Here is a 52,856-nt window from a genome sequence, read left to right as displayed (position 1 = left end):
TCAGTTCAAGAACATCGCCAAGCAGTTGGCCCAGCTGGTCAAGGACGCCTCGTACCAGGGCCTCAACCTGCTGACCAAGACTTCCACGACGCTGACCACGCAGTTCTCCGAGCGGACGGCGGCGACCTTCACCATCAATGGCTTCTCCTACACTTCGACGGTCGCGGGCAACGGCAACTCGCTGTTCACGGCCGCGACCATCGCCTTCAAGTCCGATGGCACGCTCAACTTCTCGAACGTCATCGCCTCGTCGGCGAACGGCGCCGGCACGATCACGGGCTTCTCGTCGCTCAATCTCACCAGCCAGTCCGGCACCATCACGGTCTCGCAGGCGGAAGCCATCTTCACCGCCAGCGACAATCGTCTCGATGCGGCGATCAGCCAGAACAACGCCCTGACGGCGGCGCTGGGCACGAACGTCAACATCCTCCAGGCACGGTCGAACTTCAGTGCCAGCTATTCGTCCACGCTCTCGGGCGGCGGCGACAAGCTGACCCTTGCCGACTTGAACCTCGAGGCGGCGAATTCCCAGGCTCTGACGCTGCGTCAGCAGATCGGCATCCAGTCGCTGTCGGTCACCGGTACGCAGAACTCCTCGATCCTGACGCTGCTCCGCTAACGAGCGACGCCCAGGCGACGACCCAGGAAGGGCTCCCGGTCTCGGGGGCCCTTTCTTCGTTCGGGCCGGATGTCGCGGGGCGAAGCCCCTGTGCAATGGTTTCCCGCTTCGGGCGTTCCTACAGGGAAGGTGGCCGGTTTCACCGCCGCCCTGCTCGTTGGAGGAATCAAGCTCATGGCCCGTTCTGCCATTCTATTTGCCGCCGCCCTGTCGGCCCTCGCTGCCGGTCCCGCACTCGCCCAGGTCGGCGCGCCGCTGCAGACGCCGATGCCGGGCGCCGGAACCATCACGGCACCGGACGAGATCCGCTATTGCCTGTGTGCCCATCAAAGCGTGGATATTCTCGGCGCCCGCGTCGCGGCCGAAACCGCCCGCCATCAGGAAGTCCAGGACCGGCTCGCGGCCCTCGACAAGCAGATGGCCGACAGCAAGGCGAACGTCGACGTGAACCAGCCGGACCAGGTCGAGGCCTATCGCCGCCTGGTCGAGGCGCGCGAGAAGACCATGGCGGAATTCTACTATGAACTGACGCCGCGCCTGCAGCAGCTCGTCGCCCGCTACAATGCCAGTACGGCGGCCTACAACGCCTCCTGCACGACCCGAAGCCTGGACGCGTTGATGCTGGAAAACGTCAAGGCCACGCTCAGCTGTCCGGTCGAGCCCTGATCGGCGCTACAGGCCCGGCCACTCGTTCGGCCGGTCGAGCGGATAGACCGGCCGGCGCAACCGTTCGAACTGCAGCAGATCATTGTTGGACGTAGTGACCCCGTCGCCGTCGCAGGTAACGGTCGCAGTGCCGATCGGCGCGAAGCCGGCGCGGTAGTGAATGCGCGATTTCAGCACCAGATAGCGCTTGGCCCGCGGATCGATGCCGACCGACGTGAAGACCCCCAGGTCCCAGGGCTCGTGGTGGCGCGAGACGACGACGATCTCGACCGAACCGATCTGCAGCACCGCGGTCTTGCCCATCATCACCGTGACGCCGGTATACATCGGGCCCCGGCAGATCCATTCGCCGTCCGACACCAGCTTGACCTTGCCGGTGACCGTCAGCGGTGCGCCGTCAAGGCCGATCGACGGCATGTCGGTCTTGCCGCCCAGCGCCAGCGTCACGGTGCTGCCGACGCCGGCCTGCGCCATTTCTTCGACCGCGGCCGGGTCCCACACGGCCGCGACCGCGACGTCCGGCAGATCCTGGCGCAGGACTTCGGCGATCACGGTCATGACATCCTGGGTGCCGCCGGAGCCGCAATTGTCGGCATGGTCGAGCAGTAGCACCGGGCCGACGTCGATCCTTCTCGCGCGCCCGATCGCTTCGACGAGAGGTTCGTGGCGATAGATGAACTCCTCTTTCTGCCGCCAGGCCTGGTCGAGCAGCCGGTCGCGGGTTTCGGCGGCGGCATCAGCATCGCCATCGGCCACGACGACCGCCGACAGGCCGGCGTCGGGCATATCGGCGAGCGGGAAGCCGCCGAACACGGTCGCGGCCAGGATCGGTCCTGTCTCGGCCGAGCGCGCGGCCTCGACCAGGCCTTTCATCGGCTCGTCGTCGGTGCCCATGCGCAGGGTCTGGGCCAGGATCGGCCGGTTGCCCCAGGCCATGACCGGCGCGACCTTGCCGGCCAGCGCGTCCAGCAGGATGCGCCCGACCTGCCGGCCGACGACATGCATGTCGACGTGGGGGTAAGTCTTGTAGCCGATGAGCGCGGTGCAGTTCTCGACCATCTTGCGGGTCAGGTTGGCGTGCAGGTCGCAGGTGACGGCGATCGGCAGGGCCGGCGCCAGGGCGCGAATCCGCTCCAGCAGCGTGCCTTCGCCGTCCGGCGTGCCTTCGGCGACCATCGCGCCGTGCAGGTCGAGCATGGCCCCGTCGATCCCGCCGCGGGCGACCGCCTCCAGGATCGGATCGGTCAGACGCCGATAGGCGTCAGCCGAGACGATCCCGCTCGGCATGGCTTCGGCTGCGATCGGGCTGACGATGTCCGCACCGGCCGATTCGGCGAGTTCGATATAGGCACCGATCGGCATGGCCGTGCCGCGATAGGCCTTCACGACCTCGGCGTCATGGAAGGCTCCCCAATCGACGAAGCGCTGCCAGGGCGTCGCGATCGGCGAGAAACTGTTGGTTTCATGCTTCATCATCGCGATCAGCAGGCGCATGGGCAGGATCCTCCGGGTGTTATCGCTCGCCGTACAATTCGTCCGGCGACTTTTCCACGGCGGCGATGACCTGCCAATCACCGTCGCGGGCCGCCCGGTAAAAACAGGAGCGGCGGCCGGTATGGCAGGCGACACCGGTCTGATCGACCAATGCCAGCATGGTATCGCCGTCGCAATCCAGGCGCAGCTCGACGAGGCGCTGGACCTGGCCCGAGGTCTCGCCCTTGCGCCAGAGCGCGGCGCGCGAGCGCGACCAATAGCAGACGCGCCCGGTCTCCAGAGTTTCGACGACGGCGTCCCGGTTCATCCAGGCCATCATCAGGATCTCGCCGGTGTCATGCTGCTGGGCGATGACGGGCACGAGGCCGGCCGCGTCGAACGAAATTTCGCCCATCAGGCCGGCGGCGGAAACAGGTGGGGCAGGCGGGTTCATGCCGCGGAAATCCTCAGATCGGGTGAGCCGACAGTTGAACGTCCCGGGATGGCGAACGCAAGGGCTGCGGCGTCGCGGCGGCCATTCCATGTCGCGCTGCGGCATTCATTCTTGCGGCAGTGCGGCAGGCTTGTGTTCGCCGACGCGTTTCGATAGCTTCCGCTGGCGGTTCGGCTGGGCAACAATAGAACAATAAAACAGTTCAACCGGGTATTTTCGGGGAGGGCGCCGGAGGCGTGAGCGACTACATCCTAGAGACTCAGGGGCTGACCAAGGACTTCTTGGGATTCACCGCCGTCAAAAGCGTGAACCTCCAGGTGCGCCGCGGCACGATCCATGCGCTGATCGGACCGAACGGTGCCGGCAAGACCACGGTCTTCAACCTGCTCACCAAATTCCTGAGGCCGACCAAGGGCACCATCACTTTCAAGGGTGAGGACGTCACCTGGGTCAAGCCGGCCGATGTCGCGCGGCGCGGCATGGTCCGTTCGTTCCAGATCTCGGCCGTCTTTCCGAACCTGAGTGTGCGCGAGAACGTGCGCGTGGCGCTGCAGCGCCCGCTCGGTAATTCCTTTCACTTCTGGCGCAATCAGTCGGTGCTCGATCGGCTGAACGAGCGGGCCGAGGAACTGGTCTGTGCCGTCGGGCTGGAAGAGTTCATCAAGCATGATGCGGGCGAACTCGCCTATGGTCGCAAGCGCGCGCTCGAAATCGCGACAACTCTGGCGCTCGATCCCGAGATGCTGCTGCTCGACGAGCCTATGGCTGGCCTCGGTACCGAGGACATCGGCCGCATTTCGGCGCTGATCAAGAGCGTCGCCCAAAATCGTACGGTCCTGATGGTCGAGCATAACCTGTCGGTCGTGGCCGACCTGTCGGACCGCATCACGGTGCTGGCGCGTGGCGAGATCCTGGCCGAAGGCGTCTATGCCGAGGTATCGGCCAATCCCGCCGTGATCGAAGCCTATGTGGGGACGGGGCATGCCTGACGCATCCGCCGCGACGACGACGCTGCTCAAGGTTGCCGACCTGCATGGCTGGTACGGCGAGTCGCACATTCTGCACGGCATGAATTTCGAGATCCGCCAGGGCGAGGTCGTGACCCTGCTCGGGCGCAACGGGGCCGGCAAGACCACGACCCTGCGCGGGATCATGGGCATGCTGGGCCGCGCCCAAGGCTCGATCCAGTTCGAGGGCCACGAGATGTGCGGCCTGGCGTCCAACAAGATCGCCAAGCACGGCATCGCCTATTGCCCGGAAGAGCGGGGCATCTTCGCCAGCCTGTCGGTCGAGGAAAACCTGACGCTGCCGCCGATCGTCCGACCGGGCGGCATGACGGTGCCGGAAATCTACGAGATCTTCCCGAACCTTCTGGAACGGCGCCGGAGCCCTGGCACCAAGCTGTCGGGCGGCGAGCAGCAGATGCTGGCGATCGGCAGGATCCTGCGCACGGGCGCCAGCCTCCTGCTGTTCGACGAGCCGAGCGAGGGTCTGGCCCCCGTCATCGTCCAGCGCATCGGCGAGGTGATCCGGACCCTGAAGGCCAAAGGGTTCACCATTCTGCTGGTCGAGCAGAATTTCCGCTTCGCCTCGACCGTCGCCGACCGTCATTACGTGGTCGAGCACGGCACCGTCATCGATATGATCAAGAACAGCGAAATCGCCGCCAACGCGGACAAGCTGCATACATATCTGGGCGTCTGACCGAGGCGTCACGGGGCGCCGGTCCATAGCAGAAAATAGCCGTCAAAGGGGAGAAACAGGCATGCGTCTTCAAGGAATTTCGGCATTGCTCGCGGCGACCGCGCTCGCATCGGGCTTCGCCATGCCGGCTTCGGCCGAGACCATCAAGCTGGGCGTGCTGAACGACCAGTCCGGCGTCTACACCGACCTCTCGGGGCCGGGTGGCGTCGATGCGGTCCGCATGGCGGTCGAGGATGCCGGCGGCGCCATCAACGGCAACAAGATCGAGATCGTTTCGGCCGATCATCAGAACAAGCCCGACATCGGCACCTCGATCGCGCGCCAATGGTACGACCAGGACCATGTCGACGCGATCTTCGACGTGCCGAATTCCGGCGTGGCGCTCGCAGTCCAGGAAGTGGCGCGCGAGAAGCACAAGATCGTCATCTTCTCCGGCCCGGCCGCCTCGGACCTGACGGGGGCCAAGTGCTCGCCGGTCGGCGTCCACTGGACCTATGACACCTATGGCCTGGCCAAGGGCACCGGCGCCGCCGTCACCAAGTCCGGCGGCGACAGCTGGTTCTTCCTGACCGCCGACTATGCGTTCGGCCAGGCGCTAGAGCGAGATACCGCGGCGGTCGTGACCGCGAACGGCGGCAAGGTGCTGGGCGAAGTCCGCACCCCGCTGGCATCGCCCGACTTTTCGTCCTTCCTGCTGCAGGCCCAGGCCTCGAAGGCCAAGATCATCGGCCTCGCCAATGCCGGTGGCGATACCATCACCTCGATCAAGCAGGCGTCCGAGTTCGGCATCAGCTCGGGCGGCCAGAAGCTCGCCGGCCTGCTGGTCTTCCTGTCGGACGTCAATTCGCTCGGGCTGAAGACCGCCCAGGGCCTGGAACTGACCGCGTCTTTCTACTGGGACCTGAACGATCAGACCCGCGCCTTCTCGAAGCGCTATTTCGAGCGCAACAAGAAGGAGCCGACGATGGTGCAGGCCGGCCTCTATGGGGCCGCCAAGCATTACCTGGAAGCGGTGAAGTCGGCCGGCTCGACCGATGCCGACAAGGTGATGGCGGCGATGCGCGCCAATCCGGTCAACGACTTCATGACCAAGGACGGCAAGGTGCGCGAAGACGGCAAGGTCGTGCGCGACATGTACCTGTTCGAGGTCAAGAAGCCTGAAGAATCGAAGGCGCCGTGGGATTATTACAAGCTCATTCGTCAGATCCCGGCCGCCGAGGTGACGCGGCCGGTCGAAGAGAGCGCATGCCCCCTGCTCAAGAAGGGTTGATCAACCGGCGCGGTCCCGCGCTTGCTGCGGGACCGTGCCTCGCTTCTGGTCGTCGAGGTAGGACGTTCGATCCATGTACGTGATTCCATTGCTGGGCATTCCGCCGCAGGTGCTGTTCGGCCAATTGCTGCTGGGCCTGATCAACGGCGCCTTTTACGCCATGCTCAGCCTTGGGCTCGCCGTCATCTTCGGCCTGCTGAACATCATCAACTTTGCCCATGGCGCGCTCTACATGATGGGCGCGTTCGTGGCCTGGCTGATGCTGGAATATCTGGGCATCGGCTACTGGCCGGCGTTGATCCTGAGCCCGCTTCTGGTGGGCGCGTTCGGCGTGCTCCTGGAAAAGGCGTTTCTGCACAGGATCTACAAGCTCGATCACCTCTACGGCCTGCTGCTCACGTTCGGCATGGCGCTGATCATAGAGGGGCTGTTCCGGAACTATTACGGCGTTTCGGGCCAGGCCTATGACGCGGTGCCGGACCTGCTGAAGGGCGGCTTCAATCTGGGCTTCATGTTCCTGCCGATCTACCGCGGCTGGGTCGTCGTGGCCTCGCTCATCATCTGCTTCGGCACCTGGTTCGCGATCGAACGGACCAAGCTCGGCTCTTATCTGCGGGCCGCGACTGAGAATCCCAAGCTGGTCCAGGCCTTCGGCATCAACGTGCCGCGCATGATCACGCTGACCTACGGCTTCGGCGTGGCACTCGCCGCGATGGCCGGCGTGCTGGCGGCGCCGATCTATCACGTGAGCCCGCTCATGGGCTCCGACATCATCATCGTCGTGTTCGCGGTCGTCGTGATCGGCGGCATGGGATCGATCGTCGGCGCCGTGGTCAGCGGCTTCGGCCTCGGCCTCATCGAGGGCATGACCAAAGTGTTCTATCCGGAGGCGTCCAACACGGTGATCTTCGTCGTCATGGCGATCGTGCTGCTGGTCAAGCCGGCCGGCCTGTTCGGGAAGGCGGCATGATGGCCAGCGTGAACATTCAATCGGCTGCTGCCGCGCCCGGAAGCAACAACATGGTTCGGCTGGGCGTCGTGGCCCTGCTGGTGCTGGCCATTGCCGCCCCGTTCGGCCTCTACCCGATCTTCCTGATGAAGGCGCTGTGCTTCGCGCTGTTCGCCTCGGCCTTCAACCTGCTGTTGGGCTACGGCGGCCTGCTGTCGTTTGGCCATGCTGCGTTCTTCGGGGGTGCGGCCTATGTCACGGCCCATGTCGTCAAGGTCATGGGCTGGCCGCCCGAACTGGGCCTGATCGCCGGCACCGCGTTCGCGGCCGTGCTGGGGCTCTGCTTCGGCTGGCTCGCCATCCGGCGCCAGGGCATCTACTTTGCCATGGTGACCTTGGCGCTAGCCCAGATGCTGTATTTCGTGGCGCTCGAAGCGAAGTTCACCCACGGCGAGGACGGCATCCAGGCCGTGCCGCGCGGCAAGTTCCTGGGGCTGTTCGACCTGTCCGATACGTTCACCATGTATTATTTCGTGCTGGCGATCGTCGTGCTGGCCTTCTGGCTGATCTACCGGACGGTCCATTCGCCCTTCGGCCAGGTCCTGAAGGCGATCCGCGAGAACGAGCCGCGCGCCATTTCTCTGGGCTACCGGGTCGACCACTACAAGCTGCTGGCCTTCACCTTGTCGGCCGGCCTCGCCGGCCTCGCGGGCTCGACCAAGGCGCTGGTGTTCCAACTGGCGTCGTTGACCGACGTGGATTGGCGCATGTCGGGCCAGGTCGTGCTGATGACGCTGGTCGGCGGCGTCGGCACCATCTTCGGCCCGCTGGTCGGCGCCTTCATCCTCGTGACCATGGAGAATTACCTGGCGCAGTTCGGCTCCTGGGTCACCGTGATCCAGGGCCTGATCTTCGTGGTCTGCGTGCTGACCTTCCGCAAGGGCGTCGTCGGCGAGATCGGCGAACTGATCCGCCGCGCCAAGGGCGAGCGCCAGCGTGGCGGCGGCGGCGGGCATTGAAACGGGTCGTCGGCCGCCCTCGTTAGAGCTTGAACCCGGCTGCCACCGCGTCCTCCCGAAACATCTTGACGGTTTCCAGCGAGTACTCCTGGAGATCCTTGCCGACCAGGGCCAGCTTCTTCAGCACGTCGGCGGTCACGGTGATGATGTGGCAGCCGATGCTGGCGGCGTGGAAGATGTTCAGGAGTTCGCGAGGGCTGGCCCAGATCAGTTCCTGCCGGGGAAACCGGCGCACGATCTCGACGGCTTCGGCCATGACGGGCAGCGGATCGATCCCGGTATCGGCGATGCGGCCGGCGAATACCGAGATGTTGCTGGGGGCGTGATCTTCCAGCGCGTCGCTCACCCGGCGAACCTGGTCGAGCGTCATGAGCGCCGTCACGTTCAACTGGACCTTCCGCGCGGCCAGGCGGCGCTGTAGTTCGTAGGTCGGTTGCCCCAGCGTGTTCGTCACCGGGATCTTCACATAGACGTTGGCACCCCAGCCGGCGATCTTCTGCGCCTGCCGCTCCATTTCAGGCATGTCGTCGGAGAAGACCTCGAACGAGATCGGCCGGTCTGTGACATGGGTCAGGATATCTTTGGCGAAGGCTTCGTAATCGACGATGCCGGCCTTGCGCATCAAGGTCGGGTTCGTGGTGAAACCGCTGATGCCCGGGTCGGCATGGAGCCGCAGGATGTCCGCCTTGTCGGCGCCATCGGCGAAGATCTTGATGTTCGGCACCGTGCTCATGGCGAGAACCCTTCATGCTGTCGTGCTGTGGCGAGGATCCAGGAAACGGCTGCGTGGAGATCTGAAGCGACGTGGTCGGGCGCTTCGGGCCGACGCTCGTGATAGGTGCGGTCGATGAAGACGGTCCAGCAGCCGGCGCTGCGACCGGCTTCGACGTCGCGCCACCGGTCGCCGACCATGAAGCTGCTTTCCAGGTCGATCGACAGGATGGCTGCCGCTTCGGTCAGGAGACCGGGCTTCGGCTTGCGGCAAGCGCAGGCGTCGCGATCCTCGTGGTAGCAGGTACGGGCCTCGTCGAGGCCGAGCGTCGTCAGCAGGGCGGCATTGGTGCGCTCGACAAAGCTCCTGCTGGTTTCGCCCCGCGCCACATCAGGCTGGTTGGTGACCAAGACGAGCAGGAGGCCGGCCTTCTTCAACGAGGTGCAAGCCTGTCTGACCCCGTCGAGGATGACGGCTGGCTCGCTTTCCGTGATCGCATAGGGGCGGCCATCGCGCACGGCGGTCGCGATCAGGACACCATCGCGATCCAGAAACACGGCCGGTCGTTTTGTCACAGGAAACATGGCCGCTCGCTCACGGCACCGGAGCCGAGACGGATTCCCATTTCGTCTGGGCCGATTTCAATTTCGGGTGAGAGACCAGCAGATGCCAGACGACTGCCTGCAGTCCTTCGGTATGCGGCGTCACCAGGTCGGCATCGATGATCGGGACGACGACGCAGGCATCGGCGACCTGCCTGGTATAGCCGCCGTCGCGACCGACGATGCCGAAGATCGCTGCGCCCAGTTCTTTAGCCATTTGCAGGCACCGCACCAGATTGACGCTGACCGATTTCTCCAGATCGCCGCCGCCGACCGAGAATACCAGGATGGCGTCCTCGGCCTTGAATCGACTGGCCTTCAATGTATTGGCATAGGCGGTTTCCCAGCCGTCGTCGTTGATGCGCGCGGTCAGTTCGGACACATTGTCGGTCGGCGAATAGGCTTCGATGCCGACGATCTTGCGAAAATCATTCACCGCATGCGACGCGTGGCCGGCGCCACCGCCCGAACCGATGATGAACAGCCGACCGCCCCGTGCCTTGACCGCCACGAGACCATCGACGATCGCTTCCATGGCCGCCTGATCGAGCCGGCTCACGAGATCGAGGGTCTGCTGAATGAATTTTGCGGAAAATGTCGACACGAGCGTTCCCCAGATCGCGGTCGCCGTTGGACGGCGTTTTTGGTCGTCGGTCGCAACCGACTGAGAAAAGATGGAATACCATAGTTTATAATCGATCAACGATTGAGACCCGCGGTCCTTGACGTTCCTGTTTGAACACTAGATTCGACCCGATCGGGTTCGAGGCATACAAGGTGATGGGCGTGCCTGTCCGTCACGCGGATGGAGTGCAGCGCTTCATGTTTCGGGTTGGCCTTCGTCCGTCCGTCGTCTTCCTCATGTTTCTTTCCGGAATTCTGCCGTCGGCAATCGCATCGCCTGCGGGCGTTCCCGTCCCACCCTGCACCGGCCTCACCGCGATGCCCGCTTTCCCGGCTCTCGGAGCGCGGCCGACCATCGCGGTCTGGCGCGCCGATACGCTGGACCGCGCGGCACGGGCGCCGACGTGCCTCGGCTGGCCTAACTTCGATTTTTCGACCGTGTTGGCGATTGCTGGTCGTTTCCGCCATCCGGGCGGGGTGGATGCCATGCTCGCGGAATTTGGCCGGGTCTCGAGCATGAGCGGCCTCAAATACTGGTCGATCAGTGACGAGCGCTGGCAGGTGCTGGTCGAGCGGTCGGAGGCGGTCACCGGTCCCGATCACCCAGAGGTTCGCCCGGATTTCACGCCGGCCGAATTGCAGCCCGGCCGGGATCTCTATTTCCGGCAGCGCGAGAACCGCGGCAGCGGCGACATCGTGTATCGCCTGCATGTGCTGGCGAGCGGCCCCGACGGCTTCTCGGTCGACCTCGCCAATGCCAGCGGCATCGACTTCATGTTCTTCCGGCTGTTCGCGCCGGGCGACCTGCGCTCGGTCTATTTCTTTCAGCGGCTCGGCGGCGACGAGTGGGGATATTGGGCGGTCGGCGGCACCCATCTGGGTATGACCGGCGTGTTCGGCGCCCATATCGGCTCGTTCGAGAATCGCGCGATGGCGCTCTATCGACATTTCGCCGGCGTTCCCGACGACCAGGAACCGCCGGCGGCTATCGAGGAGTAAGGCCGATCAGCTGCGCCACTGCAGGGTGCGCGGCTTGATCGGATTCTCGAACGGCCGGTTCTCTTCCTGCGCTCGGACGAATTCGTTCTTCAGGCGGAAATACCAGCGCGCCTGCACGTCCGGATCGCCCAGCAGCAGAAGCTGCGGATTGTGCTGCAGGCCCAGTTGCTGCTGGGAGATGACGTCGCGATCCTGCTTCAGGAACGTGCGCACGAACGGCCAGAACAGCGGCCGGAGTATCGTCAGGATCCTGGCGTTCCAGAATACCGAGTGATTGATCTCGGTCTCGAATTCGCTGATCGGTGTCAGGGTCGTCAGATGGCACATGACGCTGCCGCCGACCTTGATGTGCTCGTAGCGCACGCCCGGCAGCTGGAACACGATCTCGGTGCCTTCCGGCTTGCCCAGCAGGAAGTTCAACAATTTGTAGGCGCGCGAGTTGGACGACGGCGGATGGCGCACCATGGTGAAGCCGAACGGCGAGGGGGCGAACTGCTTCGCCTTGTTCCGGATCGACTTGGTCGAGCGCCAGAACCAGGCCTTGTGGATGAAGGTCGCGTGCGCCGGATCGACCAGGCCCACCACCGAATGATCGATGCTGCCGTCGAACATCATGGTGACGATCATCTTCGGCGTCTGGCCTTCGAGCTCGGGCAGCACCGGCACCGGCGGCGCGAATTCGGGCTTGTCGCCGAAGAAGATCCAGATGCCGCCTTGGACCTCCTGCACCGGATAGGAGCGGACCTTGACCTTGGACAGCTCCGGCTTCTGCTCGTCGACCAGGGTCGGGATGTCGGTGCAGACGCCCGACGGCGCGAAGCGCCAGCCATGGTAGCAGCATTCGATCTCGCAACCGTCGAACTTGCCGAACCGCAAGGGAATGCCACGGTGCGGGCAGATGTCGACCAGGGCGAACACCTGGCCCTCCTTGTCGCGGCCGATCACGACCGGCTCGCCCAGCAGGGTTTTCGGCACCATGTCGCCGTTCTTCAGTCGCTCGCTCGGCAGGGCGTAGTACCAGGCGTCACGAAGCGGCGGCGTGCTTTGAGCGTCCAAGGGGTTCACTCGTTATGATGAAGAAAACGATCGTCGGCCGGACACTACAGGCAGGCGTGCGTCGACGGAAGCGGCCAATGGCTTGATCACGGCGCTGCTTCGGGCTACCTCCTCTAGGCCATGCGTCTTTTCCGGCATCATGCCCCCCTCCCAGCCGACGCGACCGGCGCCGTGCTGGCCCTCGGCAATTTCGACGGCGTGCATCGCGGCCACCAGACGGTGATCGCGGCGGCCGGCGCCATTGCGCGCTCGCTCGGCGCGCCCCATGGCGTGCTGACGTTCGAGCCGCATCCGCGTCAGGTGTTTCGGCCCGACGATGCGCCGTTCCGCCTGACCCCGCTCCGCGTCAAGGCGCGCGAGATCGAGGCGCTGGGCGCCGACCTGCTGTTCAGCCTGCATTTCGACAAGGAATTCGCCCAGCGCACGGCCGAGAATTTCGTCGAGGAGATTCTGGCCGGCGCGCTTGCCGTCCGCCACGTGGTCGTGGGCTATGATTTCGTGTTCGGCCGGGGCCGGGCCGGCACGGTCGCATTTCTGAAGGACATGGGCGCGCGCCACGGCTTCGGCGTCGATGTCGTGGCGGCGGTGGCCGAGGATGGCGCCGAAGTCATCTCGTCGACCCGGATCCGCGAGCATCTGGTCGCCGGTCGCCCGACCGATGCCGCCCGCCTGCTGGGCCGCGCCTGGGAGATCGACGGGCGGGTCGAGCACGGCGACGCGCGCGGCCGCACCATCGGCTTTCCCACGGCCAACGTGATGCTGGCGGACTATCTGCGGCCCGCCGCCGGCGTCTATGCGGTGCGCGTCGGGATCGAGCGCGACGCCGCGGCCGAATGGATCGACGGCGTCGCCAACATCGGCATGCGCCCGACGGTCGGCGGCACGGATCTACGTTTGGAAGCCCATCTGCTCGACTTTTCCGGCGATCTCTACGGCAGCCAGATCCGCGTGGCGCTCATCGACTTCATCCGGCCCGAACGGAAGTTCGCCAGCTTCGACGAGCTGAAGCAGCAGATCGCCGCCGATGCGCTCGAAGCGAGAGCCCTTCACGGCAGAACGCCTTCGGCAGGCCGATAAGTCCCCGCGATCATCCACGATCCGCTTTGAGGATGAGATAGATCGCCCTTTCGTCTCGGTTGAATTCGTTGCTCGCGGTCGACGCCGTGCAGATGCGCCTGCTCGTATTTCGCTACTGAGTCAGAGCTCGGACGTGGGCGTCGCGGTGCCGAGGCCGAGCGACCACATGAGGGCGGCAATGGCGCCCTTGAACGTCGGCAGCAGAAGGGCGGTCAGGGCGAGCGTCAGCGGCAGGAACAGGCTGATGGCGAGCGGGGTCGACATATCGTGTTGCTCGGCCACCAGCATCAACGGCACGACGATGTGGCCGACCACCAGGATAGTGAAATAGGCGGGCACGTCGTCGGCCCGGATGCCTTCGAAATGCTCGCCGCAATGGGGGCAGGCGTCGGCCAGCTTCAGGATGTTGCGCCAGCCCGGCTTGAACATGCGGCCGCGACCGCATTGCGGGCACGATCGGCGGAGGCCGCGCATCACCGCGGTCATCGTGCTGGGGCGCACCACGGTATCGATGTAGGTCATGACAGCGGCTCCAGGCCGGACGGGGCACTCAGGCTCTGAGAAATAAACCTCGCAGGCCGCGGATGCGAGGGACGCGGCTGTGGCGTTTGCGCACAGCAGATGCGTGCCGGTCGACCGGTGTGACCCGGGCGCGGGGGGAGGCGGCGCGCTCCTCTCTTTGACGGATGCCGTAAAGCGGCCATAATCCGGTCCGAATTTCCCGCACCCTGGGACCAAGCTGACTGGCCCCGTCGACCACAGACGATGACTTTGGAGAAAGAGGATATGCGCAAGGTTCTCATCAGCGCGCTCTGCGCGGTGACGCTCGCCGCCTGTGTCACCCAGCCGAGCCAGCAGGGCTATGCACCGCCGGGTGAGGTCGGCATGAACAAGACGACCGGAGGTGCGCTGGTCGGCGCCGGCCTCGGCGGCCTGGCCGGCTCGCAACTGGGCCATGGCTCCGGCAAGATCGCGACGACGGCGCTCGGCGTCGTGCTCGGCGGCCTGCTGGGTGGCTCGGTCGGCGCCTCGCTCGATCGCGCAGATCAGGCGGCACTCGACCGCAGTACCCAGAGCGCGCTCGAGAGCGCGCCGACCAACCAGCCGGTCCAGTGGCAGAACCCGGATAGCGGCCATTACGGCACGATCGTTCCGGTGCGCACCTACCAGCCGCAGCCGGGCAACTACTGCCGCGAGTTCCAGCAGACCATCGTGATCGGCGGCCAGAGCCAGCAAGCCTATGGCACCGCATGCCGTCAGCCCGACGGCACCTGGCAGATCCAGCAGAGCTGAGCCAACTTCTCCGCCGAGCGAACGGGCGGCTCCGGCGACGGAGCTGCCCGTTTCTTCCAGCACCTACGCCGCCTCGAAAAATCCGCGGGTCAGGCGCAGGTCCTCGACGAACCGGCCATATTCCTCGGCCTTCGCCGCTTCGTCGGGCAGGCGCAGCAGGTACGAAGGATGGACGGTGATCAGGGCCTGGGTGCGGCCCTGTCCGGCGTCGAGCAGCCGGCCGCGGCTCTTGCCGACCGGCATCGCCTTGCCGAACAATGACTGCGCCGCCGTAGCGCCCAGGGCCACGATCAGGCGCGGCTGGACCAGATCGATCTCCCGATCCAGCCAGAACCGACACGCCTTGATCTCGGAGCCGCCCGGCTTCTGATGGATCCGGCGCTTGCCGCGCAGTTCGAATTTGAAATGCTTCACCGCATTCGTCACATAGGCATGGGTGCGGTCCACGCCCGCCTCAGCGAGCGCGCGGTCGAACAGGCGGCCGGCCGGACCGACGAAGGGATGGCCTTCCAGGTCCTCCTGGTCGCCCGGCTGCTCGCCCACGAACAGCACCGGCGCGTCGGGCGGGCCTTCGCCGAACACGGTCTGCGTGGCCGGTTCCCAGAGCGGGCAGGCCCGGCATCCCGCTGCTTCGGCGCGTAACGCGCCGAGCGAACCTGCCTCGGCTTTCGGCGGTTCGGCCGCGCGGTGCGGATGATGCGGGCGCGCGTTCGGCGCCGTCGGTCCATCCGTCACCATCTCGTTCATCCTCCGTTGGGCATGTTCGATCAAGGGATGAATGAGCGAGGCCTCGGGCAGGTTTCGCCAATATTTCACCGGCATCTCGGCGTGCATGGCGCCGATCTTCAGCCGTGCCGGGTTGAAGATGCTTGCGTAATAGCCGCGCCACAGATCCTCCAGAGCATCGTCGCCCGGCGCGTCGGCCTTGCGGGCGCCGGGGCCAATGGCGAGGTCGGCGCCGTCCCAATGGGCGCTCGCCTCGGGCGTCAGGATCGACCAGTTCATGGCGGTGAAGCGGCGCATGAAGAACGGCGCGTTGGCTTCCAAAATATGATGCTCGGGTTCGAACCAGGCGACGTACCAGTCGGCCTCGTCGAGCTTCGTCCGGCGGAAACGCACGAACGCGCGCATCTTGTGAATGTCGCGGCGGACCGATTTCGCCATACCCTGGACCTGCGCCACATCCGGATCGATCGCGACCTCGAGCAGGCGTGGTTCGTCGCGCAGCCGCCAGAGCAGCCGATAGAGATGGGCGAACCGCTCCGGATCGCGATGCAGCAGGGCGGTCTCGGCCAAGGAGACGAATGCGCGGGGCACGGTGAACGAGGGCGATTCTCCGCCGGGCGGCACCAGGTTGCCCGCGCCGAACAGGTCGTCCTCCGCTGCCGTCGACCAGAAGATCTCGCCCGGTGGCACGCCACGACCGAGCAGCTGGCGGGCGGCACGGCGCCAGCCGTCGAAATCGATTTCCCCAGCGAGCGCCACCGTCGGCACCGGATTAAAGCGCCAGGGCGAGCTGGCGCGGCGGCGGGACGAGCCGGGTCTTCAGGTCCAGCCGGTCGACCAGCCCGTGCGGGCTATGATCCGGGAAAATCAGGAACGGCAGCACCTTCGCGACCGTGACATGGAGGCGCGAAAGGTCGCCGACCCGCACCGCCCGCACGCGCCGGGCGGCCAGGATCCGGTCGACCGCCGTCTTGCCGAGACCGGGCACGCGCAACAGCTCACTCCGGTCGGCGCGATTGACGTCCAGCGGGAAGCGGTCGCGATGACGCAGCGCCCAGGCGAGCTTCGGGTCCATGTCGAGCGCCAGGTGGCCGTCGGCGCCCTCGATAATCTCCCCGGCCTCGAAGCCATAGAAGCGCATCAGCCAATCGGCCTGGTACAGCCGGTGCTCGCGCACCAGCGGCGGCGCCTGGGGCGGCAGGATCCGGCTCGCGTCCGGGATCGGGCTGAAGGCAGAGTAATAGACGCGCTTCAGGTGGTAAGAGCCGTAGAGATTGGCGCTGGTGGCGAGGATCGTCCGGTCGTCGATGCCGTCGGCGCCGACGATCATCTGCGTGCTCTGGCCAGCGGGCGCGAAGGCCGGCGCGCGCCGTTCCGCCTTCGCCTCGTCGATCCGGCTGCGCATCCGGCCCATGGCGCGGCGGATCGCCCGCACGTCCTTTTCCGGCGCCAGCCGCTGCAGGCTCGCCTCGGACGGCAGCTCGATGTTGATCGACAACCGATCGGCGTAGAGCCCCGCCTCGGCCAGCAGCTCGTCGCTGGCATCGGGAATGGTCTTCAGGTGGATGTAGCCCCGGAAATGATGGTCGAGCCGCAGGCTGCGCGCGACGCGGACCACCTGCTCCATGGTGTAGTCCGGCGAGCGGATGATGCCCGAGGACAGGAACAAGCCTTCGATATAGTTGCGCCGGTAGAAATCGAGCGTCAGCTGAACGACTTCCTCGACGCTGAAACGGGCGCGCGGCACGTTGCTGGAGGAGCGGTTGACGCAATAGAGGCAGTCGAACGCGCAGGCGTTGGTCAGCAGCACCTTGAGCAGCGAGATGCAACGCCCGTCCGGCGCATAGGAATGACAGATCGCCCCCTCGGTCGAGCCAATGCCTTTGCCGCCGATCGAGTCGCGTTTCTGCGTGCCGCTCGACGCGCAGGACGCATCATATTTGGCGGCGTCGGCGAGGATGGTGAGCTTCTGTTTGAGGTCCATGCACCATAGTTGTTCTGTTTTTGTTCTATGGCAAGGGGCTATTAAGTTGTTTGCGCGAAGGTCGTTTTCGCCTTAGGATTCTGTCGTGCCGACACCGGTACTTCTACGTGAGAGTCCTGGCTCTCTTAAATCGATGAAAATTGACGATGTTTTGATCGAGCGACGGTCAGGAAAACCGATTGCCCAAGGGCGCCTCACGGTCTCTGGCTTGTACTCGATTCCCGATCATCACTTGGTTAGTTGGCAGCTTGATCGTCCTGGCATCGGCCTGCGGGCCGTGGCCGCCTCAGAGCCCGATGACAACGGCCTATCATTGTCGACCCTGCTCGGCATCGGCTTGTCGATCGTAGGTCTCTCTCTGGAATCGATCGGCGACTTCTTGACTTGCCGGGACGAACTGCGACTTACGTTGAGCGGTAGGCGTGTCGCCGTGCTCGCCGTTTCGGAGGATTTGGCCGGATCGAAGGTAATTTATGCCATTGATCGAGCCGATCTGACGCTTCGTGTCGGGCTCACCGGGCTTGGGTTGGCCGTGACTGGTGTGCTCGGTTCAGTCGAGACCGGCCAAGCTGCTGCCGAGCCGGGGATCTGCTTCACGGCAGAAAGCACCCTTTCGTGGACGATGCTTACGTTGCTGGGGCTACCCCTCGCATCTCGCCGCTTGGAATTCGTCGGCAAAGCGGCGTGGCCGATCAAAACCAAATTGTCGCGCGGATCGTTGGCTCGCCTCGCGGCTTTGCTTGGCGGCCCTCGGGTGCGCCGGTCGAAGCGCGAATTCGGAATCATGCTCCGTGCATTTGCCAAACAGATCAACGCCGACATCAGTTTCGATACGATCCAGGGCGATGAAGAAGATGGTGCCTGCTTCGAGGGTTGCTATCGCGTCAATTCGACCGAATGGAAGGTCTTTTGCTTTGTTCGCCGGGAAGGTGTTCAGCCTGAAGTCATGACTGACGCTACTTTCAGCAGCGGCATCAAGGGCATTCAGGTTTGGCACCCGCCCTACCGAGCCTTGAACCGGCGCGTGGTAAAGAAAATCATGGCGGATATCCTTGGAGTCCGGGAGTGGGTCGAGACGATCGGACCCGACTCCCTGGCGCTGAAATAGAACGCGATCCGAAACGTTCCGGCCATTTATCGAGATGTTGCCGGGACATCTCGCCTCAGGACGCGGCAGCGAACCGAGCCAAGTGATGGTCCGCGTCGCCGAACGTGCGGTCGATCAGGGTGATGCGTTTGAAATAATGGCCGCCGGCATATTCGTCGGTGATGCCGATGCCGCCGTGCATCTGGACCGAGGATTGGCCGATCAGCCGGCCGGAGCGGCCGATCTGCACCTTGGCGGCGGAGACCGCGCGCGTACGCTCGGACACGTCCGGATCGTCGGCCCGCTCGCAGGCCAGGATCGCCAGGGAGCGGGCCTGCTCCAGCGCCACTTCCATGTCGACCATCCGGTGCTGCAATACCTGGAACGCGCCGATCGGCTGGCCGAACTGGGTGCGGGTCTTCAGATAGTCGAGGGTCAGCGCGTTGAGTGCCTGCATGGCACCGACCGCCTCGGCGCACAGATAGGCGATGGCGCGATCGACCGCGTGGGTCACGGTCGGCAGTGCCTGGCCGATCTCGCCGATCCGGGCCGCGGCGGGCACGCGGACGCGGTCCAGCACCAGGTCGGCGGCACGGGTGCCGTCGATGTTCGGATAGGCCCGGATGCCGAGGCCGGCGGCGTCGCGCGGCACCAGGAACAGCGAGATGCCGTCGACATCGCTCGCGGCGCCGGAGGTCCGCGCCGATACCAGGAACCGATCGGCGACATCGCCGCCCAGCACGACCGCCTTGGCGCCGGTCAACAGATGGTCGTCGCCCTCGGCCACGGCCTCGGTCTCGACATGGGCAAGGGTATAGCGCGACTTGGGCTCGCCATGGGCCAGCGCCAGGAACAGTCCGCCGGCGACGACCTGCGGCAGCAGTTCGGCCTTCTGCGCGTCGCTGCCGGCCAAGCCGAGAATCCCGGCGCCCAGCACGACCGTCGGCAGATAGGGTTCGACGACCAGCGCGCGCCCGAAGGCTTCGGCGACGACGGCGATGTCGCCCATGCTGCCGCCCAGCCCGTCATGCTCCTCGGCGATGCCGAGCCCCGTCAGGCCCAGTTCGGCGAAGGTCGCCCACATCGGCCGGGAAAAGCCGTCGGGGCCGGCGATGATCTTCTTGCGATCTTCGAAGCCGTAGCGTTCGCGCACCAGCCGGTCGGTCGTCTCCGCCAGCATGCGCTGGGTCTCGGACAGGGTGAAATCCATGGTGCCGCCGCTCCTCTCACAGACCCAAGAGCGACTTGCTCAGGATATTGCGCTGGATCTCGTTCGATCCGCCATAGATCGAAACCTTGCGATAATTGAAATAGGTCCCTGCCAGCGGGGCCGCATAGTCGGGGCCGATCGGCTCGCCGTTCCAGCCGGGCTCGAGCGCGTCCGGATCGAAGGGCAGGGCGTAGGGACCGACCGCTTCCATCATCAGCTCGGTCAGGCCCTGCTGCACCTCGGAGCCCTTGATCTTGAGCATGTTCGCCTCGGCGCCCGGCGCCTGGCCGCTCTTCTCGGCGGCGATCATCCGCAGGTTGGTGATCTCGAGCGCCATCAGCTCGATCTCCAGCGCCGCGATCTTCTCGCGAAACGCCTTGGTCTCGATCAGCGGCACGCCGTCGACCAGCTCGGAAGTGGCGATCGCCTTCAGCCGGCGCATCTCGCGCTTGGCCTGGCCGACCCGCGCGATGCCGGAGCGTTCGTGAGACAGCAGGAACTTGGCATAGGTCCAGCCCTTGCCGGGCTCGCCCACGATGTTCTCCCGGGGCACGCGCACGTCGTCGAAGAACACCTCGTTGACCTCGTGTTCGCCGTCGATCGTGATGATCGGGCGCACGGTGATGCCGGGCGAGTTCATGTCGATCAGCAGCATCGAGATGCCCTCCTGCTTCTTCACGGTCGCGTCCGTGCGCACCAGGCAGAAGATCAGGTCGGCATGCTGGGCAAGCGTGGTCCAGGTCTTCTGGCCGTTCACTACCCAATGGTCGCCGTCGAGCGTCGCCTTGGTGCGAAGCGACGCGAGATCGGAGCCGGAACCGGGCTCGGAGAAGCCCTGGCACCACCAATCTTCGCCCGACAGGATGCGCGGCAGATAATGCTGCTTCTGCGCGTCGCTGCCGAACGCGATCAGCACCGGCCCGATCATGTTGATGCCGAAGGCGACGATCGGCGGGGCGCCTTCCTCGGCCATCACCTCTTCATGGATGAAGCGCCTGACCGCGTTCCAGCCACAGCCGCCGTTGGCCACCGGCCAGTTGGGCGCGACCCAGCCGCGGCCCGCGAGCTTGCGGTGCCAGCTCAGGTAATCTTCCTTGCCCAGGCGCTTGTGATGCAGTACCCGGTCGCGCACCGCCGGATCCAGCTCGGCCTTGACGAAGGCGCGCACCTCGTCGGCGAACGCGCGCTCTTCCTCGGAATATCTGAGATCCATCGGCCGTTGCTCCCCGCCTGACGCTTTGATTCAAACGTTCGTTTGGTAGAACCTGTCGCCAAGCCGGCGAGCCGTCAAGTCCGGCGATAGACCGTCGGATCGGGAATACCGGCCTCGGCGAAGCCCTTGGCGCGCAGCTGGCAGGAATCGCAGGTGCCGCACGCCACGTTCGGCGGCGCCGGATCGTAGCAGCTGAGCGTCTGGCCGTAATCGACGCCGAGCGCCGTGCCGCGCCGGATGATCGCCGCCTTGTCGAGCGCCATGAGCGGCGCATGGATCTTGAGCCGCTGCTTGCCTTCCACGCCGGCCCTGGTCGCGAGATTCGCCAGCGTCTCGAACGCGGCGGTGAATTCCGGCCGGCAGTCGGGATAGCCCGAATAATCGAGCGCGTTCACCCCGATGAAGATGTCCTGGGATCCCACGACCTCGGCATAGGCCAGCGCGAAAGACAGGAAGATCGTGTTGCGCGCCGGGACATAGGTCACGGGGATTTCCGTATCGGGTGCCGACAGATCGCGGTCCTTGGGCACGGCGATGTCCGCGGTCAGGGCCGAGCCGCCGAATTGCCGGAGGTCGATCGCCGTTACGGCGTGATGCCTGATCCCAAGTGTGGCCACCACGCGCCGCGCCGCATCCAGTTCGATGCGATGGCGCTGGCCATAATCGAACGACAGGGCATGGACCTCGAACCCTTCTGCCTGGGCGATCGCCGCCACCGTGGTGGAATCGAGGCCGCCGCTGACCAGGACGATGGCATTCTTCATGGTGGCGGTCTCCCTCTGACGATCGGCGATGGCTCAGTCTCTAAGGGCTCGCGAGGCGAGCGGCAAGCCGGTCGGCCATTTTGCCCGCACGCATCGGGCGCGAAGGGGCCGGGCGAGCCACCTAACGGCGATTTAACTTGCTCCCGGCCGCGTCGCGGCTAGCTTCCTTCCGCCAAAGGGCGCCGTCGGGGTCACCAGGAGAACATACGTGCATCAATCGCTTCGTCTCACGGCTCTGGGCGTATCCCTGGCGACTTTGCTCGCCGCCTGCGCCGAGGCGCCGAGCCCGCCGCCGCAAGCGTCGGCCAAGGTCGATCTGCCGCCGCTGATCGACGTGAAGGATTTCTTCAAGAACCCGGAATCGGCCGGCTACCAGCTGTCGCCCCATGGCGAGTATCTGGCCTATCTGGCGCCGTGGAACAATCGGCTGAACGTCTGGGTCAAGCCGGTCGCCGGTGGCGAACCGGTGCGCATCACCAAGGACGAGACGCGCGACATCCGCTCGTTCACCTGGACGACCGACGACCGCATCGTCTATTCCCAGGACCTTTCGGGCGACGAGAATTTCAAGCTGTTCTCGATCAAGCGCGACGGCACCGGCATCATCAACCTGACGCCATGGGACAAGGTCCGCGCCGACGTAGTCGACGTGCCGCGCAAGGACCCGCGCCATATCCTGATCGAGCATAACCATCGCGACGCCAAGGTGTTCGACGTGTTCCGCGTCGATGTCGAGACCGGCAAATCGACCCTGCTGATCCGCAATCCGGGCGACGTGTCGGGCTATGTCACCGATCATCAGGGCGTCATCCGCATCGAGACCGTGACCGACGGCGTCAATGCCAAGATCCTCTATCGCCCGGACGCCAAGTCGAAATTCAAGACGGTGATCACGACCAACTTCCGGGAATCGGTCAATCCGCAGCTGTTCAGCTTCGACGACAAGAACCTGATCGCGACCTCGAATATCGGGCGCGACAAGCAGGCGCTGGTCGAGCTCGATCCGGCGACCGGCAAGGAACTCCGGGTCATCTACGAGAACCCGGAGGTCGACATCGACGGGGCGATCTCGTCGGAGGCGCGGCACAAGCTGACCGGCGCGGTCTACGAGACCGACAAGCAGCATTACGTGTTCTTCGATCCGACGCGCGAGGCGCTGCAGCACGATCTGGAGGCGAAGCTGCCCGGCGTCAACGTCTCGGTCGCCGGCACCGATCTCGACGAGAAGGTCTGGCTGGTCAAGACCTGGGGCGACCGTACCCGGGGCGACTATTATTTCTATGACGGCACGACCAGGAAGCTCGACCATCTGGCGTCGGTGACGCCCTGGATCGATCCGAAGCAAATGGCCGAGATGACGCCGGTGACCTACCAGGCACGCGACGGCCTGACCATTCATGGCTACCTGACGGTTCCGACCGGGGTCGAGACCCGGAACCTGCCGCTGATCGTCAATCCCCATGGCGGCCCCTGGGTGCGCGACAGCTGGGGCTTCGATCCGGAAGTGCAGTTCCTCGCCAACCGCGGCTATGCCGTGCTGCAGGTCAATTACCGCGGCTCGACCGGCTATGGCCGCAAGTTCTGGGAGGCGAGTTTCGGCCAGTGGGGCCGGTCGATGCAGGACGACCTGACCGACGGCGCCAACGACATGGTGAAGCGCGGCATCGCCGATCCGAAACGGCTCGGCATCTATGGCGGGTCCTACGGCGGCTACGCGACGCTCGCCGGCGTCGCCTTCACGCCCGACCTCTATGCCGCCGCGGTCGATTATGTCGGCGTCGCCAACCTGCTGACTTTCATGAGCACCATGCCGCCGTACTGGGAGCAGGGTCGCAAGATGCTCTACGAGATGGTCGGCAATCCGGAAGACCCGGCACAAAAGGCCAAGCTCGAAGCCGAATCCCCGATCAACAGCGCCGACAAGATCAAGACGCCGCTGCTGGTCGCACAAGGGCTGCACGACCCGCGCGTCAACAAGAACGAGTCCGACCAGATGGTGAAGGCGCTGCGCGCCCGTGGCGTGGACGTGCCTTACATGGTCAAGGACAACGAGGGCCACGGCTTCCACAACGAGGAAAATCGCTTCGATTTCTATCGCGCGATGGAGCAATTCTTCGGGCAGCACCTGGGCGGCCGCGTGGCGCCCGGCCAGGACGTGCTGGCGACGCTGAAGAACTGACGCCTCCGCCGAGAGGTCGGGAGCGGGGCGGGGCGGTTTCCGGCGCGCCCCGCGCCTGATTGCAAGCCGATCACCAGCGAGGGAGCCGATTGTTGGGCGTGTCCATCACGACTCGTCGAAAGCTCGCCTCGATCCTGCTGGCGATGATCGTCTTCGCGCTGTTCGCCGGCGTGACGACGCTCGCGGTCGGGCGGCCGGTCGAACTCGGGATCACCAACGCCGTCATGATCGGCTTCGGCGTCGGCGTGTTCGAGGAATTCTACGTGCAGGGACGGCGCGGTCGGTGGCTGCGCAGCCTGCCGCCGCTGCGAACCCTGCCGATCTATGTCGCGGTCGTCGTCGTGCTCTATCTGGTCGCCGTCCACGTTTCCCACCTCCTGTTGGGGCGGCTCGACGACTTGCCGACCGTCTATGCCCGGCTGCCCTGGGGCCTGTCGTTCTTCGCCATCTTCTCGGTCGTGGGCATCCTGCTGATCCGCGTCGCCCATTTCATCGGGATCAGGACGCTGTTGGATCTGGCGCTCGGCACCTATCACCGGCCGGTGCTGGAAAAGCGCGTGCTGCTGTTCCTCGACCTCCAGGGCTCGACCGCGCTCGGCGAGCAGCTGGGCGCCTTCGGCGTGCGCGAATTCGTCAGCAAATTCCTGTTCGACGTCTCGAAGCCGATCACCGATCATGGCGGCGACATCTACGACTACACGGGCGACGGGCTCATTGCTTCCTGGCGCTGGACCGATGCGCTCAGGAACGACCTGATCCTGCAGGCGATAGACGCCACCTTCGCCGCGGTGGCGCGCGAGCGCCCGGCCTATGAAACGCAGTTCGGCGCCTTTCCGGTGTTCCGCATCGGCGTCCATGGCGGCGACGTGGTGGTGAGCGAGCGGGGCGACACCAAGCGGTCGATCGGCATCTTCGGTGATGCGATCAACATCGCCGCGCGCATGGAGCAGGTCGCCAAGCAGCACCAGGTTTCCTGCGTCCTTTCCGCCACGATCGTCGAGGCGCTCGCAAGCCGTGCGGAGGTCGAGATGATCGGCCGGGAACTGGTCAAAGGCATCTCGACGCCCATCGGGATCTGGGTGCGCCACATCCGACCCGGCTGACGATCGTGCCGATCGTCGATCGGCGAGGGCGCCGGTCGAACTGGATCAGAGGTGTCGTCCGACCTTGGCGCGGAGCTGAGTGACCAGTTCCGGGTCCATGAACGCGTATCGGTCAGGAATATCGAGGCAGACGATTTTCGTGTCGCGCAGGTTCGATTTGAACCGTGCCGTCAGCTTGCTGCGATGCGTCCGTTCCATGACGAAGATCAGATGGGCCCATTCGAGCAATTCCGGCGTCACGAGGACGTCGGCATCGGCGCTGACGCCGGCCGATGAGACCTCGATGCCGGGATGGTCGGCGAAGATCTGCTCGGCCGTCGGGCTGCGGCGGCGGTTCTTGCCGCAGATGAACAGGACGTTTCGGGTCATGGTCTATGGCGTGATCAGGATCGCGCCCGTGGTCGCCCGCGCCTCCGCGGCGCGGTGCGCCTCGGCGATATCCGCCAGTTCGAACCGGGCGCCGATGTCGACCCTGACCGCGCCGGACGCGATCGCGGCAAACAGCTCCGCCGCATTGGCGCGGAAGATCGCCGGATCGGCATTGTGCGGGAACACGGACGGCCGGGTGACGTAGAGGCAGCCCTTCTTGTTCAGCAGATCCATCGTGATCTCGGGGGCCGAACCTGAGGCGGCCCCGTAGCTGACGACCAGACCGAACGGAACGGCCAGGTCGAGCGACTGCAGGAACGTGGTCTTGCCGACGGAATCATAGACGACGCGGGCCTTGCGGCCGCTCGTCGCCTCCAGCAGGGCCTCGACCCAGTCCGGCTTGGAATAATCGATGGCGATGTCGCAGCCCGCCGTGCGGGCGACGTCGCATTTCTCCGGCGAACCGGCCGTGCCGACGACGAAGGCGCCCAGCGCCTTGCCCCAGCTGGACAGGATCTGGCCGACGCCGCCCGCGGCCGCATGGACGATGATCATCTCGCCCGGCTGCACGACATGGGTCTTGCGCAGCAGGTATTGTGCGGTCATGCCCTTGAACAGCAGGGCTGCCGCCGCCTCGTCGCTCACCGCCGGAGGGATCTTGACCAGCTTCGCGGCCGGCACGATCCGCTTGTCGGTATAGGCGCCGAGGCCCGCATTCATGTAGGCGACCCGGTCCCCGGGCCTGATGCTATCGACGCCGGGGCCGACCGCCTCGACCACGCCCGCCGCTTCATGGCCGAGACCGGTCGGCGTGGGCAGGGGATAGACGCCGCTGCGCTGGTAGATGTCGATGTAGTTGAAGCCGACGGCGCTCTGGCTCATCAACACTTCGCCGACGCCGGGGGCGGCCAGATCGTAGGTTTCGATCTGCATCACTTCCGGTGCGCCGAACCGGTGCAGAACGACCGCGCGTGCCTTCGTCATGATGGGCCTCGTCCTCGTGCCTTTCCAATCCGATGCAAGCCATACCCCATGGCAGCGATGCCGGATAGCGCGGGACGATTGCCGGCAGTCCGTCGTCGTCGCGCAATGTGCTAACGTCTGACCAGGTTTGGACGGACAAGGACGGCGAGATGGTGGACGACAAGGTGCCGAGCCTGGCGGCGTGGGCCGGCGGCGACGAAGCTTTCGAGAAATTGACCGAGCTGTTCTATGCGAAGGTGCCGGCGGACCCGATCCTGGCGCCGGTGTTCGCCGGCATGGATCCGCACCATGCCCAGCACGTGGCGGCGTTCATCGCCGAAGTGTTCGGTGGCGCCACCACTTATTCTGCGGCGCGTGGATCCCATGCCGGCATGATCGGCCGGCATCTGGGGCGCCGCCTGACCGAAGTGCAGCGGCGGCGCTGGATCGATCTGATGCTCGATACGCTCGACGAGGCCGGCCTGCCGGCCGATCCGGAATTCCGCGCCGCCCTGGTCGGCTATCTCGAATGGGGCACGCGGCTCGCCGTGATCAACTCGCAGGATGGCGTACCGACGCCCGAGCCGGACATGCCGATGCCGACCTGGGGCTGGGGTCCGCCGGGTGGTCCCTGGCAGGGGTAAGCGTCGCGCACGATGTAGCCGGCTGTTACCCTGCGCACCTTCACCCGTGAAAGAATCCGCTTCTCGATACGATCCCGAGGGAGGATGCCATGACTGCCAAGAAAATCCTGTTCCTGGTCGGCGACTATGTCGAAGACTACGAAGTGATGGTGCCGTTCCAGGCGCTCGCCGCCGTCGGCCACCAAGTCCATGCGGCTTGTCCGGGCAAGAAGCCGGGCGACAAGATCGCGACCGCGATCCACGATTTCGAGGGTGCCCAGACCTATAGCGAGAAGCGCGGTCACGATTTCGTCCTCAACGCGGATTATGCTTCGGTCGAGGCGACCGCCTACGATGCCTTGGTCATCCCGGGCGGCCGGGCGCCGGAATACCTGCGGCTCGACGAGACGCTGATCCGTCTGGTGCGCGAGTTCATGCGGGCGGACAAGCCGGTGGCCGCGATCTGCCATGGCGCGCAGATCCTGGCGGCGGCCAGGGTGATCGAGGGGCGGACCGTGTCGGCCTATCCGGCCTGCCGTCCCGAGGTCGAATTGGCCGGCGGGCATTACGCCGAGATCGCGATCGACGCGGCGGTGACCGACGGTAAGCTGGTGACGGCGCCGGCCTGGCCGGCCCATCCGGCCTGGATTGCGCAGTTCCTGAAGGTGCTCGGGACCGAAATCACGCTCTGACGGGAGGGCTGGACCATGTGCGAGATCTACGTCAAGGCGGACCCGATCCTCTACGAAGCCCGCTCGCGCTCGGTCCGCATTCATGGTGTGGTGACCAGCCTGCGCCTGGAGAATCTGTTCTGGGACGTGCTGGCCCAGATCGCCGCGCGTGACGGCATGACGACCAATCAGCTGATCGCGAAGCTTTATGACGAGCTGATCGAACATCGGGGCGAGGTGCCGAACCTCGCCTCGTTCCTGCGCGTCAGCTGCATGCGCTATCTGAGCCTGGTTGCGGGCACGGCCGACGAACCGGCGGGTGCGATGCCGGCTCGGCCGGACCGGCATCTGCTGCAATGACGACTGGGATCGGCAGCCCGCTTCGGTTGCGGGCCGCCGGTTCGCCCGGGCCTACCGGAACGGTGGCGCGTAGATCAGCCCGCCCTTGGTCCACTGGTCGTTCAGGCCGCGCTCGAGCTTGAGCGGGGTCTTGACGCCGACATTGCGCTCGAAGCTTTCGCCATAGTTGCCGACCTGGCGGATCGCGTCGGCGGCCCAGCTGTCGGTCAGGCCCATGGAGGTACCGAGGCCGGGTGACACACCAAGCAGGCGCTTGGTTTCCGGGTTCTCGTCCTTCATGTGCTGGTCCACGGTGGCCGACGTGATGCCCAGTTCCTCGGCTTCGATCAACGCGTACATGGTCCAGCGGACCGCATGCAGGAAGGCGGGGTCGTCCTGGCGCACGGCGACGCTGATCGGTTCCTTGGAGATCACTTCCGGCAGGATGACGTAGTCGTCCGCGTTGGTGATCGCGGCCCGGGTCGCGGCCAGGCCTGAGAGGTCGGTGGTATAGGCGTCGCAACGACCGGCGAGGAAGGTGTCGCGCACCGTATCGAGGCTGTCGAAGCTGATCGGCTTCATATCGAGATGATTGGCGCGGCTGTAGTCGGCCAGATTGAGTTCCGTGGTCGACCCAGTCACGACGCAGACCGTGGCACCCTTCAGGTTCTTTGCGCTTTTGATGTTGAGCTTCTTGTTCACCATGAAGGCCTGGCCGTCGTAGAAGGTCACGACCGGAAAGGCCAGGCCCAGGGTCGATTCCCGGGTCAGCGACCAGGTGGCACTGCGCGCCAGCATGTCGACTTCGCCCGACTGCAGCGCCGTGAAGCGGTTCTGCGAGGTCAGCGGGACATATTTGACGTTGTCGGCCTTGCCGGTGATGGCGGCGGCAACCGCGCGGCACTGATCGACCTCGAAGCCGGTATAGACGCCCTTGGTGTCGGGCTGGGCGAAACCGGGATTGCCGGTATTGACGCCGCACACCAGCTGGCCGCGTTGCTTGATGGTCTCGATCGTGCCGGCCTTGGCCGGCGAGGCGAAGCCCGCGACCAGGGCAATGGCGGTGAGAGCGGGGAAAATTGCTTTGAGCACGGTCGGACTCTCTTCGATGGAGGATTGGTACGACGAATAGACTACGACCATGCCACGATCGGGCCCATGCCGTCAGGTGTGCTGTTATGACAATTGATCGACGCCCGCGGCATGCCACCTGTCAGAAAGTGTCTGGTCCGCCCGGGCGAAGACGCGTTAAATTGGTCAGGCCAATTTTATGTAGGAGGATACGCATGCCCCCCATCACCATCCGCCTCAATCCCAACGACACGGTCGTGGTCGCCCGGGTGGACCTGATGGCCGGAACCGACGTTCCGGGCGAGGGCATCAAGACCGTAGGCTTCGTGCCGGCCGGCCACAAGCTGGCGATCAAGCCGGTCGCCGTCGGCGAGCCGATCCGGAAATACGGCCAGATCATCGGCTTCGCGACCCAGCCGATCGCGGTCGGCGAGCATATCCACACCCATAATTGCGCGATCGGCTCGTTCGACCGGGACTATGCCTTCGGCGTCGATGCCCATCCGACGGATTTCGTGCCGGTCGAATCCCAGGCGACGTTCCAGGGCATCGTCCGTCCGGACGGACGCGTCGCCACCCGCAACTACCTGGGCGTCGTCACCAGCGTCAATTGCTCGGCCACCGTCGCGCGCCGCATCGTGGCGCTGATCGACCGGGAGGTTCGCGAGAATTGGCCCGGCATCGACGGCGCGGTCGCGATCACCCACGGCACGGGTTGCGGCATGGCATCCCAGGGCGAGCCGGTAGACCTGCTGCGCCGGACCCTGGTCGGCTATGCCCGCCATCCGAATTTCGCCGGCGTCCTGCTGCTGGGCCTCGGCTGCGAGGCGAACCAGGTCGCCGCCATGGTGCAGTCCGGCGGCCTGAAGACCGGTGCGCTGCTCGAGACCATGACCATCCAGGAGAGCGGCGGTTCGTCCAAGACCATCGAGGGCGGCGTGGCGCGCCTCAAGGCGATGCTGCCCGAGGCGGCCAAGGCGACGCGCATCCCGGTTTCGGCCAGCCATCTGACCCTGGCCCTGCAATGTGGCGGATCGGACGGCTATTCCGGCATCACCGCCAATCCGGCGCTGGGCGCCGCGGTCGACCTGCTGGTGCGCCACGGCGGCACCGCCGTCCTGTCGGAAACGCCGGAAATCTATGGCGCCGAGCATCTGCTGACCCGGCGCGCCCAGAGCCGCAAGGTCGGCGAGAAGCTGATCGAGCGGATCAAGTGGTGGGAGGATTATACCGCCATCAACAGGGGCTCGATGGACAACAACCCGTCACCGGGCAACAAGGCCGGCGGCCTGACCACCATCCTGGAAAAATCGCTGGGCGCGGTCGCCAAGGGCGGCTCGACCAACCTCACCGACGTCTATCGCTATGCCGACCCGATCACGGCCAAGGGTTTCGTATTCATGGACACGCCGGGCTACGACCCGGTGTCGGCGACGGGGCAGGTGGCGGGCGGCGCCACCATGATCTGCTTCACCACGGGCCGCGGCTCGGTGTTCGGCTGCAAGCCGACGCCCAGCCTCAAGCTCGCGACCAATTCTGCGCTCTACCGGCGCATGACCGACGACATGGACATCAACTGCGGCCCGATAGCCGATGGCGATGCCTCGGTCGCCGAGATGGGCGAACGGATTTTCCAGCATGTGCTGAAGGCCGCCTCGGGCGAACCGACCAAGAGCGAAGCGCTCGGATTCGGCGACGACGAGTTTCAGCCCTGGCAGTTGGGCGCCGTCATGTGATTTGATTTCCCCGTACTTTCGCATGCAACGAAAAGAAAACGGGGGAGGACTCATGGCTTGGAAGTTCGGACTATCCGCGGCATTCACGGCGGTATTGCTGGCGACGACGTCGATCGCTCACGCGGCGGAGGGCCCGGTCAAGATCGGTGTCCTGACTGACATGTCGAGCCTCTATTCGGACTCGGGCGGCAAGGGCTCGCAACTCGCCGCCGAGATGGCGGTCGAGGATTTCGGCGGCTCGGCCCTGGGGCAGAAGATCCAGGTGATCGGCGCCGACCATCAGAACAAGGCCGACATCGGGGCCAACATCGCGCGTGACTGGTACGACAATGGCGGGGTCGACGTCATCTCCGACGTGCCGAATTCGGCCGTCGCCTTGGCGGTCCAGCAGATCACCCGGGACAAGAACAAGATCTTCCTGATCTCGGCCGGCGGCTCGTCCGACCTGACCGGCTCGGCTTGTTCGCCCAACAGCATTCACTGGACCTACGATACCTATGCGCTGGCCCATGGCACGGGCGGCGCCATGGTCAAGCAGGGCGGCGATAGCTGGTTCTTCATCACGGCCGACTATGCCTTCGGTCATGCGCTGGAACGGGATACCACTGCCGAGGTCGTGCGCCAGGGCGGCAAGGTCCTGGGTTCGGTCAATGCGCCGCTCGGCACCGCCGATTTCTCGTCGTTCCTCCTGCAGGCCCAGGCGTCCAAGGCCAAGGTCATCGGGCTGGCCAATGCCGGCGGCGACACCAAGACCTCGGTCAAGCAGGCCCACGAGTTCGGTATCGTCAGCGGTGGGCAGAAGCTGGCCGGCATGCTGGTGAATATCGACGACGTGCATGCGCTGGGGCTGGAGACGGCGCAGGGCCTGATCTTCACCGAAGGGTTCTACTGGGATCTGAACGACGAGACCCGGGCCTTCGCCAAGCGCTTCTTCGCCAAGGACGGGCTGATGCCGTCGTCGTACCAGGCCGGCGTCTATTCCTCGGTTATGCATTACTTGAAGGCGGTCAAGGCGGTGGGGTCCAAGGACACGCAGAAGGTGCTGGCCTGGATGCATGCCAACAAGGTCGACGATTTCTTCTCGCACGGCGGCTATATCCGCGAGGATGGCCGCATGGTCCACGACATGTACCTGCTGCAGGCGAAGACGCCGGCCGAATCCAAGGGCGAGTGGGATCTCTACAAGGTGCTGAAGACGATGCCGGGCGAAGAGGTCTATCGTCCGCTCAAGGATGGCGGCTGCCCGCTCGTCAAGGGCTGACGACGCGCCCTGCCTGGGCCTCGGAAACGAGGTTCAGGCGGCCGCTTCGGCCGACGGCAGGTCTTCTTCCTCGCCGTCGTCCTCTTCCGGCGCATCCTCGTCGACCAGCACCGCCGCGATCAGGTCGTAGCGCAAGGTGATGGTGCCGAGCGGGCGGCTCTTCAGCACGAGCGTGCCGCCGGGCGATGCCAGCTGCTCGAACGAGCCGATGTCGCCCTCGTCGGCATCCAGCAGGGCGAAGGTCAGCCACAGCTGTTCGGCCGGATCGCGCAAGGCCTCGGTGATTTCCGAGACGCCATAGACCGTACCGTCGAGCACCTTCACCGCCGCCCGGTTGTCGGCATAGGACCAGAGGTCCTGGAACGGTTCGGCCATGCCGCGCACCAGTTCGTTGGTGCGCTCGTACTGGGCCTGCAGGCGGGCGCTGGTTTCGTCGTCGGTCGGGTACATGGCTTGCCTCCGCAAAACGTGACGGGTCACGAGACCTGGGCTCGCAAGTGCCGCTATTATGGGCGATCGGCGCCGATGAGACCAGCGCGCCGCGACGACCGGATCGAAGATGAGCAAACCGCCCCAGGAAAAGACCGAGCGGGACCGCCCCGATTGGATGGGTGCCAAGACGCCGCCGCGCCCCGACCGGATCGACGTCGACGACACGCCGGCCAATGCCGTGTTCAAGCTGGTTCAGGGCGACCAGGCGGCCGCGGAGGCCTGCATCGCGCTGGTGAAGATCGTTGCCACGGCCGACCCGCAGGCGGAGTTCGGCCCGTTCACCCCGCTCCTGATCCTGGAAGCGACCGGCCTCACCGGTCCGGCGATCGGTCATGTCTACCGCCATGTCTGCGACGGCGATCCGGTCACCATGCTGGCCGTGCTGCATGCGGTGCGCCTCAAGGTGATCGCGATCGACGCGGTCAAGCGCGCCGCCGTCACCCGCACGCGCATCAAGGCCGAGACGGTGATCGAGATCGTGCGGCAGAAGATCCCGAATTTCGCACGGTGAGGGCGTCCGGGTTCGTCTGATGCCAGAGGGGCGCGATACGTCGCCTTGACCTCACGCACCATCGTGATAGAACAAAGAGTGAACATATCGATGGTGACACGTGGCAACCCTGGTACAGCTCGGCAGCGGCAGGAAGGACGCGGCTCTGGCGGCGCTCCGGGCGACTCTGCGCCGGCTCGAAGGGCCGGGGCGGGCCGCGGCGGGGGTGGCGCCGACCGGGTTCGATGCGATCGACCGGATGCTGCCCGAAGGCGGGCTCGCGCGCGGCGCGTTGCATGAGATCGTCGGCGAAGGGGCCGACCGGGCGGCGTCGAGCGGCTTCGCCATCCGCCTGCTGGTCGGGCTCGCGGTGCAGGGGCCGGTGCTCTGGTGCCTCGCCGACCCGGACCTGTACGGACCGGGGTTGCAGCGGCTGGGCTTGGCGCCGGACCGGCTGATCCTGGCACGGACCCGGCGCGACGCGGATCTGCTCTGGGCCATGGAGGAGGGGCTGAAGACCCCCGGCCTGGCCGCCGTGCTGGGCGAACCGTATCGGCTCGACCTCACGGCAAGCCGCCGGCTGCAGCTCGCGGCCGAGAGCGTCGGTGGGCTGGGCCTGGTGCTGCGCCCGGCCGACGGCGGCAAGGCGACGGCTGCGGTGACGCGTTGGCGGGTCGCCTCGGCACCCAGCGCGCTGCCTGTGCCGGGCCAGGAGATTCCGCGCGACTTCGGCCTGATGCGGGGGCGGTGGCAGGTCAGCTTGGAGCGCTGCCGCGGGGCCGTGCCGACCGGCGAACAAGGATATGGTCATTGGCTGGTGGAGGAGGATGATGCGGCGCGTGCTGTCGCTGTGGCTCAGGAACTGGGCGACCGATCGGGTGCATCGCCGGCGAGGCGACAGATCGCCTGACGGGCCGCCCCTCGTCACGGTCGCCGATATCGCGGGGCGACGGGTGCTGGCCGCGGTCGATCCGGCGGCGGCGCTCGTTGGTCTGGCGCCAGGCATGAGCGTGGCCGATGCGCGCGCCCGGGTGCCCGAGCTGCGGCTGGTCGATGCCGATCCGGCCGGCGACGCCAAGGCGCTTGCCGATTTCGCCGATTGGTGCAGCCGTTTCAGCCCTTGGACCTCGGTCGATGGTCCGGACGGCATCTGGCTCGATGTTACCGGCTGCGTGCCGCTGGTCGAGAGCGAGCAGGCGCTCGCCCAGGATCTGGTCGCGCGCGCCGCCCGTCTCAATTTTGCCGCCCGGGCCGCCGTCGCCGACACGCCGGGGGCCGCCTGGGCCGTGGCACGCTATGACGATCTGCCGGCGTCGTCGATCCGCGTCCTGGCGCCGGGGGAAGCGCGCAAGGCCCTGGCGCCCTTGCCGGTCGCGGGATTGCGCCTGTCTCCCGAGATCACCCAGGACCTCAGGCGTCTCGGCCTGAAGCGGATCGGCGATCTCTACGGCATGGCGCGCGCGCCGCTCACCCCGCGGTTCGGCGAAGCGGTGGCGCGCCGGCTCGACCAGGCGCTGGGCCTGGTGGAAGAGCCGATCTCGCCCCGCCAGCCGATCATGCCGCGCCTTGTCCGACGCATTCTGGCCGAGCCGATCTCGACTGCCGATGCGATCGAGCATGGGCTGGTCCAGCTGATGGCACTGCTGTGCCGCCAGCTCGAAGAGGAAGGGCTGGGTGCGCGCCACCTCGAACTCGCCTGTTTCCGCATCGATGCCCGGGTCGAGCGTATCGGCGTTGGTACCAGCCGGCCCAGCCACCAGCCGGATCATCTGGCCCGCTTGCTGACCGAGAAGATCGGGGAGATCGCGCCCGGCTTCGGCATCGAGGTGATGCAGCTGCGGGTGCTCGCGGTCGAACCGATGGCGCCCCGGCAATTGGGCCTGGATGCCAAGGCGGACGGCGGCGCGGTGGCGCCGCTGGTCGACCGCCTAGCCAATCGGCTGGGCGCGCGCAACGTGTTACGCCTGATCCCGGAGAACAGCCATCTGCCGGAGCGGGCGGCGCGTGCCGTCTCGGTGCTGGACGACCGGCATCGGGACAAGCGGCCGCAGGATTGGCCGGTCGCACGACCGCGGCCGATCCGGCTGCTGGCCCATCCCGACCCGATCGAGGTGATGGCGCCGGTGCCGGACGATCCGCCGCTGATGTTCCGCTGGCGCCGGATCCCGCATCGGGTGCGCCGGGCCGAGGGGCCGGAGCGCATCGCGCTCGAATGGTGGCGCGAACCCGAGGCCGGCACCGACGGCATCCGCGACTATTACCGGGTCGAGGACGAGGCGGGGCGGCGCTTCTGGCTGTATCGCCGCGGCCTCTACCGGCCGGAAACCGCACCCGCCTGGTTCCTGCACGGGTTCTTCGCATGAGCGATTATGCGGAACTGACCGTCACCACGAATTTCAGCTTTCTCGAAGGCGCGTCGCATCCGGCCGAAATGGCGCGCCAAGCCGCTTTCTATGGCCATCGGGCGATCGCCATTACCGACCGCAATACGCTGGGCGGCGTGGTGCGGGCCTGGGTCGAGTCCAAGGGCAGCGGCATGCGCTGCATCATCGGCTGCCGGCTCGATTTCCGCAACCGGCCGAGCGTGGTCTGCCTGCCGACCGACAAGGCGGCCTATCATCGCCTGTCGCGGCTGTTGACGATCGGCAAGCGCCGGGCGCCCAAGGGCGAATGCTGGCTCGATGCTGCCGATCTGTCGGCCCACGCCGAGGGCCAGGTCCTGATCGTGCTGCCGCCCGACGACGCGGATCCGATCTTCGAAAAGCAGTTGAGAAAAGACGGACAAGCCTTTGCTGGGAATTGCTATCTGGCCGGACAGCATCGCTATCGCGGCGACGATGCGGAACGGCTCGCCTGGCTTGCCGCCATCGCCGAACGCGCCGGCACGCCCCTGGTCGCGACCAACGACGTACTCTACCACGTGCCCGAACGTCGCGTGCTGCAGGATGTGCTGGCCTGCGTCCGCCTCAAGTGCACCATCGAGCAGGCCGGCCGCCGCCTCGAGGCGCATGCCGAGCGTCATCTGAAGCCGGGTGTCGAAATGGCGCGCCTGTTCCGGCTCTATCCGGATGCGCTGGCCCGGACGATCGAGATCGCCGAGCGCTGCCGGTTCAACATGGATGACTTGAAGTACGAATACCCGGACGAGGAAGGACTGGAAGGTCGCACCGTCGCCGAGGAACTCGTGTTCCGGGTCGAACAGGGAGTGCGCGACCGCTATCCGGAAGGTGTGCCGGACATGGTACGCAAGCAGGTCGACCACGAGCTGGCCCTGGTCGCCGAGCTGAAATACGAACCCTATTTCCTGACGGTTCACGACATCGTCCGTTTCGCGCGGACCCGCGAACCGCCGATCCTGTGCCAGGGACGGGGCTCGGCCGCCAATTCGGCATTGTGCTATTGCCTGACCATCACCGAGATCAATCCGGCCGAGGGCAACACGCTGTTCGAGCGCTTCCTGTCGCGTGACCGCAACGAGCCACCCGACATCGACGTGGATTTCGAGCATGAGCGGCGCGAGGAAGTGATCCAGCATATCTACGATCACTATACCCGCGAGCGGGCGGGGCTTGCCGCCACCGTCATCTGCTATCGCATGCGTGCGGCCTTGCGCGATGTGGGCAAGGTGATGGGCCTGTCGGCCGACGCCGTCGCCGCCTTGAACGGCACGATCTGGGGCTGGAGCCAGGACGGCTTGCCGGAGGCGCGGGTGCGCGAACTGGGGCTCGATCCGGGCGACAAGCGCCTGGCGCTCACCCTGATGCTGGCACAGGAGCTGACCGGTTTTCCGCGCCATCTTTCCCAGCATGTCGGCGGCTTCGTCATCACCCGGGGACCGCTCGGCGATCTGGTGCCGATTTCGAACGCCGCCATGAAGGATCGGACGGTGATCGAATGGGACAAGGACGATCTGGACGCGCTGCGGATCCTCAAGATCGATGTCCTGGCGCTCGGCATGCTGACGTGCGTGCGCAAGGCGTTCGACCTGATCGAGCAGCATCACGGGGGCCGACATACGATGGCGTCGATCCCGCAGGGCGTGAAGGGCGTCTATGACATGATCTGCGCGGCCGACACCATCGGCGTGTTCCAGATCGAAAGCCGCGCCCAGATGAGCATGCTGCCGCGGCTCAAGCCCCGGAAATACTACGATCTGGTCATCGAGGTCGCGATCGTGCGCCCGGGCCCGATCCAGGGCGACATGGTGCATCCCTACCTGCGTCGGCGCGATGACAAGGAGAAGGTGACCTATCCCAGCGAGGCCCTCAGGCAGGTTCTGGAAAAGACGCTCGGCGTGCCCCTGTTCCAGGAACAGGCCATGCGCATCGCCATGGTCGCGGCCGGCTTCACGGCGGGCGAGGCGGACGAACTGCGTCGCGCCATGGCGACCTTCAAGCAGACCGGGACGATCGGCAATTTTCGCGACCGCATGATCGAGGGCATGGTCGCCCGCAAGTACGACCGGGATTTCGCCGAGCGCTGCTTCAAGCAGATCGAAGGTTTCGGCAATTATGGCTTCCCGGAAAGCCATGCGGCCAGTTTTGCGCTGCTGGTCTATGTCTCGTCTTGGCTGAAATGGCGCCACCCCGAGGTCTTTGCCTGCGCCTTGCTCAACAGCCAGCCCATGGGCTTCTATGCCCCGGCCCAGATCGTGCGCGACGCCCGCGACCATCAGGTCGAGGTGCGCGAGATCGACGTCAATGACAGCGATTGGGATTGCACGCTCGAAGCCGGTGGTGCCGTGAAGCCGCTCCGGCTCGGCTTCCGCCTCATCAAGGGCATGGCCGAGGACGAGGCGCAGAAGGTGATCGCGGCCCGCGCCCATGGCGCTTTCAACACCCCCGAGGAACTCGCGCGCCGCACCGGATTGAATGCCCGTTCGCTCGAATGCCTGGCCAAGGCCGATGCCTTCCGTTCGATGGCTGGGATGGATCGTCGGGCGGCACTCTGGGCAATCAAGGGCATCGAGACCAACCGGCTGCCGCTGTTCGCAGCACTCGATGGGCCGATAGCGCAGGAGGTGTCGGTGGCCTTGCCGCCGATGAAGCTGGGCGAGCATGTCGTGGCCGACTATGCGGCGACCAGCCTGTCGCTGAAACGGCACCCCGTAGCCTTCCTTCGGGACAGCCTGACGGCGCGCGGCATTCTGAAGACCGAGGCGCTCGGCCAGACCCGGGACGGCCGGCGGGTCATGGTCGCAGGACTGGTGCTGGTGCGCCAGCGGCCGGGCACGGCCAACGGCACGATCTTCCTGACCATCGAGGACGAGACCGGCGTCGCCAACATCATCATCTGGAAGGACCGGTTCGAAAAATACCGACGCATCGTCATGGGCGGCTCCCTGGTCGCGGTCCAGGGCCGCCTGCAGCGCGAGGGCATCGTGCTGCATCTGGTCGCAGAACACCTGATCGATCTCAGTGCGGAACTGGGCGATCTCGATTGGGATCGCAAGCTGGACGTGCCCTATGCGAGGGCTGACGAAGTGCTCCGGCCGGGCGAGGATCAGCGCGACCTGAAGATCCGCTCGCGCGACTTCCATTGAGCGAAGGACCGGACCGGCGGGAACCGAACCCCGAGCAGGCCTGTTTAGAGTACAGGCATGGGCCGCAGCCCAGTCTGGAAATGGGAGTAAAGTCCATGAACAAGCTGATGATGACCGTCGCGTCGCTGGCTTTGATCGGGATCGCAAGCCCGGTACTCGCTCAATCGAGCAGCAGCGGGCCGACCGCCACGCCGCCGAGCGCCACCGCACCCGACAGCAGCGCACCCGCCGCTGCGTCCCCCGGCATGACCACGCCGAACAATTCCTCGACCAACATGCCGCAGGACACGGCGCCGATGTCCTCCAAGGACAGCACGTCGGCGGTTTCTCCGGCCCAGGGCAGCACCCAGTCCAATTCGGACATGAGCCAGTCCGGTTCGGCCGATCAGTCGTCGATGCACAAGGCGTCGCACAAGGCCCATCACAAGGCGATGGACAGCACCAAGACGTCGGGCAGCAAGAGTACCGACCACGATGCCGAGCAGCTCAATCAACAAGAGCTGGGCAAGCTCCGGTCGCCGAGCTGATCGGTCCTGGGGTTCCTTCATGGAACAGGGCGGGTTCGAGAGCCCGCCCTGTTTTTTTGATGGATAGCTTCTTTTGACGCATCGCTCCGCGCGTGAGACCTTGGCCGTCGTTCTATCGACGGAGGATTGCCATGGTAACGCGGGAAGATGTGCTCGATCTGGCATCGGCTCGATTCGACGACGGCACGTTCCTGGCGGCACTGGCCCGTCGCGTTGCCATTCCGACCGAGAGCCAGGATCCGCGCGGCGCGCCCCATCTGTCGGACTACCTGACCAGCGAGATCAGGCCGACCTTCGAGACGCTGGGCGGCCAGTTCCGCATCTATGACAATCCCGTGGTGGGCGGCCCGCCCATCGGCGTCGGCACGATCGACGAAGATCCGTCCCTGCCCACCGTCCTGGTCTACGGTCATGGCGACACGGTGCGCGGCCAGGAAGGGCAATGGGCCGACGGCCGCGATCCCTGGCGGCTCGACCGCGACGGCGACCGGATCTACGGTCGCGGCGTCGCCGACAACAAGGGCCAGCATTCCGTCAATCTCGCTGCCCTGCAGACCGTGCGCGAGGCGCGGGGACGGCTGGGCTTCAACCTGCGCTTCCTGCTGGAAATGGCCGAGGAGGTGGGCTCGACCGGCTTGCGCGAATTCTGCGAAGCGGAGCGGGCGCTACTGTCGGCCGACCTGCTGATCGCGTCGGACGGGCCGCGGCTGGAGGCCCATCGCCCCACCGTATTCATGGGCGCACGGGGCGCCTTCAATTTCGACCTCTCGATCGACCTGCGCGCCGGGGGGCATCATTCCGGCAATTGGGGCGGGTTGCTGGCCAACCCGGCGATCCGGCTGATGCACGCGATTGCGAGCCTGGTCGGTCCGACCGGCGCGATCCAGGTGCCGGAGCTGAAACCGGCCGCCATTCCCGAAAGCGTGCGGGCCTGCCTGGTCGGCCTGTCGGTCGACGGCGGTCCGGATGCACCGGAGATCGATCCCGGCTGGGGCGAGCCCGGCCTGACTCCGGCCGAAAAGGTCTTCGCCTGGAACACCTTCGAAGTGCTGGCCATGAAGGCCGGCAATCCCGACGCGCCGGTGAACGCGATTCCGCCCTGGGCCCGCGCCCATTGCCAGATGCGCTTTACGGTCGACCGGGACCCGGAGACGTTCCTGCCGGCGATCCGCCGCCATCTAGCCGCGGCGGGATTTCCCGAGGTCGTCGTCGCGCCGGCGGACAAGGGGTATTTCAACGCGACCCGGCTCGATCCGCAGCATCCGGCGGCGCAATGGGCGGTCAGATCGGTCGCGCGTTCCGCTGGCCGGGAGCCGGCGGTGCTGCCCAATCTCGGCGGCTCGCTGCCGAACGACCTCTTCGCCCAACTGCTCGGCATGCCTACGATCTGGGTGCCGCACTCCTACGCCGGATGCAGCCAGCATGCCCCGAACGAGCATGGGCTGGCCCCGGTTCTGCGCGAAGGTCTGCGCATCATGACCGGCCTGTTCTGGGACCTGGGCGAGTCGCCGCCAAACCTGGCGCCATGATCGAGATCACCCACAGCATCTTCCTCGATGAACGGGAGCTCGACGAGAGCTTCGTGCGCGCGTCCGGTCCGGGCGGGCAGAACGTCAACAAGGTCTCGACCGCGGTCGAACTGCGCTGGAACGTCGCCCTGTCGCCGGCCCTGACCGAGCCGGTGCGGACGCGGCTGATGAAGCTCGCCGGACGGCGCCTGACGCTCGACGGCGTGCTGATCATCCAGGCCGACCAGTTCCGGTCCCAAGACCGCAATCGCCAGGACGCGCTCGATCGGCTGATCGCCCTGGTACGCGAAGCCGCGATCGCGCCGATCCACCGCCGCCCGACCCGCCCGACGCTCGGCAGCAAGAAGCGGCGGCTCGAATCCAAGGGCAAGCGCGGCGATTTGAAGAAGCTGCGGTCGAGCAAGGGCGAGGATTAGCAGCCGCTCGCCCCAAGCATACCCGCCAGCCGGCACCAGCCTGTATCCGGCCGCTGAAATCGGATACCATTTCGGTATACCAATCAGCGTGAGGGAAAACATGCTCGAGGGCAGGGACGGCGCGAGGGATTCCGAAACCCATTGGCAGCGCAACCTTTACGTCTGCCTCGTCGGCTCCTTCACCACCATCGTCTCGATGACGCTGCTGCTGCCGTTCCTGCCGCTTTATGTCGAGCAGCTGGGCATCAGCGATCATGCGGCGATCGTCCAATGGTCGGGCGTGGCCTATGGGGCGACGTTCTTCGCCGCCGCCCTGGTCGCGCCGGTCTGGGGCCGCCTGGCCGACCGCTATGGCCGCAAGCTCATGCTGATCCGCGCCAGCCTCGGCATGGCTATCGCCATGTCGCTGATGGGCATGGCCGCCGATGTGTGGCAATTGACGGCGCTTCGTCTGCTGGTCGGGCTCGCCGGCGGCTATGCTTCCGGGTCGACCATCCTGGTCGCGACCCAGACACCGAAGGCCCGGTCCGGCTGGGCGCTCGGCACGCTATCCTCAGGTATCATGGCCGGCAACCTCGTGGGCCCGCTGATCGGCGGCGCGCTGCCGCCGCTGATCGGCATCCGCGGCACCTTCCTGGCGGCGGGCGGCGTCATCTTCCTGACGTTCCTCGCGACCTGCTTCCTCATTCGCGAGGCGCGGCCCACGAAGGCGGAGCGGAAGATCCGGGCGCGCATCGGCTGGTCGTCGATATCCGATCCCCGGCCGATCGTCGCCATGCTGGTGACCGGCACGCTGCTCATGGTCGCCAACATGTCGATCGAGCCGATCATCACGGTCTATGTGGCGCAGCTGGTGGCGGATCCGGCCAACGTCACGCTGGTCGCCGGCGTCGTCATGTCCGCGGCGGCATTGGGCAGCATCCTGTCGGCCGCCCGGCTGGGCCAGCTTGCCGACCGGGTCGGTCATTGGAACGTCATCGTGGGCGCGCTCGCCGTGTCGGCGCTGCTGCTCATCCCGCAGGCCTTCGTGACCGCGAGTTGGCAGCTGGTCCTGCTGCGCTTCCTGATGGGCCTGGCGCTCGGCGGCCTGCTGCCCTGCATCACGGCCGTCATCCGTCACAACGTGCCGGACGGCCTGGCCGGAACCATGCTGGGCTACGCGACCTCCGCACAATATACCGGCCAGGTGATCGGACCGGTGCTGGGCGGGTTCTTCGGCGGCCATTTCGGCATGCCGTCTGTGTTCCTCGGCACCTGCGTGCTGATGGCGGTCGGCGCGCTCTATAACTGGCGCGCCAGGACCGTCAACGAGGAGCTGTAGTGTCGGAAAAGGTTACACAACTGAAAGAGATATTTTTCCAAACCATTGATAATGTTTCATTAACCTTGTTGGCCGGCTTTTTGCTTACCCCGATAGTGCGATGGCTTGGCCGCCGTCTGAGACCGTCCTGATCCTTATCGTCCGCCCTGCCCGGGGCGAGTGGCCGCTGCAATGGCGGGCCTTAATCAGGGGAGGTCTCTTCATGCGTTTCCATACACTCATGCTCGCTGCTCTCGCGACCGCCGGATCGATCTGCGCTGCTCCGGCCATGGCGGGCATCATCGCGGACACGTCTCGCGCCCAGCTCAATGCCAACAACACGGTCGCCTGGAGCGCTTTCGGCGCGGATGGCAGCACCCTCAGCACACCGGTATTCGAGCCCGTGGGTTCGGAGAGCGTGCATGTCGCCTCGTCCAGCGGGCAGCTGCTGATCAATCAGCAGGGCACCACCTGGAACGGCAATTTTGCAAACGGCGACTCTGTGCTGTTCCAGCCGAACGACAGCGACTCATTCATCGTCGGCTTTTCGACGCCGGTCAGTGCCGTCGGCACCCAGATCGAGTCCGACACGTTCGGCGCGTTCACCGGATACATGGATTTCTGGAGCACCACCAACGTCCTGCTGGGCGAAGTGTCGGTCTCGGGCAACTCGTCTTCGGCCGGCGACAATTCGGCGGTGTTCATCGGCGGCCAGTCGAGCGCGGCCGACATCAGCTATGTGACGTTCCTCGTGAATGTCGGAAACCCCAGCTTTCCGAAGCAGGGCGACCTCGGCATCAACCAGCTCGATTTCACGACGAATGGGACCTCGGTACCGGAGCCGCTGTCCCTCGCGCTGTTCGGCGCAGGGTTGGGCGGTCTAGGCCTGCTGCGGCACCGTCGCACGGCCTGACGACTCGGACGATCCTCGGCGGCTATTCCCGGTGGTAGGGGTGGCCGGCGAGGATGGTCTGCGCGCGATAAAGCTGCTCGGCGACGAGTGCGCGGACCAGCATGTGCGGCCAAGTTTGTTTGCCGAGCGAGAGGACCAGATCGGCACGCGCGCGCGCGGCATCGCCATGGCCGTCGGCACCGCCGATCAGCAGGGCCAGATCGGCGACGCCCTGGTCGCGCCATTGGCCGATCCGCCCGGCAAAGGCAGGGCTGGTGAAATCTCGGCCGCGCTCATCCAGCAACAGCACGGTCGCGCCCTTGGGCACGGCCGCCAGCAGCAGTTCGGCTTCGCGCGCCTTCAGTTGTGCCGAAGGCAGGGGCCGCTTCTCCTCGACCTCGACCAGGGTCAGGGGCGGCGACAGGCGCTGGGCATAATCCAGGAACAGATCACGCGCCGGCCCGGGCTTCGCGCGGCCGACCGCGATCAGGGTCGCGCGCAAGGCCGGATCAGGCTTGCTGGGCGACCTGCAGCAGCTCGGTCGGGCCGCTCCACATCTTTTCGAGCTTGTAGAACTCGCGCACTTCCGGCCGGAAGATGTGGACGATGACGTCGCCGGCATCGAGCAACACCCAATCGCCCTGCGTCTTGCCCTCGATCGAGACGCGGCCCTGGCCCATGTCCTTGAGCTTGCTCGCGACCTGTTCGGCAAGGGCGGTCACCTGGCGGGTCGACCGGCCCGACGCCACGACCATGTGGTCGGCGATCGACGATTTGCCGCGCAGGTCGATGGCGACGATCTCTTCGGCCTTGCCGTCGTCCAGGGTGGCGACGATGACGTCCAGCAAGGAAGGCTCGACGATGGCAATGGGCTCGGCTGCCGTGGGCTTCTTGGCGATAATCTATCCCCTTAGGATATCTGACTCGTGGCGGGCGCGTCGTTTCGCACCCGGGGCGCGAAGACCGAACGACGCCGTCGCACCCGGATGGCCGTCGCCGACAGCGGATCGAGCCGCGTCGCGAAAAACACCCATGCCGGCGTCGGTGCCGCTGCGAGGCGCCGAGCCGAACCGGGAAACATCCGATGGCGTGCGAAACGGCGCGCGGCCAAACTGCCGAGCGCCGACAAAGAATAAGCCGGACGCGCGAAAACTGCAATGGGAGTGAGCCGGAAGATCTCGGTCCAGCTCTCCCATCGGGCGATCTGCCGCAAGTTGTCGGCACCCATCAGCCAGACAAAATGAGCGGCCGGGAAGCGTTTCCTCAAAGCCGTCAAAGTATCGGCCGTGTAATGGGTACCGAGCGTGACCTCGATATCCGTAACCCGGATATGCGAATGTTGCGCAACGGCCGCGGCCTGCGCGACCCGCTCGGCCAGCGGTGCCATGCCCGTAACCGGCTTCAGCGGGTTCTGCGGCGAGACGAGCCACCAGATCTCGTCCAGGTCGAGATGCTTCAGGGCCAGTTGGCTGATGTGGAGATGGCCGCGGTGCGCCGGGTTGAACGATCCGCCCAGCAACCCGATCTTGCGGGTGCGGCGATCGCCCAGGCTCGGCGACAGGGCCAGCGTGCCGGCGGCGGCCCGCCGGTTCGGATGGGGGGTTTTCAGGGTCTGGTCTGCCCGTTGCCGCGCACGCGATATTTATAGCTGGTCAGTTCGGCGACGCCGACCGGGCCGCGCGCGTGCAGCTTGCCCGTCGAGATGCCGATCTCGGCCCCCATGCCGAACTCGCTGCCATCGGCGAACTGGGTCGACGCGTTGTGCATGACGATGGCGCTGTCGACCCGGGCCAGGAACCGCTCGGCCGCCTCGGGATCCTCGGTCACGATCGATTCGGTGTGCTGCGAGCCATAGGTCGCGATATGGGCGATGGCCTCGTCGACCCCGCCCAAGATCCGGACCGACAGGATCGGGGCCAGATATTCGGTCGACCAGTCTTCCTCGGTCGCCGGCAGGACCCGATCGTCGAGCGCGCAGGTCTCGGCATCGCCGCGGATCTCGCAGCCGGCGCCGATCAGGTCCGCCAGCATGGGGACCAGGTGGCTGGCCGCGACCGCGCGGTCGACCAGCAGGGTCTCGGCCGACCCGCACACGCCGGTCCGGCGCAGCTTGGCGTTCAGGATGATGGCACGCGCCTTGGCGAGATCGGCCGCCTTGTCGACATAGACGTGGCAGATGCCGTCGAGATGCTTCAGCACCGGGATCCGGCTTTCGGCCGCGACGCGCTGGATCAGCGATTTGCCGCCGCGCGGGATGATGACGTCGATGTAGCGGTCGAGCGTCAGCAGGATGCCGACGGCGGCGCGATCCTGGCTCGGCACGCGTTGGATCGCGTCGCCGGGCAGGCCGGCCGCTTCAAGCCCGGTGGCGAGCGCTGCCAGGATCGCGGCCGACGAATGGGTGCTCTCGCTGCCGCCGCGCAGGATCGCGGCATTGCCGGCCTTGAGGCAGAGCGCCGCGGCATCGGCGGTCACGTTCGGCCGGCTCTCGTAGATGATGCCGATCACGCCCAGCGGCACGCGCACCTTTTCGATGCGCAAGCCGTTCGGTCGCGTCACGACCGACTCGATGGTGCCGACCGGGTCGGGCAGGGCGGCCACCTCTTCGAGGCCCACGGCCATCGCTTCGATCCGGCGGTCGTCGAGCGTCAACCGGTCGATCATCGCCGGTGTCATGGTCCGGCCGGTCGCGGTCGCGAGGTCGCGCCGGTTGGCGGCGAGAATGGCGGGGGCATCGGCTCGAATCGCGGAGGCTGCTGCGCGCAGCGCCCGGTTCTTGGCGTCGGTTGAAGCATTGGCGAGGATGCCGGCTGCCGCCCGGGCGCGCTGGCCCAGTGCTTCCATCGCCATCGCCAGGCTATCGTCGGCCACGCCGGCCAGGTTTACCGCCATACTCGAAATCCCTCAGGCGACACCCGAGCGCGCCTCAACCCACGACCAGATCGTCGCGGTGGATGATCTCGTCCCGGCCACGGTAGCCGAGCAGGTTCTCGATTTCACCGCTTTTATGGCCGAGCAGCAACGCGACATCGGCACTTGCGTAGGCGGTCAGCCCGCGCGCGATGACATGGCCGTCCTGGCCGCGCACCAGGATGGCGTCGCCGCGCTCGAACGCGCCCTCGACCGCGACGATGCCGGCCGGCAGCAGGCTGCGCCCGGAATGCAATGCCTTGATCGCGCCCAGGTCGACCACGACCGTGCCCGATGGCGCCACGCTGCCGGCGATCCAGCGCTTGCGCGCGGTCAGCGGCTCGGCCGACGGCAGGAACCAGGAAACCCGGGCGCCGGCCTCGATCGCGGCCAGCGGATGGTCGACATGGCCCTGCGCGATCAGCATGCGGCAGCCGGCGGCCATGGCGATGCGCGCGGCAGCCAGCTTGGTCACCATGCCGCCGGAGCTCATGCCAGGCAGGGGCGGGCCGGCCATCGCCTCGATCTCCGGCGTCAGTTCGGCGATCTCCGGCAGGTGGCGTGCGGTCGAGTCGGTGCGCGGGTTGGCGGTATAGAGCCCGTCGATGTCGGACAGCAGGATCAGCGTGTCGGCCGAGATCATCTGCGCGACACGGGCCGCCAGCCGGTCGTTGTCGCCGAAGCGGATCTCCGACGTGGTGACCGTATCGTTCTCGTTGATCACCGGCACGACGCCCAGCGCCAGCAGCTGGTTGATCGTGGCTCGCGCGTTCAGGTGTCGGCGCCGCGCCTCGGTATCCTCGCGGGTCAGCAAGATCTGGCCGACCGACAGGCCGTGGCGGGCGAGAGTTTCCTGATAGAGCTGGGCCAGGCGGATCTGGCCGACGGCGGCGGCCGCCTGCTTTTCCTCGAGCTTGACCGGCCGATGGGCGAGGCCGAGGCCGCTGCGTCCGACCGCGATGGCGCCGGACGTCACGATCAGCACTTCCTGGCCGCGTGCCCGGCATGCAGCGACATCGTCGGCCAACGCGTCGAGCCAGCGCCGGCGGATCTCCAGGGTTTCAGGATCGACCAGCAACGCCGAGCCGATCTTGACGATCAATCGTCGGGATTGGGCAAGGCGATGCGGGCTGGTCATGGCCGGCTAGAGCGTGTCGAACGCGGCGCGGGACGCCTCTTCGCGGGCCGCGCGCTTCGCCGTCATCTCGGCGCGCAACGCATGGAGCACGGGGGGCACGCCGGCGCCGGTGGCGCCGGACAGCACATAGACCGGCCGCTTGGACGAGCGCTTCAGCTTGGCGACCTTCGCCTTGAGCTCGTCCTCGGGAATGGCGTCGGCCTTGTTGAGCCCGATCACCTCGGGCTTGTCGACGAGGCCGCCGCCATAGGCTTTCAGTTCCTTGCGGATCAGCTTGTAGGCACCGAGGATGTCCTCTTCGGTGCCGTCGATCAGGTGCAGGATGACCGCGCAGCGCTCGACATGGCCGAGGAAGCGATGACCGAGGCCGGCGCCGTCGCTGGCGCCCTCGATCAGGCCGGGCAGGTCGGCCAGCACGAATTCCTCGTCGCCCACTCCGACGACGCCCAGCTGCGGCTTCAGGGTGGTGAACGGGTAGTCGGCGATCTTGGGTTTGGCGCGCGAGGTCGCGGCCAGGAAGGTCGACTTGCCGGCATTGGGCAATCCCACCAGGCCGGCATCGGCGATCAGCTTCAGGCGTAGCCAGATCCAGCGTTCCTGGCCGGGCCAGCCCTGGTCCTTGCGAGTCGGCGCCTGGTTGGTCGAGGTCTTGTAATGGTGATTGCCGAAGCCGCCGTCGCCGCCGCGCAGGAACACGATGCGCTGGCCGGCCTCGGTGAAGTCCAGGAGGACGGTTTCCTTGTCCTCGTCCATCACTTGGGTCCCGACCGGCACCTTCAGCACGATGTGCTCGCCGCCATGGCCGGTCTTGACCTTGCCGGCGCCGGGCCGGCCGTTCTGGGCCCGGAAATGCTGCATGTAGCGATAGTCGATCAGCGTGTTCAGGTTATCGACGACTTCGAAGATGATGTCGCCGCCGCGTCCGCCGTCGCCGCCGTCCGGTCCGCCGAACTCGATGAATTTCTCGCGCCGGAAGCTCGCCGTGCCGGCCCCGCCGTCACCGCTCTTCAGGTAGATCTTGCATTGATCGAGAAATTTCATGACCTAAGGCGGCTTTCGAGACAAAGAAAAAGGGGAATGGTGACCCATCCCCCTTCGAAACCGAACCTTCCCGGTGGGAAGGGGAGTTTTACTCGGCGGCTTCGGCCACCGGCGCCGGCTCGACCGTGATGTAGGTGCGGTCGAGGCGACCGTGCAGGAACTTGACCGAGCCGTCGACCAGCGCGAACAGCGTATGGTCGCGGCCCATGCCGACGCCGGCGCCCGCATAGAACTTCGTGCCGCGCTGACGGACGAGGATGTTGCCGGCGATGACGGCCTGGCCGCCCGACTTCTTCAGACCAAGGCGGCGACCGGCTGAGTCGCGGCCGTTGCGGGATGAACCGCCAGCTTTCTTATGTGCCATCGAACCTTACTCCTGGGCTGCAGCGGCGGGAGCTGCCTTGGCCTTCGGCGCCTTCGCTGCCGCGGCCGTCACGATATCGGTGATGCGCAGCACCGTTAGATACTGACGATGGCCGTTCTTGCGGCGATAGTTGTGGCGCCGCTTCTTCTTGAAGACCAGCACCTTGTCGTCGCGCATCTGCTCCAGCACGGTTGCCGTGACGGAAACGCCCGACAGCTCGGGGGTGCCGGACGTGGTGCCGGCATCGTCGCCGACCATGAGGACATCCTCGAGGGTGATCGAGGAGCCGGCCTCGGCGACCAGCTTCTCCACCTTGATGACGTCGTTCTCGGCGACCTTGTACTGCTTGCCGCCGGTGCGGATGACTGCGAACATGTTTGGTCTTCTTCGACTGAATTTACATGACGGGCCAAAGCCGCCCGTTTGGAGCGGCGCATCATATAGGCGAGCCTTTCACTGTCAACGTGAATTGAGCGGAATGCTGCCATGACCTGAGCGAAAGCGCCTTGCCAGCCGGATTATCATGCGCTAATTACCCGCTCCTTGCTTCCGGGGTCTTCAACCAGGCCCCATTCGCGGCGGCAAGACTGCGGACAGGTGGCCGAGTGGTTGAAGGCGTCAGTCTCGAAAACTGAAGTACCCGTGAGGGTATCGTGAGTTCGAATCTCACCCTGTCCGCCATTCTCTCCAGGATCTCCGCCAGAAAGTGGGACGCAATAGGAAATTCAGTCCTTTTGTCCCGGAAAACTCTGGCATTTAATGGGACAAAATGGGACACTGACCGCGGCGAACGTTGTCCCGGAGATGTCCGATGCCGAAGCCCATCAAGCGCGGTCCCGCAAGCTATCAGATCAAAGTGCGGCGTCAGCTCCCCGATGGGAGCGTCACGAACATCAACAAAACCTTCGATACGTACGAGGAAGCGCAAAAGGCCATCGACGTAGCCGTCGGTAAAGTCTCCGGCGACGAACATGTCGATAAGAGGATCGAGCGGGGTACATCGTTCAACGACCTGCTTGAGCGCTACCGGGACAACGAGACCGCCAAGCGCCCCGACGGCCACCCGAAAGACAATGAGCTTTCGATGATTCGGAAATGGCAGCGGGTCGATTGGGCGCTGTGGCCGCTGACCTCTATAGAGTCGTCCATGATCGCGGAATGGCGCGACGAGCGGGTCGATGAAGGTCAAGCACCCACCACGATCGGCAATCCGATGAATCTTCTGTCCAAGATTTTCAGGGTTGCGAAAGCGGAATGGGGCCTCAAGGTCGAGAACCCGGTATCTGGCGTTGCGCGTCCAGAGAAGCCTGACCCGCGAGAGGTCGAGCTTCGGGTCCGGGAGGAGGAAATCCTGCTGCGCGAGTGCGGGAAGGGGCCTTGGCAACTGCTCTGGTGCGCCCGGATTGCACTTCTAACGGGCATGCGGGCGGGAGAAATCCGGCGAATCCAGCGGAAACACATTCACCTCGAAGAGTCTGAGCTTGGCGCTTATGGATATGTCCATCTGCCAAGGACCAAGAATGGCACCAAGCGGGACGTTCCCCTGGTCCGGCCGGAAGCGGGCGAGTTGTTCCGGGAGATAATTGAGTCGCCGGATATCCCGGCTCGAGCGGACGGCTTTCTGTTCGGCGACCCCACGAAGCTGGGATCCGAGGGCGGATACACGGCCACCATGTTGACCGCTGCATTCGCCGACGCGGTCACTCGCGCAGCCAAGTCCGATCCGGGGTTCAAGGCGCGGCACGCCAATCCCGAGGCCGAGAAGGATTTCGACCCCGAGGACCCGACAAACCTCACGTATCATGACCTCAGACACGTCGCGCTGACCCGCTTGGCGCCTTATCATCGGGATGCGCTCGATCTCGCCAAAACGTCGGGCCATAAGACGATTGCCATGCTCTCTATCTATTTCAACGAGGGCAAGGGGGAGCGAGCGAAGCGCCTGCGGCAAGCCGCCCTAGACCACGACGAACTGATGCAGTTGCGCGCGGAAAAGGCAGCACGACAAGTGGCGGAGGTGGCCAAGCTCAAGGGCAAACCAAAACCTAATCTTACGCTTGTTACCTGATGGCCAAAGCGACGCCCGTATCTACAGGCGTCGCTTTGCGTGAACATTCTACGTCGACCGGAGAAAATTGGACGGTGATTGCTTATCGCGACGCGGTCGGTTCGACTGACAATCTCCAGTCGTTTTCAGGCAAGAGACTGTCAATTCGAGTCAAAGGGCGCGAGTGAGAAACGCTTCTGTTTCCGGATTGAACTGCCAAGTCATGCAATCCGCGTAAGTCGCCCCAGTTTTGCTGCCAAGACCATCGGGGTCTAACTCGTACATCTCATCGCTCATTAGGGTAAGAATTCCCTCTTGTTTGAGGAGATCCAAAACGGCCTGACCAGTACCTTTGGTCATCCGGGCGTGTTCGATCTTGTCTTTGAAGCGCCTCAAATTTCCCTTGCTATGCGAGCGGAACGCGATAACGAACTTCCGGAACCGGCGAAGGGCTTCGTCCAGCTTGGGAGCCCTCTTCGGTGTTGGATTAGAGGCAAAGCTCGTCCAAGGGTGGCTTCGAGCGGTCGGCCACGAACACGTTAAAGTCACGCCCCCGCGCACGATCGGCAGCGAAGTAATTTCTCCCCCGTCGAAACTGTTTGCTTCAAGATAAACGACACCGCCGCTGCTGCCACGCGGGCACTCTATGACAACTCTTTCTGCCGTCATGGTGAGCCGATTGCACTGAATGCTGATCGGCGCAACCAACATCGACTCGGCACCTGGCCCAATCTCCACGTGACCATTGGTCGTCGTGATTTCAACGTCCTCAACGTACGCTCCCAACCGAAGCACGCCCGTCTGCTCCGTGGAGAAATTTAGCGTACGGATGCGGTCCGAGTCATGCCGCTCGATGGTAATTTCCACCTCTGCCGTCAACGCTTCTTCATCAACGGCATCCTCGGGTTCTTCGACCAACAAGCTAGCAGAGTCTCCGAGGGAGAGCCGCGCCCTAAGAGAGGCGTATACTATTCCGACGTGTTCCGGCGGCAGGTAACTATTGTCTCTGTCCGCTCCGGACGGCACATAGAACTCCGCCAAGAATGGGTTCGCGGCAGCCCCGCGACGCAGTTCCTTTTGTGCTGCCTCCCCTTTAGAGGCAGGATTCTTAAGAGCCCTGGTGCTTATCAACGCCTCAAAAACAGCGGACGACGTGCCGTTGCCGCCGTCAAGAAACGGGTGATCGGGAACCCAAGTCGCAAGGGCGGAAGAATATATCTGAGCGTCCTTGGGGCTCATGGGTGGCATGAGGGGATCGGGCACGTTTGGGTAAAGCCTCGCCACGATCCGGTCGAGTTGCTCTTCGGGTGAGTACAAGCGGGTGCTAAGCGACTTGTCCTCGAATGGGAGCGTGTTTAGCTTTCCCCGCTCTCGGTCGAGAATTGCCGAGGCGACGCCTTCGAGCGTGACAGGCTGACCCCCAGCTTCCACGTTAGCAATCAGTCCTTGCGGGTTTGCATCGGCGACCCGTTCAGCAACGGTGTTGAGAACAGGGGCGTATCCGGCGAATCGGTCGCCGTCGCTATTTGTCTGCTCGCGAAGCCGGGCTAGCAACAAATCGATCGCCTTGCGTTCAGTCGTCTCAAACGGACTGTTCGGGCGTATCGTTCGAAGCCTTGCCTCGGCAAAATCCGCAGCGGCTTGGGCTTGGTAGTAGCCAATCTCGAGGACGGGTGCCTCGATTCCGTGTTCCGCCAAAATGAGCCACGTGTCCTGTATGGCTCCGGTTCGCCCGAACAGTACCGTCGGCACCGATCTGCCCTTCGAGATTGCAGCGACATCACCGATGAAAGCTTCGAACGCCTCCTGGGTGACCCGAAGTCGAGCTTCGTCGAGGCCGTCGACTAGGGCTGTGGTGGTGCCTGCTTGCCAGTGCGGAAACAGACCCGACCTCGCGAGGCCACCGCTGAGCGTATTGGCGCCGACAGCATCGGAGACTGCCAAGTCTAAGTAAATCGCGCCGGTCTCAAAAGCGATCTGGCGTGCAAGAGTCGATTTGCCGACAGCACCCGGAGCCGACACCAACAGCACGGGACTACGGGCAGGATCGCTCTCGGCACTCAGTTCATCGCTCAATGAAAGCGGGGCTTCCATAAAAGGTTTGCAACCGCTTTCCTCCTGGAACCAGCCGCGGACCAACGAGTTCGATCGGACGCGCGCCACATTCAAGCGCGGCTTCCAAAAATTCGTGATGGTTAGGTCCGACATGAATCAGAGCCGGCCGGGTTCGTTTGGACAGTTTGAGCCGGGAGATAAGTGGATCGTCTGCCGGTTACCGTCACGCTATGCCATTTGTGGGCCTCACGCAGGGAGGGCGTAGCCCGACCGGAGAGAGGCCCACAAATGGCGGCA

Annotated in this window: 53 protein-coding genes, 1 tRNA gene and 1 pseudogene; 29 read left to right on the top strand and 26 right to left on the bottom strand. The window is 65.4% G+C overall.

All coding sequences use genetic code 11. The annotated features are described in order from the left end of the window. Together VGV37_RS22065 and VGV37_RS22060 are read left to right on the top strand one after the other, a co-directional pair. Positions 1-619: pseudogene (locus VGV37_RS22065) on the top strand (hypothetical protein); the annotation flags it as partial. Between the two features lie 174 nt (positions 620-793). Continuing rightward, a complete protein-coding gene (locus tag VGV37_RS22060; protein ID WP_326881921.1) occupies positions 794-1,285 on the top strand; it encodes a hypothetical protein in 492 nt (163 codons plus the stop codon). A 6-nt stretch (positions 1,286-1,291) separates the two neighbouring features. On the opposite strand, the gene VGV37_RS22055 is transcribed toward VGV37_RS22060, so the two are convergent. After that, the gene (locus tag VGV37_RS22055) at positions 1,292-2,779 is read right to left on the bottom strand and encodes a M81 family metallopeptidase (RefSeq protein WP_326881920.1); all 1,488 of its coding nucleotides are present in this window, start codon (positions 2,777-2,779) and stop codon (positions 1,292-1,294) included. Between the two features lie 19 nt (positions 2,780-2,798). Beyond that, positions 2,799-3,212 (bottom strand): phosphoribosyl-AMP cyclohydrolase, encoded by a 414-nt coding sequence (hisI, locus tag VGV37_RS22050; RefSeq protein WP_326881919.1) that lies wholly within the window; start codon positions 3,210-3,212, stop codon positions 2,799-2,801. Between the two features lie 236 nt (positions 3,213-3,448). On the opposite strand from hisI, the gene VGV37_RS22045 reads away from it, so the two are divergent. The 5 genes from VGV37_RS22045 (at position 3,449) to VGV37_RS22025 (ending at position 8,154) form a co-directional block, all read left to right on the top strand. Further along, positions 3,449-4,201, top strand: a complete 753-nt coding sequence (locus VGV37_RS22045; protein WP_326881918.1) for an ABC transporter ATP-binding protein — start codon at positions 3,449-3,451, stop codon at positions 4,199-4,201. Continuing rightward, a complete protein-coding gene (locus VGV37_RS22040; protein WP_326881917.1) occupies positions 4,194-4,916 on the top strand; it encodes an ABC transporter ATP-binding protein in 723 nt (240 codons plus the stop codon). The genes VGV37_RS22045 and VGV37_RS22040 overlap by 8 nt, the downstream gene beginning before the upstream one ends. 61 nt (positions 4,917-4,977) lie before the next feature. Continuing rightward, positions 4,978-6,186, top strand: coding sequence for an ABC transporter substrate-binding protein (locus tag VGV37_RS22035; RefSeq protein ID WP_326881916.1), 1,209 nt, complete (start codon positions 4,978-4,980; stop codon positions 6,184-6,186). 82 nt (positions 6,187-6,268) lie between these two features. Next, positions 6,269-7,156, top strand: coding sequence for a branched-chain amino acid ABC transporter permease (locus VGV37_RS22030; protein ID WP_414638063.1), 888 nt, complete (start codon positions 6,269-6,271; stop codon positions 7,154-7,156). A 50-nt stretch (positions 7,157-7,206) separates the two neighbouring features. Beyond that, positions 7,207-8,154 carry a branched-chain amino acid ABC transporter permease gene (locus tag VGV37_RS22025; protein WP_326881923.1) on the top strand — a complete coding sequence of 316 codons (948 nt, stop codon included), beginning with the start codon at positions 7,207-7,209 and terminating at the stop codon, positions 8,152-8,154. Between the two features lie 22 nt (positions 8,155-8,176). On the opposite strand, the gene VGV37_RS22020 is transcribed toward VGV37_RS22025, so the two are convergent. Genes VGV37_RS22020 through VGV37_RS22010 form a run of 3 tightly spaced genes read right to left on the bottom strand, consistent with a single transcriptional unit; the run spans position 8,177 to position 10,072 of the window. Beyond that, complete coding sequence (locus VGV37_RS22020; RefSeq protein WP_326881915.1) at positions 8,177-8,887, bottom strand: transaldolase; 711 nt, start codon at positions 8,885-8,887, stop codon at positions 8,177-8,179. Continuing rightward, on the bottom strand, positions 8,884-9,450 hold the full coding sequence (locus tag VGV37_RS22015) for an HAD-IIIA family hydrolase (RefSeq protein WP_326881914.1): 567 nt from the start codon (positions 9,448-9,450) through the stop codon (positions 8,884-8,886). Before VGV37_RS22015 ends, VGV37_RS22020 begins: the two co-directional genes overlap by 4 nt. A gap of 10 nt (positions 9,451-9,460) precedes the next feature. Then, positions 9,461-10,072, bottom strand: coding sequence for a sugar isomerase (locus VGV37_RS22010; RefSeq protein ID WP_326881913.1), 612 nt, complete (start codon positions 10,070-10,072; stop codon positions 9,461-9,463). A gap of 506 nt (positions 10,073-10,578) precedes the next feature. Between VGV37_RS22010 and VGV37_RS22005 the strand changes: the two genes are divergently transcribed. Continuing rightward, complete coding sequence (locus tag VGV37_RS22005; protein WP_326881912.1) at positions 10,579-11,091, top strand: DUF6675 family protein; 513 nt, start codon at positions 10,579-10,581, stop codon at positions 11,089-11,091. Positions 11,092-11,097: 6 nt separating this feature from the next. Here VGV37_RS22005 and VGV37_RS22000 read toward each other — a convergent pair whose 3' ends face one another. Further along, positions 11,098-12,147: an aromatic ring-hydroxylating dioxygenase subunit alpha gene (locus VGV37_RS22000; protein WP_326881911.1), complete on the bottom strand. Its 1,050-nt coding sequence runs from the start codon at positions 12,145-12,147 to the stop codon at positions 11,098-11,100. Positions 12,148-12,267: 120 nt separating this feature from the next. Here VGV37_RS22000 and VGV37_RS21995 point away from each other — a divergent pair, with 120 nt between their 5' ends. Continuing rightward, the gene (locus VGV37_RS21995) at positions 12,268-13,224 is read left to right on the top strand and encodes a bifunctional riboflavin kinase/FAD synthetase (RefSeq protein ID WP_326881910.1); all 957 of its coding nucleotides are present in this window, start codon (positions 12,268-12,270) and stop codon (positions 13,222-13,224) included. Positions 13,225-13,344: 120 nt separating this feature from the next. Here VGV37_RS21995 and VGV37_RS21990 read toward each other — a convergent pair whose 3' ends face one another. Continuing rightward, complete coding sequence (locus tag VGV37_RS21990; RefSeq protein WP_326881909.1) at positions 13,345-13,746, bottom strand: DUF983 domain-containing protein; 402 nt, start codon at positions 13,744-13,746, stop codon at positions 13,345-13,347. A 264-nt stretch (positions 13,747-14,010) separates the two neighbouring features. Here VGV37_RS21990 and VGV37_RS21985 point away from each other — a divergent pair, with 264 nt between their 5' ends. Continuing rightward, a complete protein-coding gene (locus VGV37_RS21985) occupies positions 14,011-14,517 on the top strand; it encodes an RT0821/Lpp0805 family surface protein (RefSeq protein ID WP_326881908.1) in 507 nt (168 codons plus the stop codon). A gap of 63 nt (positions 14,518-14,580) precedes the next feature. Here the strand turns inward: VGV37_RS21985 and VGV37_RS21980 are convergent, their stop codons facing one another. Both VGV37_RS21980 and VGV37_RS21975 read right to left on the bottom strand, forming a co-directional pair. Then, positions 14,581-16,002 (bottom strand): UdgX family uracil-DNA binding protein, encoded by a 1,422-nt coding sequence (locus tag VGV37_RS21980; protein WP_326881907.1) that lies wholly within the window; start codon positions 16,000-16,002, stop codon positions 14,581-14,583. A gap of 13 nt (positions 16,003-16,015) precedes the next feature. Beyond that, the gene (locus VGV37_RS21975; protein WP_326881906.1) at positions 16,016-17,227 is read right to left on the bottom strand and encodes a putative DNA modification/repair radical SAM protein; all 1,212 of its coding nucleotides are present in this window, start codon (positions 17,225-17,227) and stop codon (positions 16,016-16,018) included. Positions 17,228-17,360: 133 nt separating this feature from the next. Here VGV37_RS21975 and VGV37_RS21970 point away from each other — a divergent pair, with 133 nt between their 5' ends. Next, complete coding sequence (locus VGV37_RS21970; protein WP_326881905.1) at positions 17,361-18,335, top strand: hypothetical protein; 975 nt, start codon at positions 17,361-17,363, stop codon at positions 18,333-18,335. Positions 18,336-18,390: 55 nt separating this feature from the next. Here the strand turns inward: VGV37_RS21970 and VGV37_RS21965 are convergent, their stop codons facing one another. The 3 genes from VGV37_RS21965 to queC all read right to left on the bottom strand — a co-directional run bounded on the left by VGV37_RS21965 (position 18,391) and on the right by queC (position 21,501). Beyond that, entirely contained in the window at positions 18,391-19,524 is a 1,134-nt protein-coding gene (locus VGV37_RS21965; protein WP_326881904.1) for an acyl-CoA dehydrogenase family protein, read from the bottom strand. Between the two features lie 16 nt (positions 19,525-19,540). Then, positions 19,541-20,737, bottom strand: a complete 1,197-nt coding sequence (locus tag VGV37_RS21960; RefSeq protein WP_326881903.1) for an acyl-CoA dehydrogenase family protein — start codon at positions 20,735-20,737, stop codon at positions 19,541-19,543. 74 nt (positions 20,738-20,811) lie between these two features. Continuing rightward, positions 20,812-21,501 (bottom strand): 7-cyano-7-deazaguanine synthase QueC, encoded by a 690-nt coding sequence (gene queC, locus VGV37_RS21955; RefSeq protein ID WP_326881902.1) that lies wholly within the window; start codon positions 21,499-21,501, stop codon positions 20,812-20,814. 208 nt (positions 21,502-21,709) lie between these two features. Here queC and VGV37_RS21950 point away from each other — a divergent pair, with 208 nt between their 5' ends. Further along, the gene (locus VGV37_RS21950) at positions 21,710-23,680 is read left to right on the top strand and encodes a S9 family peptidase (RefSeq protein ID WP_326881901.1); all 1,971 of its coding nucleotides are present in this window, start codon (positions 21,710-21,712) and stop codon (positions 23,678-23,680) included. A gap of 98 nt (positions 23,681-23,778) precedes the next feature. Then, positions 23,779-24,783: an adenylate/guanylate cyclase domain-containing protein gene (locus VGV37_RS21945; protein ID WP_326881900.1), complete on the top strand. Its 1,005-nt coding sequence runs from the start codon at positions 23,779-23,781 to the stop codon at positions 24,781-24,783. 45 nt (positions 24,784-24,828) lie between these two features. Here the strand turns inward: VGV37_RS21945 and VGV37_RS21940 are convergent, their stop codons facing one another. Next, positions 24,829-25,152, bottom strand: coding sequence for a hypothetical protein (locus tag VGV37_RS21940; RefSeq protein WP_326881899.1), 324 nt, complete (start codon positions 25,150-25,152; stop codon positions 24,829-24,831). Between the two features lie 3 nt (positions 25,153-25,155). Continuing rightward, complete coding sequence (locus tag VGV37_RS21935) at positions 25,156-26,136, bottom strand: quinone oxidoreductase (RefSeq protein WP_326881898.1); 981 nt, start codon at positions 26,134-26,136, stop codon at positions 25,156-25,158. 149 nt (positions 26,137-26,285) lie between these two features. On the opposite strand from VGV37_RS21935, the gene VGV37_RS21930 reads away from it, so the two are divergent. From VGV37_RS21930 to VGV37_RS21920, 3 genes are all read left to right on the top strand, one after another. Continuing rightward, complete coding sequence (locus VGV37_RS21930; protein WP_326881897.1) at positions 26,286-26,759, top strand: group II truncated hemoglobin; 474 nt, start codon at positions 26,286-26,288, stop codon at positions 26,757-26,759. 89 nt (positions 26,760-26,848) lie between these two features. Continuing rightward, complete coding sequence (locus tag VGV37_RS21925; protein WP_326881895.1) at positions 26,849-27,430, top strand: DJ-1/PfpI family protein; 582 nt, start codon at positions 26,849-26,851, stop codon at positions 27,428-27,430. 15 nt (positions 27,431-27,445) lie between these two features. Then, entirely contained in the window at positions 27,446-27,769 is a 324-nt protein-coding gene (locus VGV37_RS21920) for a ribbon-helix-helix domain-containing protein (RefSeq protein WP_326881894.1), read from the top strand. Positions 27,770-27,820: 51 nt separating this feature from the next. On the opposite strand, the gene VGV37_RS21915 is transcribed toward VGV37_RS21920, so the two are convergent. After that, on the bottom strand, positions 27,821-28,840 hold the full coding sequence (locus VGV37_RS21915) for an amino acid ABC transporter substrate-binding protein (protein ID WP_326881893.1): 1,020 nt from the start codon (positions 28,838-28,840) through the stop codon (positions 27,821-27,823). A gap of 194 nt (positions 28,841-29,034) precedes the next feature. Here VGV37_RS21915 and VGV37_RS21910 point away from each other — a divergent pair, with 194 nt between their 5' ends. Both VGV37_RS21910 and VGV37_RS21905 read left to right on the top strand, forming a co-directional pair. Then, positions 29,035-30,555, top strand: a complete 1,521-nt coding sequence (locus VGV37_RS21910; RefSeq protein WP_326881892.1) for an altronate dehydratase family protein — start codon at positions 29,035-29,037, stop codon at positions 30,553-30,555. Positions 30,556-30,607: 52 nt separating this feature from the next. Continuing rightward, positions 30,608-31,816 (top strand): ABC transporter substrate-binding protein, encoded by a 1,209-nt coding sequence (locus tag VGV37_RS21905; protein ID WP_326881891.1) that lies wholly within the window; start codon positions 30,608-30,610, stop codon positions 31,814-31,816. A gap of 33 nt (positions 31,817-31,849) precedes the next feature. On the opposite strand, the gene VGV37_RS21900 is transcribed toward VGV37_RS21905, so the two are convergent. Next, positions 31,850-32,266: a hypothetical protein gene (locus tag VGV37_RS21900; protein ID WP_326881890.1), complete on the bottom strand. Its 417-nt coding sequence runs from the start codon at positions 32,264-32,266 to the stop codon at positions 31,850-31,852. Between the two features lie 109 nt (positions 32,267-32,375). Between VGV37_RS21900 and VGV37_RS21895 the strand changes: the two genes are divergently transcribed. The 4 genes from VGV37_RS21895 (at position 32,376) to VGV37_RS21880 (ending at position 38,340) form a co-directional block, all read left to right on the top strand. Beyond that, on the top strand, positions 32,376-32,819 hold the full coding sequence (locus VGV37_RS21895; protein ID WP_326881889.1) for a hypothetical protein: 444 nt from the start codon (positions 32,376-32,378) through the stop codon (positions 32,817-32,819). 100 nt (positions 32,820-32,919) lie between these two features. Further along, positions 32,920-33,708 (top strand): hypothetical protein, encoded by a 789-nt coding sequence (locus VGV37_RS21890; RefSeq protein WP_326881888.1) that lies wholly within the window; start codon positions 32,920-32,922, stop codon positions 33,706-33,708. Further along, positions 33,629-35,161, top strand: a complete 1,533-nt coding sequence (locus VGV37_RS21885) for a DNA polymerase Y family protein (RefSeq protein ID WP_326881887.1) — start codon at positions 33,629-33,631, stop codon at positions 35,159-35,161. The genes VGV37_RS21890 and VGV37_RS21885 overlap by 80 nt, the downstream gene beginning before the upstream one ends. After that, a complete protein-coding gene (locus VGV37_RS21880) occupies positions 35,158-38,340 on the top strand; it encodes an error-prone DNA polymerase (RefSeq protein ID WP_326881886.1) in 3,183 nt (1,060 codons plus the stop codon). Before VGV37_RS21885 ends, VGV37_RS21880 begins: the two co-directional genes overlap by 4 nt. A gap of 160 nt (positions 38,341-38,500) precedes the next feature. Here the strand turns inward: VGV37_RS21880 and VGV37_RS21875 are convergent, their stop codons facing one another. After that, complete coding sequence (locus VGV37_RS21875; protein WP_326881885.1) at positions 38,501-38,704, bottom strand: hypothetical protein; 204 nt, start codon at positions 38,702-38,704, stop codon at positions 38,501-38,503. On the opposite strand from VGV37_RS21875, the gene VGV37_RS21870 reads away from it, so the two are divergent. The 5 genes from VGV37_RS21870 to VGV37_RS21850 all read left to right on the top strand — a co-directional run bounded on the left by VGV37_RS21870 (position 38,703) and on the right by VGV37_RS21850 (position 43,025). Continuing rightward, positions 38,703-38,867: a hypothetical protein gene (locus tag VGV37_RS21870; protein ID WP_326881884.1), complete on the top strand. Its 165-nt coding sequence runs from the start codon at positions 38,703-38,705 to the stop codon at positions 38,865-38,867. The two genes, VGV37_RS21875 and VGV37_RS21870, sit on opposite strands and share 2 nt — an antisense overlap. Before the next feature lie 131 nt (positions 38,868-38,998). Next, on the top strand, positions 38,999-40,396 hold the full coding sequence (locus tag VGV37_RS21865; RefSeq protein ID WP_326881883.1) for a M20 family metallopeptidase: 1,398 nt from the start codon (positions 38,999-39,001) through the stop codon (positions 40,394-40,396). After that, entirely contained in the window at positions 40,393-40,812 is a 420-nt protein-coding gene (arfB, locus tag VGV37_RS21860) for an alternative ribosome rescue aminoacyl-tRNA hydrolase ArfB (RefSeq protein WP_326881882.1), read from the top strand. Before VGV37_RS21865 ends, arfB begins: the two co-directional genes overlap by 4 nt. A 100-nt stretch (positions 40,813-40,912) precedes the next feature. Beyond that, positions 40,913-42,133, top strand: coding sequence for an MFS transporter (locus VGV37_RS21855; RefSeq protein WP_326881881.1), 1,221 nt, complete (start codon positions 40,913-40,915; stop codon positions 42,131-42,133). Positions 42,134-42,335: 202 nt separating this feature from the next. Further along, positions 42,336-43,025 carry a PEP-CTERM sorting domain-containing protein gene (locus VGV37_RS21850; protein WP_326881880.1) on the top strand — a complete coding sequence of 230 codons (690 nt, stop codon included), beginning with the start codon at positions 42,336-42,338 and terminating at the stop codon, positions 43,023-43,025. A gap of 22 nt (positions 43,026-43,047) precedes the next feature. Here VGV37_RS21850 and rlmH read toward each other — a convergent pair whose 3' ends face one another. The 8 genes from rlmH to rplU all read right to left on the bottom strand — a co-directional run bounded on the left by rlmH (position 43,048) and on the right by rplU (position 48,832). Next, complete coding sequence (gene rlmH, locus VGV37_RS21845) at positions 43,048-43,506, bottom strand: 23S rRNA (pseudouridine(1915)-N(3))-methyltransferase RlmH (RefSeq protein WP_326881879.1); 459 nt, start codon at positions 43,504-43,506, stop codon at positions 43,048-43,050. A 7-nt stretch (positions 43,507-43,513) separates the two neighbouring features. Then, the gene (rsfS, locus tag VGV37_RS21840) at positions 43,514-43,852 is read right to left on the bottom strand and encodes a ribosome silencing factor (RefSeq protein ID WP_326881878.1); all 339 of its coding nucleotides are present in this window, start codon (positions 43,850-43,852) and stop codon (positions 43,514-43,516) included. Between the two features lie 62 nt (positions 43,853-43,914). Next, on the bottom strand, positions 43,915-44,553 hold the full coding sequence (locus VGV37_RS21835) for a nicotinate-nucleotide adenylyltransferase (protein ID WP_326881922.1): 639 nt from the start codon (positions 44,551-44,553) through the stop codon (positions 43,915-43,917). A 56-nt stretch (positions 44,554-44,609) separates the two neighbouring features. Beyond that, the gene (locus VGV37_RS21830) at positions 44,610-45,896 is read right to left on the bottom strand and encodes a glutamate-5-semialdehyde dehydrogenase (RefSeq protein WP_326881877.1); all 1,287 of its coding nucleotides are present in this window, start codon (positions 45,894-45,896) and stop codon (positions 44,610-44,612) included. 34 nt (positions 45,897-45,930) lie between these two features. Further along, complete coding sequence (proB, locus tag VGV37_RS21825) at positions 45,931-47,052, bottom strand: glutamate 5-kinase (RefSeq protein ID WP_326881876.1); 1,122 nt, start codon at positions 47,050-47,052, stop codon at positions 45,931-45,933. 6 nt (positions 47,053-47,058) lie between these two features. Further along, on the bottom strand, positions 47,059-48,093 hold the full coding sequence (gene obgE, locus VGV37_RS21820; protein WP_326881875.1) for a GTPase ObgE: 1,035 nt from the start codon (positions 48,091-48,093) through the stop codon (positions 47,059-47,061). 88 nt (positions 48,094-48,181) lie between these two features. After that, on the bottom strand, positions 48,182-48,457 hold the full coding sequence (gene rpmA, locus VGV37_RS21815) for a 50S ribosomal protein L27 (RefSeq protein ID WP_326881874.1): 276 nt from the start codon (positions 48,455-48,457) through the stop codon (positions 48,182-48,184). 6 nt (positions 48,458-48,463) lie between these two features. Then, a complete protein-coding gene (rplU, locus tag VGV37_RS21810) occupies positions 48,464-48,832 on the bottom strand; it encodes a 50S ribosomal protein L21 (protein WP_326881873.1) in 369 nt (122 codons plus the stop codon). A gap of 216 nt (positions 48,833-49,048) precedes the next feature. Here rplU and VGV37_RS21805 point away from each other — a divergent pair. Together VGV37_RS21805 and VGV37_RS21800 are read left to right on the top strand one after the other, a co-directional pair. Beyond that, positions 49,049-49,138 (top strand) — tRNA-Ser (locus VGV37_RS21805). Positions 49,139-49,268: 130 nt separating this feature from the next. Then, a complete protein-coding gene (locus tag VGV37_RS21800) occupies positions 49,269-50,525 on the top strand; it encodes a site-specific integrase (RefSeq protein ID WP_326881872.1) in 1,257 nt (418 codons plus the stop codon). A gap of 150 nt (positions 50,526-50,675) precedes the next feature. On the opposite strand, the gene VGV37_RS21795 is transcribed toward VGV37_RS21800, so the two are convergent. Next, positions 50,676-52,712: a hypothetical protein gene (locus VGV37_RS21795; RefSeq protein WP_326881871.1), complete on the bottom strand. Its 2,037-nt coding sequence runs from the start codon at positions 52,710-52,712 to the stop codon at positions 50,676-50,678. Positions 52,713-52,856: the final 144 nt, after the last annotated feature.

Source organism: Aliidongia sp. (assembly GCF_035943795.1).
In the GTDB taxonomy this organism is placed as follows: Bacteria; Pseudomonadota; Alphaproteobacteria; order ATCC43930; family CGMCC-115725; genus Aliidongia.
Note: the sequence above shows the minus strand (reverse complement) of the source record. Positions and strands in the feature narration are given on the sequence as shown.

Bases quoted from the DNA above. Each gene is read 5' to 3' on its own strand.
- VGV37_RS21850 (WP_326881880.1), top strand. From the start codon at position 42,336: ATGCGTTTCCATACACTCATGCTCGCTGCTCTCGCGACCGCCGGATCG.
- VGV37_RS21905 (WP_326881891.1), top strand. From the start codon at position 30,608: ATGGCTTGGAAGTTCGGACTATCCGCGGCATTCACGGCGGTATTGCTG.
- VGV37_RS21930 (WP_326881897.1), top strand. From the start codon at position 26,286: ATGGTGGACGACAAGGTGCCGAGCCTGGCGGCGTGGGCCGGCGGCGAC.
- VGV37_RS21995 (WP_326881910.1), top strand. From the start codon at position 12,268: ATGCGTCTTTTCCGGCATCATGCCCCCCTCCCAGCCGACGCGACCGGC.
- obgE (WP_326881875.1), bottom strand. From the start codon at position 48,093: ATGAAATTTCTCGATCAATGCAAGATCTACCTGAAGAGCGGTGACGGC.
- VGV37_RS21865 (WP_326881883.1), top strand. From the start codon at position 38,999: ATGGTAACGCGGGAAGATGTGCTCGATCTGGCATCGGCTCGATTCGAC.
- VGV37_RS22005 (WP_326881912.1), top strand. From the start codon at position 10,579: ATGCTCGCGGAATTTGGCCGGGTCTCGAGCATGAGCGGCCTCAAATAC.
- rplU (WP_326881873.1), bottom strand. From the start codon at position 48,832: ATGTTCGCAGTCATCCGCACCGGCGGCAAGCAGTACAAGGTCGCCGAG.
- VGV37_RS21875 (WP_326881885.1), bottom strand. From the start codon at position 38,704: ATGTCCGAATTGGACTGGGTGCTGCCCTGGGCCGGAGAAACCGCCGAC.
- VGV37_RS21885 (WP_326881887.1), top strand. From the start codon at position 33,629: ATGCGGCGCGTGCTGTCGCTGTGGCTCAGGAACTGGGCGACCGATCGG.
- VGV37_RS21935 (WP_326881898.1), bottom strand. From the start codon at position 26,136: ATGACGAAGGCACGCGCGGTCGTTCTGCACCGGTTCGGCGCACCGGAA.
- VGV37_RS22035 (WP_326881916.1), top strand. From the start codon at position 4,978: ATGCGTCTTCAAGGAATTTCGGCATTGCTCGCGGCGACCGCGCTCGCA.
- VGV37_RS21795 (WP_326881871.1), bottom strand. From the start codon at position 52,712: ATGTCGGACCTAACCATCACGAATTTTTGGAAGCCGCGCTTGAATGTG.
- VGV37_RS21970 (WP_326881905.1), top strand. From the start codon at position 17,361: ATGAAAATTGACGATGTTTTGATCGAGCGACGGTCAGGAAAACCGATT.
- VGV37_RS21910 (WP_326881892.1), top strand. From the start codon at position 29,035: ATGCCCCCCATCACCATCCGCCTCAATCCCAACGACACGGTCGTGGTC.
- VGV37_RS22025 (WP_326881923.1), top strand. From the start codon at position 7,207: ATGGTTCGGCTGGGCGTCGTGGCCCTGCTGGTGCTGGCCATTGCCGCC.
- VGV37_RS21800 (WP_326881872.1), top strand. From the start codon at position 49,269: ATGCCGAAGCCCATCAAGCGCGGTCCCGCAAGCTATCAGATCAAAGTG.
- VGV37_RS21965 (WP_326881904.1), bottom strand. From the start codon at position 19,524: ATGGATTTCACCCTGTCCGAGACCCAGCGCATGCTGGCGGAGACGACC.
- queC (WP_326881902.1), bottom strand. From the start codon at position 21,501: ATGAAGAATGCCATCGTCCTGGTCAGCGGCGGCCTCGATTCCACCACG.
- VGV37_RS22015 (WP_326881914.1), bottom strand. From the start codon at position 9,450: ATGTTTCCTGTGACAAAACGACCGGCCGTGTTTCTGGATCGCGATGGT.
- VGV37_RS21870 (WP_326881884.1), top strand. From the start codon at position 38,703: ATGAGCCAGTCCGGTTCGGCCGATCAGTCGTCGATGCACAAGGCGTCG.
- VGV37_RS21990 (WP_326881909.1), bottom strand. From the start codon at position 13,746: ATGACCTACATCGATACCGTGGTGCGCCCCAGCACGATGACCGCGGTG.
- VGV37_RS21900 (WP_326881890.1), bottom strand. From the start codon at position 32,266: ATGTACCCGACCGACGACGAAACCAGCGCCCGCCTGCAGGCCCAGTAC.
- VGV37_RS21960 (WP_326881903.1), bottom strand. From the start codon at position 20,737: ATGGATCTCAGATATTCCGAGGAAGAGCGCGCGTTCGCCGACGAGGTG.
- VGV37_RS21925 (WP_326881895.1), top strand. From the start codon at position 26,849: ATGACTGCCAAGAAAATCCTGTTCCTGGTCGGCGACTATGTCGAAGAC.
- VGV37_RS21895 (WP_326881889.1), top strand. From the start codon at position 32,376: ATGAGCAAACCGCCCCAGGAAAAGACCGAGCGGGACCGCCCCGATTGG.
- rpmA (WP_326881874.1), bottom strand. From the start codon at position 48,457: ATGGCACATAAGAAAGCTGGCGGTTCATCCCGCAACGGCCGCGACTCA.
- arfB (WP_326881882.1), top strand. From the start codon at position 40,393: ATGATCGAGATCACCCACAGCATCTTCCTCGATGAACGGGAGCTCGAC.
- VGV37_RS22060 (WP_326881921.1), top strand. From the start codon at position 794: ATGGCCCGTTCTGCCATTCTATTTGCCGCCGCCCTGTCGGCCCTCGCT.
- VGV37_RS22020 (WP_326881915.1), bottom strand. From the start codon at position 8,887: ATGAGCACGGTGCCGAACATCAAGATCTTCGCCGATGGCGCCGACAAG.
- VGV37_RS21880 (WP_326881886.1), top strand. From the start codon at position 35,158: ATGAGCGATTATGCGGAACTGACCGTCACCACGAATTTCAGCTTTCTC.
- hisI (WP_326881919.1), bottom strand. From the start codon at position 3,212: ATGAACCCGCCTGCCCCACCTGTTTCCGCCGCCGGCCTGATGGGCGAA.
- VGV37_RS21920 (WP_326881894.1), top strand. From the start codon at position 27,446: ATGTGCGAGATCTACGTCAAGGCGGACCCGATCCTCTACGAAGCCCGC.
- VGV37_RS21940 (WP_326881899.1), bottom strand. From the start codon at position 25,152: ATGACCCGAAACGTCCTGTTCATCTGCGGCAAGAACCGCCGCCGCAGC.
- proB (WP_326881876.1), bottom strand. From the start codon at position 47,052: ATGACCAGCCCGCATCGCCTTGCCCAATCCCGACGATTGATCGTCAAG.
- VGV37_RS21975 (WP_326881906.1), bottom strand. From the start codon at position 17,227: ATGGACCTCAAACAGAAGCTCACCATCCTCGCCGACGCCGCCAAATAT.
- VGV37_RS21830 (WP_326881877.1), bottom strand. From the start codon at position 45,896: ATGGCGGTAAACCTGGCCGGCGTGGCCGACGATAGCCTGGCGATGGCG.
- VGV37_RS22055 (WP_326881920.1), bottom strand. From the start codon at position 2,779: ATGCGCCTGCTGATCGCGATGATGAAGCATGAAACCAACAGTTTCTCG.
- VGV37_RS21985 (WP_326881908.1), top strand. From the start codon at position 14,011: ATGCGCAAGGTTCTCATCAGCGCGCTCTGCGCGGTGACGCTCGCCGCC.
- VGV37_RS21855 (WP_326881881.1), top strand. From the start codon at position 40,913: ATGCTCGAGGGCAGGGACGGCGCGAGGGATTCCGAAACCCATTGGCAG.
- VGV37_RS22040 (WP_326881917.1), top strand. From the start codon at position 4,194: ATGCCTGACGCATCCGCCGCGACGACGACGCTGCTCAAGGTTGCCGAC.